This is a genomic window from Candidatus Nitrosocosmicus oleophilus, assembly GCF_000802205.1.
In the GTDB taxonomy this organism is placed as follows: Archaea; Thermoproteota; Nitrososphaeria; order Nitrososphaerales; family Nitrososphaeraceae; genus Nitrosocosmicus; species Nitrosocosmicus oleophilus.
In genome coordinates, this window is sequence record NZ_CP012850.1 from 3,287,272 (window position 1) to 3,344,942 (window position 57,671).

Below are 57,671 nucleotides of genomic sequence, written 5' to 3' on the forward strand. Positions count from 1 at the left end.
TACATAGCTAATTTTCTTTTCCTCAAACGCCGGAGCCATACTGAGACTCAAGAATAAAAGATATCATCGTTTATCCTGAATCGTCATCTCAATAATATTCATCCTTGAGGATATGAGTTAGCACTAGCTGCACTATTTAGCACTATGTTAATATCTTTGTAACAACATTTAAGAGTATGGTTTTCATACGAGTAAAAAAAGTAAAGGGTTTAGAGTATTATTACCTGGTGAAGAGCCAATGGGATTCGAAAAGAAAGATATCTATGCAACATACAATAAAATATTTGGGAAAGGCTGCTGATGTAACAATTGACAGTATTCCTCCAGAATATAAGAATGATCCCAAAATCTTATCCTTGTTAACATCAGTTTCTCAAGAACATGAAAACAAAGTGGTCGTTACAGCAGCATTGAAAAAAATGGTTTTTGATGCATTAAAGAATGGGGACATCGAAAAGATGGTAGATGTTGCAGGAAAATACAAAGAACAGACAAGCTTGGCTGAATTTTATGATGACATTCTGAGACCAGTTCTATATGAGGTGGGATATCTCTGGCAAGAAAATAAATTAGATATTGGAATGGAGCACGTCTGCAGCAACACTGCAAACAAAACAATACACAAGATCACTGGTTCAATCAAATCTAACGAAAGAATGGAGAATATCATAATATGTACTCCTGATGGAGAACTCCACAACATAGCCTGCAATATTATAGAATCATTACTATTTGAAAAAGGGTTTCGAGTTATTAACGTATCACCTTCAATTCCCACTGATTCAATGATTAACTATATAGATGAAACTAAACCAGTTATGATACTCATTTCAGTAACTCTTAAAGATAACATAGGTTCGACAGTAAGACTCATAAAAAAGATCAGTACAATATTTAGTATTCCAATTTTGGTTGGAGGATTAGCCATAAATCATAGTAGTGATATTGAAAGAAAAAACATAGAAGCTACTAGTCCCTGCGTTAGAATAATTGTAAACTCTCCTTTAAGTGCAATCGTGAAAACTGTTAAGGGCATAGCCAAGGATAACACCACAAGAAATTTCAAGAATCTTGAACCGGAGTTGATAGTTTAATTAAAAGGGCCTTCCTTCAGTAAGACGCTGATGGGATAATAAAATGAAAAGCAGGTCAAACGGACGAAAGATTAACTAATAAACATTTCTTATGTATAGAGGCCGATTAAATAATAATCACCTACATAAATTATAAAAAACGTCTTTAAGTAAATACGTGGATTAGTACTACAGATATTGGCATTTCAACGTATTTTTCTTATTGCTCGTAAATAACAATTTACAAACAAAAACAAATGAAAAACTAGAAATTGTCACCAAAATTTTTCATATTGGAATCTACCTGGTCTTGAGGATTTCCAGTCCCTTTCTGTTTATGTTCACTCTTATGAACCCTGGCATCCATTGCTTTTTCATGTTCTTCCCGTACATGATGTAATCTATCTTTTTCGTGAATGAATTCTTTTCCACATTTATGGCATTTTAAGATTAACTTATGATGAACTGTTTTATAATGATTCATCAAATCTTCCTCAGAACTAAACTTTTCTCCATCAACTTCGCAAGAATATTTTTTATGAAAGAAATCCACACATCTTCTAGTCATAAGATATTATTAAGTTCTTTTGTTATGTATTAGTAAAAACATAGTGACAATAAGAAAAAATCATCATCAATGATATTTCAAATTATGAGATTGAATATCTTTTATAATAATGGATTAGTCAAATCCATGAAATGAGAATAAAAAGCATTTGTATATGAAGCCAAGTATTTATCAGACTAAGAATTCATAATATTCTAAAATATTACATAAATTGATAAAGGATCAGTTTATCAGGTTAGTTATCCATTCATACATAGGGATATTGGCAACAGCTATGAATGACATCCTAGAGTTCACAGAAAGATTAGTATTTAATTCCTTTCCAGAAGTATCGAAAATTAACCCCCCCGCTTCCCTAGCTATTAGATAACATGCGGCCATATCTATTGCCCTTATCTTGTCTCGGATATCAATATATGCATCTATAGAACCACGTGCAAAATAGCATAATTCTAATGCATTTGCGCCTAGGTGTCTAACGTGACTAATTGACGATACCAATTTTGAAATGGATAAAAAATGATCTTCCGAAAGTCCAGAAATATTTAATCCAATTACCATTTCTTTTATTGAAAGTGAAGGTTCCTTCGCAGTTTGGATTTTCTTTTCATTCATGAATGAGCCTGTGGATAGGGAAGCATGGTATAAATCTCCAGATACTAGATTAAATACCACAGCATCAGTAACGGATTTTAAATTAGTATCTGAAGAATAAGCAAGGGAACAGCAGTAAAATGGCAATCCACAGTTAGCGTTGGTTGTACCGTCAACTCCATCCATAACAACCAATCCATTATCTTTGCCTTCTATAAAACCGCATTCCTCTCCCACAATGTTAGGATTAAAGGAATTCTTCTTTAGAATCTCAAAAACAGATTTTTCGGCAAGTAAATCAATTTTCGTGGATACATCACCGCCGGCACCGATTTCAAACTTTTCTTGTCCCTCAATGGTTCCAATCAAATCATGGGTATTTTTATAAACATTAATAGCACATTCTTTTAATATATCTAAGATCGGCACATTGAATCACAATGATCTTATTTTAACAAGCAAATAAAAACTATGAAATCAGGATTCATGGTGTAGACAATAAATCTAGACGATTATATACAAAAATACTAACCTTGATCACGAATTGCAATTACATATTATTTAATCACAGGATTATGAAATATTCTTAACATCGATAACTATATTGTACTATATATATCAAATGAGAATAGAATTGCAAATTTCATTTCCCCGAAACTATCTAGGAGTCCAAACTCTATCAAATGATGAAACTATGAATGATTAGGCCTCATAAGTCATTAGTTTTGTCTGAAAATTATCTTAATTAGAACCTAATGACAAATAATAAAAACTCCAATCTCCTAACTACTGCATAAATGCGTAGGGAGCTGAATAAATTACAGAATGATTTGACGACGACGAATGGGGAACTTCTAGGTGTGGTCATAGGCGTAACTAAACCAGGATACATTACTTTTGAAGGTAAAGAACCTGTAGGCTTGGGAGAATACATCACAATAACTGACGGTTTTCAAAAAAGGATTCTGGGTGTAGTGGAATCATGTTCTATTAAGAGTGATGCACTAGATGAGATTTCCAACTTTGAAGAAGCTCTAGAGAGTAAGGTAGTAGCTGAAATAAACAAAAGAGATAAGAGCTTTAAGGTTAACGTAAAAATTCTCGGTATGCTTGACATGTTAAAAAAATCAAAAGCCATCTTACCTGAAATACCCCCACTACCAGGAACCGAGGTATATAGAGCGAAAAAAGATGATCTAAAAGACATTTTTGATTCTGAAGAAGAATCATGGCTAAAGATAGGTACGCTCTTGAGAAATGCAAATGTGAATGTTAGAGTCAACATCAATAGACTTACAACTAGACACCTAGGGATTTTGGCAATGACAGGTATGGGGAAAAGTAATTTAGTCAGTGTAATTGCAAAATCGATAGCAAAAATTCCGGGCACTATGGTGATCTTTGACTATCACGACGAATATCGTTTTCTACAGGGAGAGAACATAAATTTTGTCCAAGCTCAGATAAACCCAAGATTATTAACATCCGATAAGTTTGGAGAAGTCATAGAGATAAGAGAAAATGCAGACATTCAAAACACAATATTACTAAAGGCGTATGATAACGATGACCTGAAAAAGAAAATAGGGGATGACTTTTGGGAGGAATTAGAGAAAAATGTAAAAGACATAGGTCTTAGGGAGAAGAGATTTGCAAGTTCTGCAGACAGAGTATTAGACAAGATCAAGGAAGCTAGGAGAAGATTTGATAGCATTTTGATTCCAAATGCATCAGATCCTGTTTCTCAAATCAGAGAAGGTTGTATAAATATAATAAATCTGATAGAATTTACTGAGAAACAAGCTAATGTAGCGATAGCGTTTTACCTCGAATCAATACTGTATCAAAGAAAGCTCTCAAAGAGCCAGAGCTTTAAATCAAGTTATCAAAGCACTGACCAAATATTATTTCATAGTCCAGTTATTGTGGTAATTGAAGAAGCCCATGTATTCATGCCAAAAAATGAGAATACTGATACAAAGTATATTGCTTCAAAGGTTGCAAGAGAAGGAAGAAAATTTGGGGTAGGGCTAATAATAGTGTCTCAACGACCACGTACTTTGGATCCAAATGTATTAAGTCAAATGGGCTCCCTAGCAATAATGAAGTTGGTTCAACAAGAAGACCAATCACAAATTGAATCATCTAGTGAATCAATAAACGGTAAGATTATTGAGCAATTACCATCTCTTAACCCCGGAGAAGCGTTGTTAGTAGGTCAGTGGGTAAATTTACCTTCGTTTGTAAGAATTGATGAAATAGTAGAGAGAACAATGGGAAAGGATCCAGAGCCAGTAAACGAGTGGAAAAACATCAAAGAGAAAAAAGAGATGTCAATCGAGGATAGTCGGATGTATATCAGAGAGGATTACATAGAAGAGGAATACATAGAATAAGATGATAAAGAGTTAAATACATAAATTTGTCAGATTCTATCCCCTATCTATAATAATGAACATCGCCATGATTACCAAAACTAGGGAAAGGATAAATCTAAAGCTGTATGATGAAGATCTAAAAAATTTGACTAGCGAGATTTTTGAGGATATATATACATTGAATTTCTTCTTACAAACTATCCCAAAAACTTTTGGTCCAGACAAGACGCTCTTGATTTTTAACGATTTGGAAATAACAAATAGCGTTTTAGACCTGCCTGATAAAGATGCAAATCTAGAAGGTTATAACCACAATGTAAAACTTTTACTGGCCAAAGATGAAAATTCTTATTTCATACAAGAATAGATAACCTTTTTACTCGGCAAAGGATCATAAAGAAAGAAAAAATGCTTATTTCATTTATTTCCTATGTTTCAGGATTATTATACTTGAAACATTTTCTGGCTATTGAAACCTTGCTTATAGAGTGACATATAGGACATTCAGCCCAGTTTTTTCCCCCAGAGTATCTCCAATAATAATTACATTTTTGGTACATACATTGAATCCAAAATGTTTTTTTTGGACCCTTCAACCAGTTTTCTTGCAATGGCTTGCGAGTTCTTCGTGCCTCTCTTGGCAAACGAGATAATTTCATGGTGTTTACGACAACTACCATATTTGCTCATGATCTATTAATCTTTTCTATGCATGTAATCTTACTGTTTTGATATTACGAAAACGAATGCTAATGAGGTATATGCATACACGCTACCGAATTTTTTAGACAATACTTACATTGGAACCCTTCTCAGTCATCTTGAATTTATACACTTGTTCAACCTCAGAATTTTCAAATATCTCTTCATCATGAGTAATAATTATCATTTGGGACAACGGACTCATTCCTTTACTAAAGACATCTGAAATAATTTTTACAAATGATCGACGCCTCTCCTCATCCAAATTTGTCGTAGGTTCATCTAAAACTATGAAATCAATTTTTGATGATCCCATCAAGAATGCAATCCCCATCCTAATAGCCAATGATACAGCGACTTTTTCGCCTCCACTCAATGATACAGTATCAATTTCTCCTCGCTTTCCATAACAAAGTACCTTTATTTCTCGCGGTTTTTCAATCAATGTAATTTTTGACAGTCCAACGTTGAAAATGTTAATGTATTCAGAGGCCTTGGTAGAAATCAAGTTTAGTGCCCGTGTCCTTAAACTTGAACTTACGATACCATCTCTGTTAAAGACTATGGAGCGAATATTTTCAAGATCAGAAATAAATTTTGCAGCCGATGATAACTCTGTTATCAATGTTTGAAATTCCGAATTTTCTCTCTGAACGTCTACAATTGTTTTTTCCAATATCGCTTTTTGACTATGTATATTAACGATTTCTGTTGAAAGCTTGTTTTTGGTTAATTTTTTTTGCTGATAAGAATTTAAATCAACCTCTATTACATCTTTCCTCATGTTTTGAATAATATCTATCAGATTTGCAGAATATTCATCTAATTTGTAAGTAGATAGATCGATATTTTTTAATGTATCCAATTGTAGTTTGGATAGGCTATGGTGATCTTTCCTTAGATCCTCTAGTTTATACTCTAAGGTATCGATACTGTCATTAATATCAAAATCATAATTTAATAGAGTACGCTCTGCAGATATTATATTTTTCTCCTTTCTTTTGAATTCCATTTCCTCTTTGTTGAGTTTAGAAATTTCAGAGAGTAGAAGCTGCTTCTCTTTGATCTTTTCGTTGAGTTCAAGATTGATATGAGAAATATCAAACATTTGGTTAAGGGAAATGATTTTAGAGTTACAAACAGGACATTTGCCATCTTTAATTTGGATTTTTTGAGCGCATTCGGTAAATCCTTTTAACTTTCCTATCTCCCCCTCTACTTTGATAACCTTACTGTTCAATTCATCTAATTCGGAACTAACCATCTGAATAGTGATAAAGACTTCATCTTTGTCCGTCAAAAAACCGACGGCATTTTTTATATCCACAATCATTCTTTGTGATTTATCAATTTCTGTTTTCAAAGTATTCGATCGTTCTCTAAAATATCTTAGTAAAGTATGTTCTAGCGATTTGATCTCAGAAAGTTTAGCTATTTTTGGCTCAAGAATTTCGATTTGTTTTTCCAATTCATTCAATGTTTCTGTTTTTTGAGATAATTGTACGAGGACAGTGTTTAATGATTGTTTTGATTGGAAAAATCTAGATTCATTATCTTTGGTTTTCTTAATGAGGATGTTTATTTGATTATCGTCATAACCTTGGGTTTTTTCTCGTAGTATTTTTCTAAAATCTTCTATAACATTATGCATGTTACTAAAAGATTTATCTAATCTATCTAATCCGATCATATTATTTAGTAATTCTTTAAATTCCTTAGGCTGTGAATCTATTATCTTACTAATTTCACCTTGTTGAATAATACCTGCAATTTGCAATTTAGTATAGTTAATCCCCATGATAGACTCCGTTTCATGGATTACTGATTCACCAAGTTGTTTTCGTTCTCCAGAAATGATTGATCTGTAATGGGATTTGTCATTTTGATCCATATTCAAATTATTGATGCTACTTTTAACCTTCTGTTCTAATCTAACTGAAGTCAGTCTGCCTTGGCTATCTATTTGTCTTTTGATCCTATAATTTGTAGAACCTATGGAAAATTCTAAAATTACAAAAGATCCCGTTTCATTATTAACATATCCACCCATTCCTCTTGTTAGCAAATTCTTGTGAGATTTGCGAGTGTGTTCATCGAATAGTGCAAATGTTATAGAATCAATAATACTGGATTTACCGGAACCGTTGTGCCCTACGAAAACTGTGATTCCAGGATGGAATTCAAGAGAAGTATCAGTGTGAGATAAAAAGTTATTTAAAACTATCCTTTTTATCAATTCTAGTTGCCTTTCCCAGCTATTTTTGATTCGTCCAAATTCTGATAAATAGATTTATTATTTTCAAAAAACTTCCAAACATAATTGGCAACTTGATTGTTCTTATCTTTATCAATATTCTTATTGTCGTGGGTGTCATCTTGATTATGAAACATACTGATTAGATCCAATGATAGATGAGTCAAAGGTTCAGAATGAAGAGATTTTAGAATTAGTGAAGACATCTCTTTATCCATGTCAAAATCTCCCGTATTATCGTAAGAAAATCCAGTATCGGGATCTTTGTCTAAAATGCTCCAATTATAGTATAAAAATGGAGCTTCTAATTGCAATAATTGTCTAGATAATATTTTGGGATCTATATCTGCTCCGCTTATTTTTAGATCAATAACAGGTTTTTTTGAATATCGAGTAGATTCTTGTACGATATTACGCAGCTTATCATCTAATTCGGGATATTCTATTTGGCATTCAAACTGATGTCGCCTCTTTTCTAGCTTTATCCAATGAGTATTGACGTTTGTAGAGACTTCTGAAAGGTCTACAAGTAAAAATCCCTTCTCCACATCTGAGATGGCTTCGTTATGTCCTAGATCAATCGAACCAGGATAAGCCACCAAACCATCGTTTAGAGAAGTAAATCTCTTTTCTATGTGGTCGTGATAATGACCCATAGCATAATAATCAAATCCGATTGGCAAATCATTAGAAAAAATTTCGCCTGCAAATTTGTTAAAATCATATAGGCCCTGATGAAGAACAAGTATCTTTTTTAACCGATGATTTTGAACTTTAGGTTTTTGGATGTCATTTTTCAAGATAGACTCTAATTTTCTAAATGGCCTGATCAATCCGTTATCAATATTTGAACGACGTTCCTTATTGAATCCATAGATTAGTAGATTGTCAATTTGAACCGGTGAATCGGGTCGGAGTCTTCTTGCTAATCCCAAATTATGAAATAGGTAAGGTAGAGGTACATCATTGGATCTACTTATATCGTGCTCACCTAATACAAAAAATACGGGTATGGATTTTTCTTTAAGTTTTTTTAATTCTTGGGCAAGCCTAATTATGGCCGCACCATTTGGCTTTGGATTGTGAAATATATCACCGGCCAAAATGATAGCTTTTACGTGCTCACTGATGGATTTTTCAATAGCCTCTCCAAATACTTCGTATAGATCTTCTTCTCGCTCTTGGAGATTGAATTGAGCATAACCCAAATGAATATCTGAAATATGAGATATAAGCAACTATGGTTCAAAAGATCAATGCCATATTTTATTTATTAATTGAAATCTGCATTCGAACTTACCCGCCACCTGCTCCACCTCCCAATGTACCCCATTGAACTTCTTGATAATTATCAATTAACTCATTTAACAAATCATTGATATCCTTATCTTGTTGTTTTGATGAAATATACTCGCTTAACAATGATTGGAGTCTTTTATAAGTAATGTCATCTACTTGCAGGTTTCTCATTTCTATCAAGACTATCTTGAGAATTTAATTATAGATATAGATTTGCACGTATGTTCAAAGAAAGATTTAACAGTAATATAATTTACCTTAAAATCATCAATAATGTCGATTAATTATCCTACTGAGATTTTTTCAAACACGCTGGGCAGAAAATTTCTCTTAAACATACTAAGATTTGATAACGGTTATTTTATTTCAATATCAGAGAATGAATCAAAGCTTGGATCTATCTCTGTATCATTAGCTGTGACAAACAAATCTAACACGGCTAGGGTGATTCAAGACAAAAATGATCAATTATTTATTGATACTCTTTCTACCAGGATTTCCCTGATGAAAAATGGTATCTGCATCATATCAATGTTCACAAAAAATAAATTACATTTAGATGACATGAAAATAATTAATGAAAAGATCCTGTCGGCAATAGAGGAGAAATAAATGATAAAAAAAGAAAAAAACAACCATAACAACAAGGATCGCAAAGGTATTTTGAGAAACAAAAATACTAGAAATCTTGATTCAAAGTCCGACCAAAAGAAAGTTGAAAATATCACCATAAAAGAAGACTCAGAATTAAAACATGAGTATGATTTGAGAAGCTTTTTATCATACCTCGAGAAAAGGGGGGAACTAATAACAATACACAAGAAAGTAAAAAAGAAGTTTGAACTTGCTGCAATAATAAGTAAGTTTGATAAGAAAGAGGCTGTAATGTTTACCAACGTTGATGAATCTAAATTCAAAGTCGTTTCGAATATCTTAGGGACCAGGGAGCGCTTTTTTTATGGGATCGAGTCTTCAGGTCCAATCAACAAAATCGATTTATCTAACTTAGGCAACATAGGACCAGAATATTACCCTAAAGAATTTTCCAATGACGCACCATTCTATAGTAACAGTACTAAAAATCTCTATGATCTTCCTATCGTAAGTCATTTTGAAAAAGATGCTGGTCCATTTATTACTTCATCTACAGTATATGTAAAGGATCAAGAGAATGGAAATCAAAACTCTTCAGTTCATAGAATGTTACTGCTTAATAATAGCCAAATGGCGATAAGAATGGTAGAGGGCAGGCATCTTCATAAATGCTTCGTTTACGCTAAAGAGCATAAAGAAGATTTAAAAATCAATGTTGTAGTTGGAGTGCATCCAGCCCTGAATATTGCAGCGGCATATCAAGCAGCGTATGGAATTGATGAAATTACAATAGCAAATTATCTCTTAAATGGCAATCTGAAGCTTGCAAAGAATAATTATTCTGACTTAATGATACCAAAGCACAGCGAGGTAGTATTAGATGGTAAAATACTTCATGACGAAGTATCTGAAGAATGGATGGTCGAAATGCTGAGGACATATGACTTTAAACGAAAACAGCCAGTTTTTGAAATTAACAAAATTTGGTACAGAGATAATCCCATATATTATGACATTTTACCGGGATACACGGAACACAGATTATTAATGGGATTGCCTATAGAAGCCAAAATTTTTAGTTACGTTAAGAATACTGTTCCCTCCACTAGAACTGTACACTTATCCGATGGAGGGAGTAATTGGTTAACTGCAGTAGTACAAATAAAGAAGAGACTAGAGGGTGAACCAAAAAATGCAATTCTAACTGCATTTGCAGCACATCCCTCTCTTAAGACTGCAATTATAGTTGATGAGGATATTAATCCCTGGAATCCTGTAGAAGTAGATTATGCCGTTTCTACTAGAACCCAAGCTGATAAAGATTTTCTAATAATAACAAATGCAAAGGGTTCAAGTTTAGATCCCTCTAGTGATCAAACCAATTTATTAACTACAAAATTAGGAATAGATGCTACGATTTCTCTTCTTAAAGATAGGGAGAGATTTGAGATTGCTAAAATACCTGGTGCAGATAATATCGATATCAAAAAGTATGTATAAAAAGAAAAAGAAAGTTACATGGTATCAAAGTTCTAAATATGTGTATTCCCGCATAGGAATCTTTGGGCTGAGATTAATTCAAAAGGATTAGAAATACTCGATTTAGCAAGAATGAAAAAGAAGTTTAGATAATTGGCATCATGAGAGCAGACAGAATCACACCATACACTAAATGGCCAGTTAAACTTGTAATGGCTGGACCAAGTCCTAATGGATGTTTAAGTGGATCAATTCCGGTTATGGGTTTGTGAATTGGTAGCAGCGTTAGAACCCATAAAACTAGACCATATAGAATGCCTACGAAAAACAGCATAGTGATTAAAGATGGACTCAAAGTCAATAAAAAATAAAAACCAATTCCCCCCAATCCACCATTTACAAAATGAAGAAAAAGAAGTCCAGGAAAATTGATCTTTGCTCTATCCGTTCTAAAAAATTTGCTATATAACACCTGATTTTCATGCCATTCAAGCACTCCTTCTAGACCCCACTTTCTCCAAAAAGGAAATTCAAAAAAAGTCATCATCAATGTAGAAAATAATCCCGTCAATAAACTCAAAAACATGGAAAAATAATCAAACATGCGATTATAGCCAAGTTATATGGAATATAATGTATCATCGGCCTGCAAATTAGTTAGCATCAGGGAGGAAACAAGGTAAGCAAGTAAACAAGTAGACTCCGATAATTGTAATATTAGGATTGTAAAACGCAGGAATTGAACTATATATCGATGCTCAGATCAAAATATTATGTGATCTTAATAGACATCAGCAAAAAGAATCCTGTCTTTAACAATCGTTCTAGGTCAGTTTATCTCACTCCACCTCTTATCATCTCACCTCATCTCACCTCACTCCACCTTACCAAAATAAATCATGGAGAAATGTTGGGTATCCCATCGTAATCAAACATAACTATAAAGCCACACACCTTTGTTTGATAAAGAGTCTCCAAATATTACCAGTAATCAGGATATTTACAAAAGAAATAATCAGAATCAGAATTCTGATGCTTTTATGGACTCAAAAACACAAACAATAGGTTGTTATGCGAGTTTTATAGAAGGATCAAAAATACGTATCCTATGAAATCAAGTTTTGACTATAATCAAATATCAACAAAAGTAGAATCAAAATCAATAGCAGAAGGAAAATACTGTATCATATGCGGACAGGTATTAGAGTAATGTAGAAGAATAAATACTAGGAAATTTATAGTTTAGTATGAACCGCCTGATAGTCGAATCCTACACCAACTCGACAATAAACACAATTTTAGATGACATATCTAAAAAGTATCAAATTGATACGTCCAAAGAACAGCTTGATGAGGATATCCCGATTAATGAAATCAAATTCAAATATAGAACTTACTCTGAATGCGTTAAAATGCTCTACAAGAGTGCAGGCGTAGTCAACGCAATTTAGGTTCTAACTTTCATTAGTTTTATATGACCAGTAGTACAAGCTTCTGAACCTTCTTCATGTTCGTGCAAAAGCTGTTTTGCATTTTCCTCAGGTAATTTTTCTGTTGAAATATAACCACATTTTTCACAAATAACAATATAGCTCCAGCCAACCAAATAGATATCATTTTAGTTATCAGCCTTCGATATTTATCTATATGTCCAAATTAACAGATAAGGATCTGCATGCTTATCACACGCATAATTTGACAAAGAATATGCAGATTAAACCAATAGAATTGGGATGAGATTTTGGAAATTTCTACTCAGGTTAGATCGAAATACTAATTACATGTAAGTTTGTTTTGCTTTTAAGTCATGTAGAAAGATATTATGTTGTAAATTATGTTGTAAATTTTTTTGCAAGTCAGATTTCTTTTAATTTTTTTATTGACCTTGAATAAATAAATGACCTTTTGATTGAAACAAGCAGATGGACATGATCCACAAAAGACAGTGGTTTCAGTCTAGCTGAGTCTTGGATTAGTAGATCGTAAAATCTTAAATAGAGATTTGATTCTGCTATGTGTAATGAGTTGCAAAGACAGTTTTGCTCGATATCCACTATTTATTACCATAATAATTATGGGAACAGGGATAGTATTGATGTTTCAAAATTCAAATACAATAGAAGCAGGTGCTACAACTTTTATGCAAGATAACTCAAACAGCACCACTTCTTCTACTCCTAGCACAGCTGTGGCCACGACATCTGCTTTGAATAATACATTCTATCATGATTCTGATGGTGAAATTAATAAACTAACATCGGCATTTGGATTACCATTTTATGAACTAACGGATGCCAAAGATACCGGTAAAGAAGTACTAAATATCGATCCACAACAAACCAAGGACTCTTACATTGCTCAGGGCAATATGAAAGGAATAGGCAATGTTACTGAATATGGTACTTATATATCAACTTATTCATCACCTGAAATTAGCAGCACTGGTAAAGGAATGATAGTTCAGAATGATAATGTAGCAACGTTTACTGCTGAGGATACTGGGAAATATGACAACGACGGGAACTTACTATTGAAAGGAACTATGTTTTTCCAATCTGATGATAAGAAAATGGAGAGCATTGACGGAAAGATAGGACTTTATCTTTACTGGAAAGATGCTAACGGTACCGACTGGACAAAAACATGGTTATGGAAATAGAGAATTACTGACAAGATAATGGAGTGTAGGGAAAGGATACAGTCTAAAGACAACAAATACAATTTTTTTACTTTTAGTTAATAGAACAGACCGATTTCTTTTAGATAGCCTCATCAGGGTTTTGGGGATCCAAATATTTATGCTATAAACTATAGGTGCAAAAACTAGGTTCTCGTTTAATAATTTAAATCCCTCTAATAATTTTGATGATGATCAAAGGATCATTATCATCCTTTGAAAAACAAATTCTCAACAATTTGTATTTTATCTTGTTTCATACTATTTTTATCATAACCAAGTAATGTCATCTTAAGAACGATTTGAGAAATCGAGTGGCAGTGTAGTAAAATTAAGGATATGATTTTTTGATGACAGGTGGCAGGGATATTTTATATTTATCCTGATATCAATTGAAATTAAATTTCTAAAGCAGTACTTTTGATCAGGTTTAAAATCATATAAGGTACAAGTACATCACAAAACAGTGTATCCGATTACACGAGAAACGCCCTGGTTATTTATCCCTTTTTATCTAAAGCTCATATGAAAAGTATAGACCTAGCAAGAATAATTCCTCGCAAAAAGACCCTAGAAGCACTAACAATGATAATGTTACTCTCTTTTTCATCTGCGATTGTCTCGGATTTCAACTCCGATAATAGAATAGCCATAGCGAGCCAACAAACTCAAAAAACTAAAGAGTTTACATTGATAGCAGATGAAACAATACTAAATATTTCTCCAAGTAAAAAAATTAATGCATGGACTTATAATGATACCATCCCTGGTCCGACTATTCGTGTTACTGAAGGAGATAAAGTAGTTGTACATTTCATAAATAATCTAAAGTTATCACATACTATTCACTTTCATGGTGGTCATAATGGAACTGTGGATGGAGTTTTTGAAATAGTCCCTCCAAACCAGACATTTACCTATGAATTTATAGCCACTCCAGCCGGTGCATTGATGTATCATTGCCACGTCATGCCAGTGGTTGAACATGTAAGAATGGGACTATACGGAGCATTTATCGTTGATCGCAAAGTCCCTTTGCCTCCAGCAAAAGAATTTTTGCTTGTATTTGGAGACCATGATTCAACCAATACACTCACCTCTGATCCAGAAAGTATGTTTTTTAATGGATATGAAAACATTCACTATGACAATCCGCTTCCAGTATACGAAAATGAAACAGCAAGAGTTTATTTAATAAACTTGGCGCAGCTTCCCGCATATGGATATCATGTGCATGGGACGTTATTTAAGACTTGGATTTCGGGTATTCTTATGAATGATCCTATATATACTCAAACTTGGGCAACTGCGTCAGGTGATGCGGCGGTTTTTGAATTGAAATGGCCGTGGACTGGAAATTTTCTCTTTCATATGCATGGAATTCCTGAAGAACGAGGGTCTATGGGATATTTCAATGTCTCTTTGCCTAATGAACACCTGGTAGACGGAAAGGATATAGCGATTACAAAGTCAGTCAGTATGATAGACTGGCAGCAGAACCTTACAAAAACATTGCAAAATGCTTCATCCATATCAGATCAAACAAAATAACTTCTCTTTTTTTGATTATGAGATTAACTTTCGACGTGACCGTTTAATCTATTAGATCAGATTATTATTAAAAATATTGAGAAAAGACATCTCTAATTTACAGGGTTAGCATATCTAAAATTATGAGAAGTCTGCAGAATAATTAATGAGTAATAAAATGTTACTAAAATAATCACAGAAAAATAAATATTGACCATCTTTTTCCAATAAGAAAGCTAAATAACTATTTGAGGCAAGCGGTAAATATCATATCTTTTCAATGCAAAACATGGATAAATTAATTACTAAAATTCTTTCAGTTTTTATAGTAACAGGCATATTGGGTGATTATATTCCAAATGTGTTGGCAACTTTAGGCACACCATTGGAAGTTTGTACTGGGAATAGCGCTGCAGGGCAAACAGGCAATAGTGCTGCCGAACAGGAGACGGAATAAGGACAGACCGGTGACACAGGAGCACAATCGGTTTCTCCAGAACTTAATGCATTAACAGGAAATAACCTGGGTGTTGAAGCACATCAAAATGGTAAGTGCATACCAACTTTTGAACAACCACCGACCGATTCAACAATTTCTCGAAATTAGAAATAGGATAAGAGATAAAGACAGCTCATTCAATAAATGTTCCTAGTTTTCTTTTTTCTTCTTTTTTTTGGTATCAATTACGGAGTCAATTCTAAAAAGTATTTTTCGATAGTTATAAGTTCCTAACATACATTAGTGAGATTACGAATATCAATCATCATTACGCAACATCTTTTAAAAGGTGTGAAAAAGATATGGATTAATGATCAATATTGGAAAAAAAATATTTGAGGAAGTAGATTTTCCAACCAATAGCACAATAATTTCGGAGGATAAAGATAAATCAATCATCGAAAGAGAAAGTAGCTGGACTGGGAAGATTAAAGGAATAGACTCATTTCCAAGCGGTACTGTAGAGGGTCATGGACGTTCAGTAATTTTTGAAAATGGCGTCTCTATTTCTAACTGGCAGGGTATTTGGGCTATAGAAAGCGGGCAAGAAATTTCGTTTATTGGAAAAGATACAAGCCGAAATGGCAAATACTATGTAATAAGAACATACTTTACTCGCAATGAGGAGTTAAAAGATCTTGACGGCATGGTGTGTTTTTTAGACGGAATATTTGATTCCAGAAATAAATCCTATATTTGTAGTGGATACAGATTGATCTAGAAATACATTTTTCATTACTTTACCCGTCTGGTGGCAGGAGTGGGTATCCTTATTATGATTTAGATCAAAAAAATAATCTCAATGTAAGCAAGTGTTTGATAACTTGATGCTCGAAGAATGAACGTTTTCTTTATTATATGCATTGACTTTGATTGTTTTTGTTATCAAGATCAATACTAAAAACCGTATTATCAATTCTGGACCGAGTTGAACCGTATCATAGTGTAAAACTAGGACAATTACACCCCTCAACCTTGCAAAAAGGAGGAGCATTGCCCATACCCATAGCCACATGAAGAGATTTCGGGTGGTTGCATACTTTACATGTTATAAAATCTTCAGGTTTACTAATGCTCATACATATTGATTAGTTATTATTTTATAAAAAGCATAACCATTTCAGGCGATATCTACTCTGAAAGAATTTTCTATTAATAATAAATTTCTGTGGTGCAAACAAAAATGACAAAAAAGTATGGTTGCTCGATAAATCGTAAAAATGTCAGACTCCAAGATTGGTTTCTCTCCTCAACCGAGTCAGATTCCATTATTTTGTTTTCTTTCAAGAAAATTGACTTGTTTAGCTCATCATCGAATTACTCAAACCCCATCATTGGTATCTAGTATCGATGATTATGATGGATAAATTCTCTCGGTAATATTTTATTGAGTTGGATATGCATTGTGAAAATGATATGACAAACAAAGAATTAGAAATTGCTGCTAAGGACTTTTTTAAAAAAAATGCGAAACTTGAGTTAAGAAATATATTTTTTACCTCAGGTATAACAGCGATTAGTCAATAATCCATAAAATCAATGCATTTAGAATTATTTTAAACCCCTTTTCTTTTTGTAAGATAGACAAACATAATACTACAACTAGAGAATCCCTGGGTCATGCCGGAATGACATCTCTCCCTTCAAATATACAAAACCCGTTGTTAACGCAAGGACAACGAGATAAACAAACTGACTTGTCGGTTACAAAAAAACTAAAAAAAGAAATTGGATCTAAAAGCTTTTTCTGATCTAATAATTAAGCGGAGGCAGTAGTTACTGCAGGTTGACTATCAAAAAAGAGAGCTGATGAAGAAGATAAACATTCTCTCTCACTACCACCGCCATCACCACCTTCGGATGCATTGACTTGCTGAATTGTAGAAGAAACATTGATTGTTCCTGGGATTGCTGCAACTAGTGAGAACAATGTCACGATTGCCAGGAGGCCAAGCCCCAAAATTTTTGGACTATTCATTATACAAATAAACCCATATGCCAATATTTAAAATTGATGGCAACCAACAATGGGTCTTTTGATCTGAGGAGGGTATAAAATATCTCAAAAGTGATTTTTATGTAGGTATGTAGGTTGAAGGGCGTTGTTTTCTAGCCAAGTCTATCCGAATAAATCTGCTATTTTATTAGATGTCATTATTATATGTCTTCTCAAATAATCGCTCAGGGAAACAAATCAAACAAGACAATGTTTTTTTTTGAAATCCTATGAAATAGACATGTTGACATGTTTCCAACATACATCGGGAGGTTACAAAAACGCAGATTATTATTCCATCTTATGACGGATATGCAATATTATGACACTCTCTTTGAGCTCTCACAAAAAACAGAATTTATTACAAAGTATAACAAGAAATTTGCAAAGTCTAGAGTTCATTCTCTCTGTTTCAATTTGGAAATGAAATCAGATAGTCTAAAGGGCATGGTTAGAATGTCCCCCTCCTCTATCATTGCAGACTTTAAGACATTCTTTGATAAGTATTCCTTTGGAGTTGTCGTAACCACAATTATTCGTTGGGTGGGGCTAATATCATGTATCATTTTTGCTAGATCAAGACCATTTAGACCCTTTAAGTGAGTATCCAAAACGACCACGTCGTACGGTTTACCCTTGTTTTCCTTCTCAAGAAAAAATTCAAGGGCTGCCTCACCATCAGCGACTGTAGCCGACCTTACTCCCAGAGTTTCTAGAAATGTCTTAAACAAGGTTAGAATATCGGATTCGGGTTCTGCAATTAAGATGTTGGCCGGTTCAAATTCTTTTGTTAAGGAATTAGTAGGTTTGACAACTTCAGATTTGTTTGATGTTCTTTTGTAATGATCGGATAAGATGGTATCTGCAACAGTTGCGGTTGAATTAGATGTTTTTTCTTTATACATAACAGTTTCAGCGTGTTCTTTGTAGAACTTGTCCCCAGGTTTTTCAAATGGTTGTTCGCGTTGGAATTCACACTCTACAAAGTTCATAACCATTTCATTCACCTTAGACTACAAACATATAATCAACATAGCTTAAATACATCGTTTTAAATCCTAATGTCTAATTTGTTCTGGTAACATAATGCTAAATGCGAGGTTCGCTTTTACAGTGGAATTTAGAATCTATATTCAAATTCTTGACATAAAAGCAAGAACATCATGATCTTTCAAACACCATTTATAGACAATATCAACCCAAAATTGATAGAGAAAAGAATAAGCATTTTAGTAATTCAGATGAATAACATTGGCAAGTTAGCTTGCCAAATCTTACGGAAAAGAATAGTTGGTAAAAGTATATCAAACGAATCAATATAAAGATTCTTTTCCCATTCTGATCAGATATTTTCAAGTTGGATAGGTAGCGAAATGACCGTTAAATAAGATAAATAATTATTGCATACAACCATAATATTTAGACCTGTGAATAAGGATTTAGAAATAACAAAAAGTATAATGACCCATATACATCTGATATTAGGAAACGAACCTGAGAAAAATCATACATTTAATTCCCTACAGGAGTTATATGATAAAATAGATGCGAGGCTCGAACCCTATGATACAACCGAGGAAACAAGTTATCATAGAAAGGAACTATTATTTACATTTGAAAAAAATATTGAATGGATGATAGTAAGAAAAATAATCATTTCCGATCATGATAAGAAAAGTGGCACTTTAGCTATTAAAATAGATAAAGAAAAGTTGGTAAAATACATTGTAGATCCCGAGAGGTCATTAATAGAAACAAATGAAGATAATGAGATAGACAAAATGTAACATCGTCATAGTCTTCACTATTGTAAAATTATGAAATTGTATGCTCTATGCCAAAAACCCTACTATCTTTTTGCAATGGTCAATAGGTAACCCAATCCAATACTATTGTCAAAGACATAAGGACCTATTGCTTTCAAGAAATCATCTCTAAGTAAATCGGTTTCACTAGAATCACCGCGATTATTTAATATTTGAATAGTATTAATCAATGGTCCATATTTTGTACTCATAAACTCCCAAAAGTGATTTGGACTAAGAATCGGAAAGAGTGCTGTACCACGCTCAAAATGCACTTTTGATACTTCATTTAATCTTTTTTCTATTACTTCAGGAACACCCCAAAGTATTGGAGAAGGAGGACTATTAACTGGTTTAGGTAAATGTTTACCATTTGCTTTAAATATTGATCCAATCGCAAGCTCGGGTGGCCAAGTTGCGAATCCTATCCGACCACCTTTCTTTGTCACTCGCATCATTTCTTTGGCAACGAGGTCTGGCTGAGGGGCAAACATGTGTCCAAAGGTTGAAAGAACAACATCAAAGGATTCGTCCTCAAAGGGTAAATTCTGGGCATCACCCGCCCTCCATGTTATCCCATCAACCTGGGCAATTTTCGCTTCTTCTGCAGCAAGGTCTAATAGTTCCGTCGTGATATCAATTCCGGTTACATTTGCACCTATTCTCCCTGCCGTAATTGCAGTGTTTCCATTTCCGCAGGCGATGTCAAGAACATCCTCTCCAGATTGAACATTTATTGATCTCACCAGGTGAGAAGATATTGAAGGAAGCATCGTAGAGATACTACGATAATCCCCTAGTTTCCAAACATTCTCGGTTTTTTTATTTTTCAAACTTTCTTTTTCACTTGCTTCATTCTCTTTATTTGACAGATTTAATTGACTCATATTGTGATATCGTGATATCACCATATAAATAGTTTTCTTTTGATGATATCTCGATATCATCACTTATATTGCTCTGAAGATTTCATAAAGTTATGGCCCGTAACATGATAATCCGAGGCTTCGATGATGAGATTCACTCTCAACTTGGCGATCAATCAAAAAAGAAGGGTGTTTCCATAAATTCAATTGTGAAGGACGCCGTGGATCAGTGGCTAAAAAAACAAGACGAAATACCAAAACGACACCATTTACTTCTATACGATAACGCGGAATCTGTGATTCGAATGATCAAGTCATTAGATAAATTGGCCAAGGAAGGTGAATGGTTTAGATGTTTCGTACGGTCATCTAATTCTTCAGTTACAGAGGCACTAGAAAAACTAGACTGGTTTGATGGGACAATAACACCATACAAGCCGTCTCAAAAAGATCCTCTGAATCATCTTAAAGACATATTGCAAAATATTTCGCAGAATTCTAATAATAAAGAAATATGTTTACTTGATTTCCTCATCAATGATATTGCAGACTCTTCAATTAAGGAAGCATGCTTTCTTGAAAAAGAATATGACAAGAATAGATTAGAGGGCCTAGTATTTTGTGCATATGATTTGAATAACATGTTTAAAGCTTCTACAACAGAAATGATAGAAATGTTCGAGTTACATGATCAGGTATTTATCCTTAATGATGATCAGATTTACAAATTGCATTTGACCAAAGAAAATATGCATAAACTTTTCTTGAGCTAGTGATATAAGCGAATAAGAAGATAGTACAGAAATCAAATATGAAATAATAAAAAATACCATATTAGATCCAACTAGATCCAAACATTTTAGATCCCCTTTTTTTGAAATAGTCGGACATTGTTACCGATCTTTCAATTCATTAAATAGATAAAGATTATAAAATTCAATGTTTCTTAGAGTATAGTAAAAACAAAAAAAATTTATTGTTGGCCTAGTGCCAAGTCGCCTAGTTGTTCTTGTAATTGTATTCCTACATTGTTACATGATGCTAAGGTAAATTCACCAGATACACATTGTGCATTCTGTTCGCTTGATTGACCTTGTTCAATTCCCTGCTCTGCTTTGTTATGTTTACCTGTTGCAAATGCCATGTTATCTCCAAATGCTACGACTGAACCAACGAGAGCTGTAGCAATAAACATCATTGCAAATACTCCAATCTTACTAGTTTTTGTTATGTTACTCATTATAATCATAATGTATAGATGAAATTTATTATATCATAGTTTGGATACTCATTGCTATCACATTTCTATAAAATACTTAACCAGTAAAATATTCTGATAAATGATTTTGTGAAAATATTCAGATGATTATTTAGCATGAATGTATTGATTAGTCACACCCTCTCAAATTGGTTTGCCAAGGAGATCTAAAAAGGTAGAACCGATCAAGGTTTCCATTTCGCCAATTTGAGACCCCCTGTGCTAGTTTTATAAATTATGATCACAATACTACATCATATAATGGAATTAACGAAAGTTGAGAGAGAAAACAAAGTGTATGTAAATGATAAAGCAATAGTTCTGGATAAGAATGCCATCACTGCATCTGAATTATTAGAATTAGCTGGATTTTCATCCCTTGCGTATAATATTTACTTGGTTTTGGATAGAAAGAGGAAGAAGAGCAAATTGTTGGGTGAAAATAAGAAAATTAAGGTTGAAACCGGAATGCGCTTTGATGCAACCTTAAAACAGACTTAGTTATGATATCACGGATAGATTAGACAATTTACTTTAGTTCTAGAATTTTCTTGTCAACTTTCTCAGGGAAAAGGTACTGTAATTATACCTTCGTTGCCATTGTTAGCAAATAACCTAATCGCACTATATTATCATGTATGTATGGTTCTATGGTTTTTAGATAGTCTTGTCTAATCAATTCTATTTTTTCCATTTTATTCTCCTCTTCAAGTGCCTGAATTAGTTGAATCAGTGAGCCTGATTTTGTTGCCATCTCCTGCCAGTAGTGATTTGGGCTAAGGATAGCATATTCAACGGTATCCCTTTCAAAAAATATATCCTTCACATCACACAATAGTTCTTGAATTTTGTCCGGGATTCCCCACTGCATAGGGGACGGAGGAGGAGGTGTCATTGATTGGTTATTTTGAACAGTGGGTATATACTTTGATATCGTATCATACATTCTTCCCCATGCAAGCTCTGGAGACCAAGTAGCAAAGCCTACGCGTCCACCTTTCTTGAGAACCCTTTGCATCTCGAATGCCGTTGCCTTTTGGTTTAATGCAAACATGTGACCAAATGTTGACAATACAATATCAAATGATTCATCTTCAAATGGAAGGCTTTCAGCGTTACCCTCTCTCCAATCAATCCCACTGACTTTTGCAATGGACTCCTCCTCCTTTGCTTGAGCTAAAAGCTCAGGTGTAATGTCTATACCTGTCACCTTTGCACCGGCTCTGCGTGCAGTTATTGCAGTGTTACCGAATCCACACGCCACATCTAAAACAGAATATACAGGTTTAACATTAACAAGTCTTACTAACTTAGCTGAGACTGGAGAAATCACTTTGCCAATACTTCTGTAATCACCTAAGGCCCATCTTTTCCTGATGCTCTGGTTTGAATTATTCAACCTAAAATCATGCCTCAGCTTAGCCTGATAAACTTTAATATTGTATTCATGATGAGATACAGTAACAGGGCTTATAACATATACTCGTGAATCAATTTTCCATTGCTATCTATAATTACATCATGATTATGAATGAGTCTTGAAAGGAAAGCATTGAATGGATATCGATCAAGTAATGACTTTGGATATGGACACACATATGAACCGTCAAAAGGTTTTTCGTGCCACCAATCCTCCAGATTGATGCATTCCTCAAAATGCTTGTTCTTAAGCAACAGAGTAGCACAATCTGCGGTTAAACGTATGTGCTTGTCCTTTCTGTTTATGTCTTGATTGGCTCTAAAAATCATTTCTTCTTTCAATTTATTAAAAGATTCTAAATTTCCTTCCATCGCATTAACATAATAAGGTACCAAGTCAATAACAATAAGATTTCCTTTTTCGATGTTTTCTTGATAATTTGTAATCTGTGATGAAAAGTTTTCTAAATAGCTTTCATTTGCTAAACTAACAGAGGCGTGGATACATATCTGACCTCGTTTTAAGCCTTCGTTAATGTATGTTGAAACCGCCTTGTCTAAATCATCTTGTTTATCATATAAAAGAATGACATGCATATTGGCGCTAGGGTCAATCAACGCGTCATAGTTCATTTCATTTATTAGTGTATGATTCTTTACCAACGTTCTAAAAGCTTCTGGACTTATCTCTTGCATCAAGCCTATTTCATAAGCACACAAAGTATGTGTTGGATTGGAAGCACCTTTTTGTGTTGATTCATAGTTGATCAACGCCTCGTAATATTTCTTTTCAAAAAACGGTTTCATATCGTAAAAAGCTCGAAATCTTTTTTTGCTGTCCATTGGTAAAACAAAATGACTACCTTCAATATTATCTTCATTCTCCATACTAGTATCATTATGCATCGGAGAAGGATTTTTGCTCATTGTCATCCCACCAGAGGGCGACAGCTTACCCGTTTCTAACATGTCACCAAAAAAATACCATTGGGTACTCGACAAGATAGTAATTACCCCATCATTTACTAAGGTAGAGATATTGAATCGAAATTGACAAATCTTTTTTAGTCTTTCTATAATTTCTTCCTTAGAAAGGTCATCTGTTACAAACAAGATAGATTCATCTTTTTCCAAACCCTCAATCAAAAATTGAAAACCAGCATCCAATTTCTCTTGACTATTAGAATAAATGGAAAATGCATGTGAAATATCATCATTCTTTTTGGGTTTATATACATTAATTGTCAAGACTATACACTATTCTATTCTGATTATGAAGTATAAGTGCATTATTAAGAATCAAAAAAATAGATTTGAGATAGGAAAACCGTAAAGTGACCTAGCATATCCTCAAGTATGTTTACTTTTCAATACTTGCGTTATTATACGCCTTCGCCAATACTTGGCTATTCAAAAGATCCCCTTGATTAAGATGTTGACTTGGATTTCCGATAGCTGAAGGCAGACTGGCAACCGGTGTTTGATTTGTTATTATGCTACCAATAGGAACAAGGGTATTATCCTGGATTTCAACTCCTACTACAATGCTTCCAAGCCTTATGACAACATTATTACCTATTTTTGAATCAAGTACTGCACTTTTTACTCCTACTATGGTGTTATTTCCAATCCAAACAGGTCCGTGGACTACTGAATCATGTGCTAGGCTTACATTGCCACCGATGAAAATAGCATATCCCTGATCAAACCTCGTATCATTTCCAAGTAGTCGTTCTCCATTTTGAGAGAATCTTTTGTTATCATTATTTATCCCAACTTTAACAGCATCAATAGCATGTAGTATGACACCATCTTGTATGTTAGAATAACCCCCGTTGTGAATTGGAACACCTTCATCTGCTCTGCAAACGGCTGTAGGGGCCACTAATACATCTTTCCCTATAAAGCAATCACCTATAACAACGGCAAAGGGATGTATAAAAGCTGAATCAACAATTTTAGGAGAGAAAACATTTGAAACTACAAATGTTTTTACATTAGACATTATGTTAAGCCATTGGTTTGTTACTCTTGTGTCATTAGTTTCCTGTTCTAGTGCTAGTGGTCCTTGATGACCAACAAAGGCAATTATTTCCATTACTATTAAAGAGGTCATGATTGTTATTTGTATAGTAATATTCTTCTTCTTTGTATTATTTCTCATGAGATCAATCGCATATCTCTATATATATAAACAAATGAGAGGTGGATGAATATTGATTCAAAAAGATACTTCCGTTTTGGAATCATTCACTTTGCTCCTTTTCATTTTTATAATATGTTCCCTTAAGAAATAGAACAGGCCATTTTTATTTGAGATTGTGTGATAATCAAATTAAAATCTCAAAGTGAAAAATTGCATGAAGGATTTGAATCAAGATTATCGAATAAGCAAGATACAAAATTAGATTATCAACAGAAAACTATTTTCGATCTATTAGTCGATGATATTTACAATGATAAAATATTAGTCTCAATCAATACTATCTTTTATTCAAAATCGATATTAGAATAATTATATCCAAAAACTTGTGAAAATTCAATAAAAATTTGTTTTGTTATATATCCTGATCACCTCCGTATTTGTGATTTCGATTGTGTTGAGTCCATTTGAACTTACATTTGCACAGAAGGAAGATAACAATATAATTAGACAAGAAGGGGATGGAAATGACGCTTCTTAAAGCGAAGATAATTCCCAAGAAGCAGATCAAAATAGTCAATATGTTTCCGGAGACAGTAATTTCTTTAGTTGTAACAACGGAAGTTCAAACATTATCGGTACAAGTGAACAAGGAACATCAGGAATAGGATTTCCAGTAATCATCAGTAATGACAATATTTATGTGCGGGATGGAAATCGAGCTCCTGCCACTGGTTCTGACACAGCCCTTTCAACCGTAGCGTGCGATGCCGGGGATGCTTTGATAAGTGGAACCTCAAACTTTGAACCTTCAGATGGATCATCCTTAAAATCTATAAATATTTTCTAAGGCATCTTGGTTTTTCCTGGAATGTTCAAGGTACAGCTCAGGATAGCGGGGAGATCACTGTTACTGCCAAGATTTTGTGCTATAACAATCCATCCCCATAATTTTGTGTTTATTAGTAAAAAATTTTTCTGGTTAATTTAATTAAGAATGATTCCTAAAATAAAAATTCTTGAAGTGTGATAAATTAGCTTATTTTACATTTGATATTCCTCAATTTTGCAGAAATTAATTATCAGATCTAAAATATTCTACTTTCATTCGGAGGTTCAAAATTCACTCCTTGTGTTTAAGATCATTTCAAAATGTCGTCATCATCTAGTGGATACGTGCACAATGATCCTATGACACTATGGAAAAACATAAGCAGCGTATAAAAAATATCAAATTCGGACATAAATGTAAATACTTATTTACCTACGGCTTGGATAAACCTTGATGAACAAAATTAGAAATTTAAGCATCTTTATCGTAGCATTTTCTGTACTGATGATTGGTGCATCAGCAGTATCCACCTTAGGTTCTATTAGCCCAGTATTTGCTACCACAGAAGATTCTGATAATGATCAATCTAACAATGATCAATCTAACAATGATCAATCTAACAATGATCAATCTAACAATGATCAATCTAGTTCAAGTCAAACAGATAATGAACAACCATCATTAGAGACTGTAGACACCCATTTGGAAAGTTGTATTCAACAAATAGAAAATGATAATACTGATGAAGCCTTAAACGATTGTCAAAATGCTGATAATGAGTTAGACAGATTAATAGCTAATTCAACTGGATGATGAATGTAGAGTTCAAAATATAGCAAATTCGCCTTAGCTGAATAAATCGACTCCAATCAATCCTTTAATTTTTTTATCACCAATTCAAGTTTATGATTGTTAAAATTTATGAAATTACTGTATGTATACCTACTAAACGGATCAGTATCAGTAGATCAGATCATAATTCTAGATGGACAAATATTGTTGTAACTTGACAGGTAATTCTTTACTCATATTAAGACTGACACTTGCTTTGTTTAGCATTGAATTAACTTCTCATTGGGATTTAGAAGGTAAAACTGGACAAAGAATTTGAAAATTCTATTAGGTAGTTTTCATTGAAATATTAAAACTATTCAAAACCACCTTTACACGTATTAAAGAAAGTGATTAGACTTGATTAGTCGGTTAGTTAGTTTGATCATTATTGGGTAGCACACTCACATGATTTCAAAATTAGTAATGCTTCATTCTCTGTTTGTCCTTATGTAACTACATTCAATTCTCAAAGTACAAATAGATAAGAAACCATTTTCTAGTATTGCGTAAATGTGTTGAAAATTCATAATCCAGAATAACTATAAATAGATAGATGTTCAAATTACGATCGATTAGTAATATCCCATAGTAGTGCTAAGAATAGCAAAACAGAGATTTTACATGGGCAAGAGCCAATAATGAAAAAAATATGCATTTATTCATAGTACCCAGACAAAAATGGACATAAATTTTGACTACCAAGGTCCATCAATACTAATCACTACCCCTTCATATCGTGATAGTTATAATGATATCTTAAAGAAAGGTTGTAAGATTAGATGCATCACAGAGATTACACCTGAAAATATTTCATTCTGTAAAGAAATAACTGGTTTGGTGACTGAGCTGCGACACCTTGATGGTCTTAAAGGGGGCTTGGCAATCAACGAAGCAGAGTATATGGCAGCAACACTCATCCAAAACATGCAGCCATTAACTGAGGTTTATTGGAGTAACGCAGTTAATGTTATTGAACAAGGTCAATACATCTTTGACACGTTTTGGAGAAACGCTATCCCAGCACGTAGAAAAATTAAGGAAATCGAGGAGAGCAGAATTCCCGAGGTCATTGAATCGATTAATGACCCAGTGGAGCTGCAAACTAAGGTAGTTGAACTTCTAAGGATTGCCAAAAAAGAGATTTTAATTATTTTTTCTACATCCAATGCTTTTCACAGACAAGAACGCACTGGGTCGATACAGACTCTAAAAGAAATAGGATAGACAAGACATGGAGTAAAAATTAAAGTTTTGACACCTAAGGATGAGAAAATAGAAGAATTATGATATGAACTGGCCCGCAACCCAAATTTTCATTTTAGATTTATGGATCCAATATCTCAAGTATCAATTTTGGTAATTGATAAAAGATTTTCGATAGTTGCAGAGTTGAGGGATGACTCCAAGCATACAGTAGCAGAAGCGATAGGACTGGCCACATATTCGAACAGTATCCCCACAGTATTAACATATACGGCAATATTTGACGTGATCTGGAAACAGACAGAGTTGTATGAACGACTAAAAATCCAAGATAGAATGCAAAAGGAATTCATTAATGCAGTTGCACATGACCTTAGGACTCCAATTACACCTATTATTGGCTTGACAACACTTGTTAAAGACAAACTGAAAGACGAGAAACAAATAGGACTACTTGACGTCGTAATAGATAATGGTAAAAGGCTACAATCATTGAGTGAAAACATCTTGGCCCTAACAATGATGGAGGGGAATTTGTTTAATATTTCAAAAGAGACATTTGATCTAAATCGTGTAATTTTGGAAATCATCAAAGACTGCAGGATTAAGCTAGAGAAATTACCAAAATTCGATAATCAATTCAAGAAAAAAATAAGTTTTCAATTGCATGGTTTTGATGGGAAGATAATGGTAAAGGTCGACAGACACCGAATTTCCAAAGTTGTTTATATTATAATAGACAATGCCATAAATTTTATCATAAAGGAAGGATTGATATCCATATTTGTCGAACAGAAAATAGTTGAGGATGGCAAAAATATTGTTATTGTACTTATAAAAGATAACTGGGAAGGCATACATCCCGATTTAAATTCAAGATTATTTGCCAAGTTCGCCTGCAAATCATCCTATGGAATAGGATTAGGACTATATATTTCTAAAGAGATTATTCAAAGGCATAATGGTACTATTTGGGGTAAAAATAATCAAGATAGTAGAGGCGCTACATTCTCATTCAAATTACCAGGAATATGATGGGCGGAATAGACAAACTATAGAAAGGTCAATACTCACACAGAGTTACCCGGAATGAAAAACTCCATACCAAAAAAGAATAGAAAAGTACTAAGGATAAGATCTTAGTTCTTACCTATTACAGCCCTTACTATATATGTGCACAACCAACAAGCAAAATAACAGTAGTATGAATAATTTGAATAATTTATTGTTTGTACTCTAGTTTGAAATTTGTCTAGCTCCAACAAAACAATAAATAGATGATTTATTGCGCCTATTTTCTAAATCAAACCCAAGATCGGCCTGATTTCATTATTATTATCATCATTAAATTGTTATTTTGTATCCTTTCAAACTTTACATTTCTATTGTTAGCTTGGATCCCCATCAATGCTTCGCTACGATTTGTAGTAACTGAAAATTGACTGATAATTTTGTTATTTTCTTTTACGATATTTAGAATTTTATAGTTGATACTGAATTTACTAAAACAACAAACACATGATATCTATTGTCGAAATAAAAAAAGAATTGGTTCTCTACATGCATTCATTTAAAACCATATCTATTTTGTCTTTTATTTGAAAAAGGTTTTTTTTATTGACGGTAATACTATGAGATTCAATGAAGTTTTCTCCCTCATAAATTTTATGAACTATTGAATACCGATTCTCATACCTATTGTCTCCTTTGTTTTGTTTGTAAAGATCATTAACTTCAATAATCCACCGGATTTTATTTCCATCTGGTGTAGTGTTTTCTGATGAGGTTGCCAATGATATAGAAGAATTGAAAAACTTCATTTATTTGTATCAGCCTAGCGATTTCTATTTTCTTTATCGATACGAACCAATTTACCGATCATAATGTCCTATCCATTCTATCCAAAAGGTCAATACGTCATATTTGAACCCGATCTTATCTGAAGGTATTTGTTATCTAATTAGTTATTTCTCTGAGAAGGCGTGTATATTCTTGATAGAGTAGTGTTTGATTCTAAAGTATTAAACAAGATGATCTGCAATCACGTAGAAATATCCATTTGGTCTAGAACCATTCAGATTGTTTGTATTAGAAAGAAAACAAAAAGAAAGAATAAATTATTTACTTACAGTGACCTTTTGACCAGCCAACACTGTATCCTTTAGCATAGTCCCCTGATCCCGGAGAATATCCCCAACAGTGGTCATGATCCCACCAACCCTGTTTACATCCTTGTATCCAACTCTGTGATTTTCCAGAGTACTCTGTACAATAATGTGGTGTACTTTTACATTCTCCTTTATTCCATCCTACTTTATACCCCTTGGCTACCTCGCCGGTCCCTGGGTTGTAACTTTTGCAATGGTCATGATCATACCAACCTTGTTTACATCCTTCGATCCATGCGTTTGACTTTCCCATTTCATCTGCACAATAATATGCAGCATATACAGATTTATTGACGAGCAATGATGGAGCTACGGCGATCGATATAGCAACAAGTGCTATTGCGAGTATCTTTATATTAGTATCCATTAAATTGTTCATATAATCTGGACATATAAAAGCATTTTAAGTCCTGTAGAATCAGAAATGCTATTCTGATGTTACCCCAATTCTCAAAGATTTGTAAATTTGGTAAGAGATATGGAAGTTTTAAGGTTATAAATATTATTTAGATTATTATCTATTTTTTGGATCCCAAATGGAGTAAGAATAGAAAAGGTTCAATAAACAAAGTAAAATCTAGTATTGATTTTACCGTAGAGATCAACAAGCATGATTCTTTTATTTGAACCTGATATATTTTTTCACCAAAGCGCATAAACAATGACTATTATCTTGATCATTTGGGGAATACTAAAACCTCAATTTTGGATACTATTGACAATTCCTAAATAACCAAACTTGCTAGAGTTAGAACATAACCAACAAAGCAAATTCTGTTAGCACTCTAACTCTTATAGCAATAGCGATATGTAGACAATGATCGCAACAAGTCCAATAATTATTTTTAGCGTAAATACACAAAAAATAGGGATGTATGATTGCACTACTTCTGGTAATAATAATGTAGCAGGAAACTGTTTAGTTGGCCTTGATACTGCAAAAAAATGGGTTATGATAATAACACTGACCATCCGAGTAGATACATTCCATGTTGGGAGAAGATACCGGTGGTGGAAATTACACTCATCCAAATGATGGCGGAAGAACATAAAGTAACGACATCTATGGTGATCCCGGTGATTCAGAACGAGGTGTCGGTTCAACCAAATTTTTAATCAATAAGAATATCACAATACCTTGGAACAAACAATATTTTTTATATTAATTATAAAAATGTAAAGTGCGGGATTTGAACCCCGTTGTCACAAATTCTTTATCTTGTCAATTAGATCGAGTGAATTAGATCCAACGTCAGTTGTGATATAAAGCAAGTGACTCTCGTCAAAGGGCATGGTTATACGCTTAATCTTTTCGTACTCTGCTAGAACATACTTTCCTTTACCTATCTTTGAAGCCAACTTGCTTCTAGTTTTCCATGCGTTAATGGCTAATTGCAAGGATTCCTGACTCTCTTCTTTTGATAATAAATTTGTAGTTCCAGGATTATGCTCCGAGTACAGAATCTTTTCATCTTTTGTATCAAATATTGTTACAAACCTTATTGCAGAATCCAAGCCCAATATTGCTTTTCCTAGTTCATTGTATTCCAATATTACAGCTTTGTATCATACTTTTTTATAAACATTCTCTAAATAACATATATTTTTAATTAATAGCGACTAAAATAAGCATTATTTGGTCATTTCATATAAATAACTATAAAAATAACAATGTGACCGAAAATACATTACTAATACGGTTCTTATTTAGATTCCGCTGCAACTATTTGAACCTAATAATAAAGTAAGATGTCAACACCAAAATCACTTGATTAAGGAAATCGTAATAAACTTTACAGTTGCAAAAGTGAGACGTTGAGATACCATACTTGGTTTAGATTCTATTGATTTCATCAACCCTGTAGTTTTGTCAAAATAGCCGCGACTTGAAAACCTGCTAATAGGGCGATTCCTTTAATAATTCCTCCTTCCTTAAACGCCACTGGAATCATAGAATCGGCTAGCATAACAAGTACTGCTCCCGCTGCGAAAGCGATCGATATTGAGATAATAGGTGGGCTAGCATATGATAAAATAGTTTACCCCAGAGTTGTTGATAGTACCAATGCTATGGACCAAGTAACTAGTATTCGTTTTTTACCTATGCCACTAGATTTCATTCCATAAGTTGAAGCCAATCCTTCAGGAAGGTTTGAAACAAAAATTGCAACAAGAAAAGCAATATTTAAGACGCCTCCAGTTGCAAGTGTAAGCCCAAGTGCTGCATTTTCTGGTATACCATCCATTAGAGCACCTATGAATAAGGAACGACCAGAGTCTGATGACGTAGTATTCCTTTTTCTTTATAATTTGATCCTTTCTTCAGGTTATTACTACTAGCTTTGGCAGCCGATTTTTTCTTGAGGAAATAATTTGCAATACTAAAAGATATTCCTCCGAGAATGAAACCAGTTACAGTAGCGGGGAGAGTGTGGGTGACCTGAAAAGCCTCTACTAAAATTGAAAAAGTCAAGGTTGTAATTAGTACTCCGCTTCCAAAAGCCATTATTGTTGTAATGACTTGACGGGACAAATTGACATACAATGCAATGAGGCAACCAATAAGTAAAGGACTGCTTGCAATAAAACCCCAAATCAAAGAATCAAATATGCCATTCATAAAGCATCTTAATCTAGGCATTTAAAATATTTTTGATTACTCGAATGTAGTATAAATAACCCTATAAGTTCCATTAGAAGAATATAATATTCAGCTAGTTTATGTCCTATTCCATGTTGCAGATTGGAAAAATGTTTTAATCTTCCTACAATATGTAATGGTTACTATCTGATAAAGCTTTCTGGAAATATTAAATGCGCTTGATACACTTTCTTTCAAATCTATAATTATCTGTGTTGTAGAATCATTTTACTATCGTCATACCAGTGAACAAAGTGATTATCTTGGTTTTAGGGTTTATTCCATACGCTCATTAAGTATTTCTTGATTATATAGTGCTGCTGTTTTAGTGATCCATGGGCCCATACATATTAGGAGCCGACCAATCGCTTACCGCAATAGGGACAAAAAACTAAAGGCGCGCTAGCAATGTTGCCTTCAAACATAAGATAGTAAACTCCTTTATGATCTCCTGAAAACTTAAAAATCTCTGTGTCATGTCTAATGCATTCACTTTCATATTCTTCTTTGAATTTCTCACAACAAAACTCTCTAGTCATTCTTCTTTGCTCACTCCACAGAATGGACAAAACTTTAGGAGTATATAAACAAAATTACAAATTTCTTTCTTAATAATGCAGTAGATAATTAATCAGAAAAACGATGCAATCATTCTAAAAACAAAGGGTGGAAGGTGTGGGATTTGAACCAGCTACAAAGTTGAAAGGAATGATTTATTGTAGTTTATATTTTGACCGAACATTTTGAAACGGAGATACAGGATCACTCAATACAGTGATTAAATTTTCATCATCATGTCTACAATAAAAGTAATCAGGATTTAAGTCACCAAGTAAAATCACCCAATTACCTGACAAGGTTTTGATTCACATTGCTTGGGTATCATAGACATATACAAGACTCATCTCATAGGCAAATGAAATCGTCATTGAAATTTAGGTCGGTATCGAATTTCTTTGTTTTTTCTTAATTTTAAGAGTTTTCTTTCTCATACAATTATTCTGTACAAATAATTATGTTGAAATTGTTAATTGATTGCAATACTCTGGTAAATTAGCAGTTTAAGGAAAGGTTATATCAAATAGGGGATACTTTTGTAAATTGAAATTAATCCAAGCTTTTCCCGGCATGCCAAATAAAGTCACAGAGGTGGAAGTTAATAGTTTTCTTGAAAGTAAACTCAACTTACAGTTAGCTACAATAGACGAAGAAGGATACCCAATCATTCAACCAATCTGGTTTCTATATGACAAAGAATCGAACAAGATTTATGAGGCTACTCAAAAAATAACCAAGAAGGCTCAGAATATTTATAGAAATCCGGATAAAATTTACTTCTCAATTGATGATGGGAATCTCCCCTATAAAGGAGTAAAAGGAAGAGTGGCAGCGAGAATATCTGAAGACATAGATTGGAACATACCAATTGTAGAGAAATTAAATATTAAATATTTAGGTACAACAGACCACCCTCTTGCCAATATGATTCTAGAAAATACAAGAAAAGGAATACAGATTGTAATTGAAATTACACCCAAGTTTTTCTCGGCTTGGGATTTTGGAAAATCTATGTAGGATTTAATTCTATCTCATGCACTAAAAAATAATACAAAACGCAGTCCCATAAAGGAACATAAGTTCATAGACAGGATCGCAGGTCTAGGAAAGGGACAAAGAACTAAATTCATGAGCACCAAATATGATATTTCAAAATTTATTGATAATAGCAAGGCTCAATATCACATTCTTTCGGCATTAACAGTGCTTGAAACTGCATAGGCCGTTCATTCTCCTGATAGAACCCATCTGATACCATTAAAGATCGTTTTGATTATAACCCCACCCACTCTATTGGCGATGTTTCATTTTCTAATATCGAACCTTATTACTCAATGCATTTCCTTTTCATAGACCCTAAATACAATACGTTATTGCTACTAGTTTATATATATTGTATTTTATTCACAAAGTAATGAATAAAGTAAACATAGTATTATCTGCAGTTGCGCTACTTGGTGTAATTGCTTTGGGTATTCAACTTTCGGAAACAGTATTGGCACAACCACAGGAACAATCCACTCCCTTTGTAGTGCAAGATACAAAGCAGTCTGTGCAAGATCCTCTACCAGGTCATGAATCACATCAAGTTGTGATTGCAGCTCCACTAAGAGATGACGGAAAGATTTATTCAGGTATAGTTTCATTTACCGCAAGCCAACCCGTTGAGGCAGTAATTCTACATAAATACAATTTGATATCAAATTCATCCGTAGTTGCAGAACCATTGAATACGTCAGTTGATGATGGCAAATTTGCGGCATCAGTAATGAAACAATTTACAGAATCCTCATTTAATGCAGGATCATTTGTATTTGCTGGTAACGCTTTAGCATTCCACAATCTAGCGGGAAATCCCTTTATCGTGACCTACACAGTAGATGGAGATGTTAGTTCCCTAACTCAATAAAGATAGCGCCTATGTCAAATACATCGTAAAAAATACAAAGTGTGGGATTTGAACCCGCCATCCAAGTATAATTTGCCTGGCCTTTTATCAGTACCACTTGAAATAGAAATGAAATTCCCCTTTGCGAGTAATTCTTTTTGTTTTAAGTTTGAACATAAGATGATATTATGGAATCATCAGAAAATGATAAAAATGATAAAAATTATGTGGAATTTGTCTTTTATCGAGTCCCCAAGAAAAATCATGAATCCTTGTTACAAGTTACAAACCGATTGATCGAGTTTATTAAGAAAGAGGAAGTAGTCTACGACTGTTTTAGCATAATAGGTGCTGAAAATATACCGGGATTCATTAACATTACCAAAGTCATCACCATCAATCCTGACGAGGAAGAGATATGGATAAATCAGGTAACATATAAAGATCGGGAGCACCGCACTCTAGTTGTAGAAAAAATTTCAAAAGATAAAGAATGTCAAGATATTTATGAAGAGTTTATTAGGTTACTAACTCCTGGTACTGGATTTATCAGTGGTGAATTTAGAAATCTAGTAGAGGTTAATAATCAGTGCCAAGATACTTACACCTGTAAAATTCATAACTTTGAATAAACCTATCATTGTTTGGGCTCAACCAGTATGGTTTTTTAGTAATTTTTTCAATTTAACATGATACCTTGTATTTTTTAACCTGTTTTAAATATAATTATTCTCCAGGAAAATAATGACAATCACTCGATTCTAAATTTGATGTTAGGCAAACAGATATTGTTTAAATTCCTATAGGAACAGGAAATGCGGGATTTGAATATGTCAATTTGTTATTTCTTACTCTGATGAATTTCATTCATGACGTACTGTATATAATCGACTATTTCAGTTTCAGTCATTGAGGGTTCAACTTCAGATGCTTCTTCCATTTCATTCTCAAGATTCTTAGCAACAGTCAATACTCGAGATTCTAATTCCTTATTTCTGTGAGCAGTGCCAATACTACCAAGGAAATTGGCTTGTTCAGTTACAGAATTCTTGATAGACCTAAGAAGTACAAGATCTTGAGAAACAATTTGAGCTGCCGAACACAGTCCTGAATAAATAAGATAGCACGATAAGCCGATAAGCGAAACTGAAATTAAGCCAAATGGAGGGTATGCGGACTGTGCAGCGGTGGCTGACCCTGTTATATAGAAAAGAAGAAAACCATACGCAGTCAAGATTAACTGAGTTCTAATAACAGAATTTGACTTTAAAGTCCTTGCTACATACAAAAAGGAAATACCAAACATAATACCGGATATAATTCCTCCAAACGAAACGATTAGTATATTTAGTAACGCATTTTCATCATTGACTGGATCAAAATATCCCAATACAAAAAGGGGAAAGGATATATTATAATATATTAGAGGTATTATCATTATACACCAAAACCTTAGCCTTCCAATTCTTCGCAAATTCTGATAGAGTAGTTTTACGCCACCTATCCATGTTAAGATATAGGCTGTTAAACTAGACATCTGATAAGCCACATTAATTTGATCACTAACGGATAAATTACCAAATTCAGGAAAATAAGCAACATAATCTGAAGGTATAATCCGGTCTTGTTGGGTAAGCATATCAATTTGATTAAATAAACCAAATACTCCGTTGACAACATATGCTATCATAGCCATGGCAAATATCATTATCATTATATTTTGGTTAAAATTCCGGTACCATAAAATAAAGGCCCTTGCTAATAATCCTAAAATACCAATCCAAATACCATAACTGATTATGTAATCAGACATTGCCCTGTAAATACAAGGTAATAGATGAGTTTGAAATGAGCGTACTTTCCAACAGTTAAACTATTGATATGTTTGACATTATTTATTAGATAGTAAGAAGAAAAAATAGAAAATACTGTCAAACTAACAAATAATGTTAGTCCTGTAGGAGAAGACAAGTATTCTGGAATGAAATCTGCTATAATACCTAGTTGAGAATCTACAAGAACGGAGACTACCATGATCACGATGATAATTGGAACGTAGCTGTTTTTGGATTTTAGAGAAGACGATAGCCTATCAAACCAATTTCCAATTTTCATGAATCAAATTCTTAAATAATGAAGTTGAATTTAAAGAATTGTTAGGAATCCAATTTCATATGATCATGATATGCTACGAGTACTTTTATGTGTAAATTAAGATATGATCACTGTAGTGATGAAACTACTAAATATGTCAACCTAAAGGTTAGTGAAAACGATGTCAAATTAAAATTAGAAGTTAAAATCACCAAAAAAACATTGATTTTTTGAATTCGTTGGACTGTTATGAAAAAAGACATCTAGAATGGATAGAAACAATATTGGAAATTTTTTAATGTTTGATTTCTTAAAATAACACAAGAATCAAAACTCGATGATTAACTCATTTCCAACTGAATTCGTACGTATGGTGAGTAATAAAGTTCCGAATTATTCGTAGTCATTTAGAAGATACTGAAAAGTAATTTGGTAGACATACGACATTAGTGTAAGCAAGATTGAGAATTTTTTGTTATTACTCGTCATCATAGAATAATTTTATGAATATATTCTATTTGTATAATATTTTTATATAAGGTGGATCATTTACAAATAAATTGAAAATTAGAGTAAATATGTTTGCCATAATATTGGCCACTGCTTCACTGGCTTTGGCTCCATCGCTACTGAACACAGAAAGCGCAAATGCTGCGTATTATTGTTCAGATGAAAAAGGAAAGTCAAAAGCATGGATAGAAGGATGTAAACAAGGCTGGTATGATCATAACCATTGTTTGGCATACAACCCAGGGACTGGCGAAGTAGCCAAGGGATATAAAGTCGGTTGGTCAAAGGGCAGTTGTTAACAACTCATTTTTTTTATAGTTGATATTTAAATTAGATTTTGCCAAATAATAAGATAGTGTTATAATATAGTAGTAACAACGCTCCAATTTTATGGTCGCACAATAGAGATATAGGAATATATAAAGATTCATTCTTAAAATTAAAGATATAACATGCTATTTTGCCATAATATTCGTAGAAAGAATACCTACATTTTCTACCAATGACAATATCATAGTATGATTTGTTCAAGTCTTTTTATTTCTAAATTCTGTTCTATTATTGTAGCCATTAGCGTTGAAAGTAGTTGTTCTGTATCGCTTTCGGACTTTGTTAGTACGACCTGGTACCGCTTGTAATAAACCTTTGATACCATTCCAAATAACACCTCTTTAACCTTTGATGATGGCAACCTAGCCACAAGAACATCAAGATTGTTTTTTATTCTGTAATATGGTTCATCTTTTATCAAATGAGTATTATCAGAAGCATTAATGTAACGATACATGAAAATTACTAAAGTTAAAATTATTCAAGTTGATAAGTTTTTATCCATAATATTTAAAGCCTTCGAATTTCCAATTAACCCCAACAAGAAGTTTAGATCATTTCGATGGATATCACACACCCACCCATTGGGTGAATAAACATATTGAGGGTCAAAGGAATCCATATAACACAAATCATGTTATGTAATAAAATCCATGAAAACCGTGATATCCATAAAGTCTAAAGATGGAATTATTTTAGCAAGTGACAGCCAAGGCACTTTATCAAAAGTCAAAACCACTATAAAAAAAGTTTCCAAAATAAACAAGCTTCCCTGGCTATTGTGGACAAGTGAAGACTTAAGATGGTCCACAACTGAGGGAACCAGACCCGATCTCGTCACACAATTATTACAAAAATACTTTCATCGTGTGATGCTTTTAACTCCAAAAAGCAAAATTGCAGCAAAGTCTTTTTTTGAGATTATGCATATGATAAGATCCCCTTTAATTGTTTTTCACCCATTAACTTTATTTCATGTTTTACTTGAAATCCTAAAGAGGACCAATCAACAAAGCAAATGATGATGCTGGATCAAGACACATCCTTTTGAAACGAAATACGACCCATTCCGTTTATCTTTGTACTCCTTGTATAAAATAAGAAGATAGAAAGATATTATCGCCGCCCTTAAGGCTGCGCACAACGGCAGTTAGTAAAAAGCTACTAAAAGTGGAACGCTCTGTCTCTAAGTAGTCAAACTCTGTGTATGGATTCTTCTTTTATCATTCTATATTTTTTATGCCTATGAAAAGTCTTTCATAGGCATTTACAAATGGTTTACTTCCAATCAGCCAACAGTGTTATTGCAAGTTATTGGTTTTTATTTACAATATATAACAATATTTATAAACATGAATAACGAATATAGTACATGGTTAAAGGCAATAAGGTTTTATCAAACAACAAGAAAGCGTTAATGCTACACCAAGAAGAATGGTATAGGATTAATTTACGTTCATTAGTTGCTGTGTTGTTTGCCACATCTTTCTGTATAGTTAATGGCATACACTTTTTACCTATCTATGGTCATCCAAATCCTTTATCCTATGAACCTAAACCGAATCAAATGATTGATTCGATACAAACGCTGCCCGATAAAGTAGCTATTACTTTTACAGAGAGGCCCGAATTAAAAGCTAGCAGCATCCGGGTTATGAATTTAGATAACGAAAGGATAGATAACTATGATCTCAAATTAGCAGGGTCCGATAAAGCACTTTCTGTCTCATTGGATAAATCGAAACTAATATCTGGCGATTATACCATAAAATGGTTAGTCTTTTCTAAGGATGATGGTTTTATTACTAAAGGATCATATATTTTTTCAATTGGTAGAACTAAAAGCTAGAGTAAATAATAATAGTATCATATGTTTTAAGGCTGTAGCCATTTTAGAATCTAAAGTGAATTCAATACTAGAAATAATTAATTATTAGTTTATTGATGCTGATGGTAAAAGATTTTAATAGAAACTGGTATTAAGAAAATGACATTTAAGATACCTGTTCCTATTTCAACGTGCTCCTATTTCAACGTGCTCCTATTTCAACGTGCTCCTATTTCAACGTGCTCCTATTTCAACGTGCTCCTATTTCAACGTGCTCCTATTTCAACGTGCTCCTATTTCATATGTGTTGAATGGCTTAAGATTCACTAATTCGAACTGTTTTTAAAGCGTTTCCCCAAACTATAACTTCGTCTAACATGTTATTGACCGATTTCTTATGTACAGAATGGGGTTTAAACTTTGTAAAGTTTTCAAAATCAGTATATATAGAAAGCAGTACTTGAGCTCGAACAGTCGCAACCTTAACTTCTGCCATAACTAAACGCAATTGCTCAACTGCTCTTACACCTCCTGCACTTCCATAACTAACAAACCCCGCCACCTTGTTATTCCATTCTTTGAAGAGAAAATCAATAGCGTTTTTTAAGGCACCAGGAATTCCATGATTGTATTCAGCTGTAACAAACACAAATGCGTCAAATGTTTTGATTTTCGAAGCCCATCGTTTTGTGTGAACCTTAGTATACGGGCCAATCAAAGGTGGAATTGGTTCATCTAATAGTGGCAGATTGTGATCGGCTATGTCAATAATTTCGAAATCGGCATCTTCTCGGACCTTTGCGAGGTCATATATCCACTGACTTACTGCTTTGCCATTTTGACCAGGTCTAGTGCTGCCAGTTATAATTGCGACCTTTAGCATTTGATTGATCACGAAATAGATAGGTCAATAAAGTTCTTATATGTCGAGGTTTTTTCTGGTTCCTAAGCGAATTATTGTATAATTATTGAGCATTTCATGGACTATAAGGATTTTCACCCTATTTTAGGCTCTGTTCATTTAACGATAAATCTATAGCTTGAAGATGTTCTATCTCTTTTGTGAGTACTAGAAACAGAACACCTTCAAAATATATATTCTATGGTTTGTATTTGTATTTTTCAGGTTTGTCATTAAGGCGAGTTTCAGAAAGGCTATCATGTTTTATCAGACGAAACCATGTCTCCATCTGGAACTGGGTTCAAAAGTACCATCCAAAGAAAATATCCTCAAGGAAAAGGAATATCCTGGAATTCATTGTTGATGAGACAATAATCAAGGTGGGATCAGAATACATTTGGCTATGGATTACTATAGAACCAAAAAACAAGGAAATTCTCGCACTAACTATCTCAAAGGAAAGAAACATGCTGATAGCAGAAAGGTTTCTCTCAGGCGTAGTCAAGATTCATGGAAAACATCCTGTATCGACTGACGGTGGAACCTGGTACCCAATGGCATGCAGATTCCTAAAACTGAAACACCATATTCATTCTCCGTATGAGAAAAGCCTTATCGAAAGAACTATGCAGTACATTAAGGATAGGACCGAATGTTTTGATGACTACTTTCCATGTAGAAAAAAGAACTGTAACCTAAAACATGTAAGGAATTGGCTGAATCTATTTGTGGACTATCATAACAGTGAATTATATTCGGTTAAGTGAACAGAGCCCTATTTTATAAAAATCTCAATATATATTATCCCATCCCGCCATTCTACAAACATATATAGATAGAACATTATGATTTCTCAGCTTTTTATCTTGTTTTTGTATAGATCCCAATTTTCCAATATAAATTACATTATGTACCAATTGTTCCAGGAATGGATTTATAACAATATACTTGAGTGAAAACATTGAGTTACATTGTTAGTTACCTAAAATGAACTGATGTTGTCTATTACAAATTCTTCAAATCTATGGGGTTTTCTTCCTGTAATACTTTCCACAGAGTCTGTAGTCTCTGAGGCTTTCCTGATTTGGTAATATGGTGTAACTCAATTATTGCATCAACTAACCACTTCTTCATGCCTAGCTTTTCCATATTATCCCGAGCCGCATTTTCTGGAATATCCCTATATGAGATTATCCTGCCAACAATATTTGAAATAATTTCTGCAGCCTGACCGTAGGATAATGCTTCTGGACCAGTAAGATTAAACGATTGGTTTTCATATTGTTTACGTTCAGTGCTCTGGGATAGCAGTATAGTAGATGCTACTGCTGCAATATCTCTGGAGTCCACAAAACTCACTTTACCATCGCCCGAGGGAGCATAAAATGCATTTTGTGTTCTAATAGTGTCCCCGTAAAATGTTACAAAGTTTTGCATAAATCCGGTAGGACATAAGAAACTATGCGGAATTCCAGATTCTTCGATTATTTTCTCTTCCTGCTTGTGCAAACGTCCAAGTATTGGGTGCTGAATCTATAGTTTCCTGGACTGATAGTTTTACTACAAAGGATATTTCGTTATTCTTTGCTAGTTTAATAAATCTGAAAAGTTATCTATAGAATCAGGATTCGGTATAGTAATCAAGAAGAGGCTATTGACATTTCTAAATGCATTAATGATTGTGTCATGCTTGTTATAATCTAAGTCAACTATTTTCAACCCTGAATATTTGCTCAATTTTTCTGCACTGTTTTTTGTGTGAACTCCTGCTATAACGTTTTGATTTGTCAAAGGGGAAAAAGCAAGAAGTTGTTTTACCACTTCATGGCCAACAGTTCCGCTTGCACCAGTTACTAATAAATTCGGTGTTATGTCTGAATTGCTCATTCAATTGTGTAAAGTCAACCCATAGATTATAAGATAGATAGTTTACAAATTATATAAAATATTTCTAATTGTTTAACTTCTCTAGCAATTCGTTCAACTCCAGTCTAAGCTTTTTGACTATTATTTCGTTTATGTCGGGTCTATGGGAAAGATTGACAGATGTCGAAATGCCAATTTTTGACGCCATTTCTTAGACAGATAAATGCACGAATTACTTTACATGTGACAAGCTTGTGTATATTAAGTTATTTCCATTGATTAGATATTATTTTTGGAAATTGTATTTGTTTGCAATTGATTACACTATCCTTATATCTATCTTATCTTATCTTATCTGTTGTTAAGCTGACATCAACCGATCTAAATCGACTGACATGCAAAACGTGCAACATTGAGTAATAAACAACTTCAGAAACGTTAGATTGATTGGGAGTGAAATACTTCACTTACTCAACTGGTTAACGGTCTACAACGTGATACTAATTATCCATTGAAAGTTAGATCGTTACCAACTAGAAATAATAGTAATGACTAAGATATTACAAGATAGATAACCCTACATGGTATCGTTCGACAATTTAAATTAAAGATGATTGATAATTGTAGAAGATCATTTTCTTTTAAGCATTAAGCTTGTGATCAAATCTGGGATAGAAAGTGAAGTGCGGGATTTGAACCAGCTAATAGCGATGTTTACTTTATATTTAGACATTACTCTGCTATTCTATTTGGTTGATGGACTCTAGAAGATAGAAGAGGTAGAGTATATATTTTATGCTAGATTATCAACCTGCAATATTACCCAAGTTTTCTTGAAATTAATTGTCTTATGGCTTACTGCTTGTGGATCAAAATAATCTCTGAAATGAAACAAGTCTACATGCTTTTGTATATTCTCATGAAGTAACCCAATAAAGTTTCTTGATTAGTGATTCATTATTTTCTTACGAGAGACCATCACGATAGAAATTTGTCTTGATTTGTTTAAGGTAGTAGAAATAGATGAATACAATATAACAAATTATCAAAGAAATCTTAATAACAATATTCTAGTATTGATATACATATCCAATATTTATGATTTTTCAAAATTATCTGAATATGTATCTAGAAAATGATATATCTTTAGTTGTATGTCCAAAATGCAATAAGAGCAATGATGATTTAGAGGTATTGCGGATGCATGTTTTTACAAGAAATAATTTCGGTAAACATCCGTATTATGATATCAAATGCAACAATTGCCATAAAATATTCACTTCAGAGGTATATCTTTCCACCGATGAGAGGTGAATTAAGAGAAGGGTATGGGATCACAATATATCTCACTAATTATTGTACGCTGTATATATAGTATGAACACATATTTTGTTTATTGATCTAAGGCGTTCCTGAGGCAAGATTCCTTTTAGGTAGGAGCAAACGAAGTCCCATCGCAATCTGAAAATTAATCCAAAAAACCTGATCCTTTATTGATATCATCAAAAGTTGGTAAACTATCCTTTTATTGGTTTTGATTAATCCTATTTAAGACATCATGGTAGTCTGTCAGTGGTACAATCTTCACAGTATTAAACGAGGATATACCAGATTCGATACAAAGTTGTTCTATATCATGAGCGCTATTTGATTTAACGAGGATGACCCATTCATGTTCTAATACAGACATATAAAAACCATTAATTTCTTGGACTCCGTATTTCACAGCATTTGATTGTAGTTTATTATGAATTTCCTTGAAAACCTCTTTACTTTTAGCGTTATTGAGCGGACAGGATTCAGGACTATGAATAGCAAATATACCAAAAAGTTTATGTGATGAACTCATCAAATCTTTAGTATCCGTTGGTGTATTTAAATTAGAATAATTGAATGGCGCACAAGGTTGTTAGATATGTTAGAAATCAAGAAAAATGGTCAATGGAAGTTTTTTTGTACCGGGTGAAAATATTTCAAGAGTCTGGGGAATTAAATATCGATGCGTTGCTGAACAATTGGAGATAATTAGAGTTATAACCATATTTCACGTTTTTGTAAGTAAACGACAGGACGGATTGGGTATCTCGCTTATTCTAGTTTGACAGATGCAAAAGCAAAATGGGTCTAAAGCCAATAGACTTATCGCCCAACCATTATAAATGCAACTATAAAGGTATGGTGAAAGGTTTTAAAGTTTGCTTCCTATGTAAATAAAAATTAGACATGATATGCCGAATTTAATAACAATATTACTATAGGTATTACCATCATAAAATGGTGGTTAGTCTTATTAACCGGTGATTGTGCAACATTGCTATTTAAGAATAAACTTTTTGAAAATTGTATCTCGTAGAAGAATGGCGTTACCAAAATCCATTGCAAGGTTCATACTTATGTCCCCACAAGATCACTGTTAAAGCAGTTTCCATTTAATGCTTATGTTTCTCGATTGGTGTATAACCACGATATTATCATAGACAGCAATGGAAAATTAATTGGGAGTATTTGAGTATGTCAAATAAGCGAATTACCTTATTATTTATTCTGGTTAGTCAAATTGATTAGATAAAATTAGGAAATAAATATTCATTAACTTATTACACCTTAAGGGTACTTGACTTCATACCAATATTTTTCAGACCGAATTTATTGGACAAAGTTTTGAAGATCCTCATTTGAATACGTTCACTTTGACACGTTTTTTTGAAATTAGTAGATAACTTGATCTGATGAGTAAAATCTAGTGTAAAATACCAGAGGGACTGTTCTACAAAAAAATTTGTCTCATTTCAGCAATATAGATTAGAAATGGATCCAATGAAGGTATATTGAATTCATGAATTATTCCATTTACTTTATATTATTTTACATATTCTTGATAATAAGTGAAATGGGTAGTTGATAAATTTAATAGATTTCTTAAAGATACTAATTTTAAATATTACAATACCTTTTCCTTAAATAAGAATTTACTAATTTCAGGGATTTTGGGCTTTGTAGTTAGTTTAATCGTTGCCCAAATTACCTCCAAATATTCCGTCGACATCATCCTAAACTCTGCATTAACAGTAATAGCTGGTTATCTTACATATAAGAAGATTTTTGCGATCCTCTTTCAGTTATACAACAAACAGAGTTATACAGAAAAATTGACTGGAAAATTAGATTTTCAAAAATTTAAACGAATTCTGATCAAAATGCTGTTGCTAGTTCTGTTTTTGATGTTATAAATAACATTACGAATTTCATTCTCATGGTTCAGGTCCTAGAATTGAAATATCCACCAGTAGAAGCTACAACCATCTCTTCCATAATTTCTTCAGCATTGTCATTTGTCGTCATAAACATCATTGTAAGATACATTCATGTTTTTGGCTCACAGAAACTATAGGTTTTTGATATTATAGTTCTTGATCCTGCATGTTAGGATCGTTAGGATGTTTTCCATTTCTCCACTCATTTTTATCACCCTTTTTACCATTTTAATAAAGAAATTTTTGAATGCATTTCTTCTTGGAATTACTTCTCCATCCCAATAGTCAAACATTCAAATCACCTTGACAAATGTGTAAAGAATATTACAAATATATTTTTTTCTAACATTCTTGTTTTGAAAATAATAAAGTAAAATATAAATTACAGATTTTAAAATAAATAAAGATGGTGATAGGTTATGGATACAAAAGAATTTGTAACAAACATCATCAACACAAACCAAAAAAAATAGTCAAGAGATTTAGATGCATGTCCAAACGAATGTCTGTAACCATACTATCTGTGCCAGGGTTGCTTCCTATGACCTCAGTCCCGAACATAGCAGTGACAGCGTATGCGCAAGAGTTACTATCACAAACTACTGATCCATGGTATCAATCGTTAGACATAGCACATTCCAAAGTACAGGCAGCTTTGTCTCCTGGTGCATTTGGACACGGTGTACCTGGTTTACACAATATGTCCACAAATGACATTCTAGTGCTCCTTGGATTAACCGCACTAGGATTTATGGCTGTATATATCGCTGTCAATGTATTACTACGATACTTGAATGAAGGGAAGGTAAAGTTTGCGACTCGCTATAACGGGAGGATGATCTAGAATGATCGCTCCATTCAATAATCCAATATTTATTTTCTTTTGTGAAATAAATTGACAGTTCATAATATTGCAAAAAAGTATAGAATAGTCAGCCGGATTAAATGTGAGGTTATCAAAACTTATACAAATATCTCTATTTTTGTTATGTGGTGGCCCTCTCTAAATATTCTAGGTATTTTGATAAAGTTGCTTATGACAACGAAAAAAATTTTTTTATGTAGTTTTAGGATTTTTGGTGATATAAAGATATGAGCTGTAATGGAATATGTGAAAGATTTAGAGCAAAAAAAATTCCCTCTGTTTCCTCTAGATACTCACAGGGACACAAAAGATGCAGCGTTTGCGAGATTTTTATACTATGGGACAGTAGTCCATATTGCCCCTGCTGCAGTTATAAGCTGAGAACCCGATCATTTCGTGGACTAGGAGCAGGCAAGAAAAAAAGAGAAAAATTAATTAAAAGATATTAAATAGGGGTAGAAAGATAACAATCCCACTTTGTTTATTACACATATAGAGAACAAATTGATTTCATCGACATCAAATCAATTTATATTTTCATTAAAGTATATCAATATCGATTAGGCTGATTTCATACTACCCCTGATAATATGATTCAGGGGCGAGATATAAGAAAGCCTTTCTTGAAGGTAAAGTAGAGTAGACGGGAAAGTTGATTAACTTTCTTGTTCTCAATAAAGCCAAGTGAAATAACATATGAATCCCTTTTAGGTTTCATTAAACATGTCTCAAAAAGAATGGTTTTCACTCATGACTCTGTGTGTTGGCGGTATCCATTGCACATCATCACCTATCGTATATTATGAAAAAGCGGTATATACAATTTTCGATATTAATTTTGAGACAATCCATATCGTAAAATTAAAATTTGATTTTAATATTAAATATTCTATCATTGTTACTATAGAATGATGATGTTTGTCACCTTTTCTATTATTTCTTTTTGGATGTCCTTTTCTGCATGAATTTTATTTTATTTCTGATGTCTTCATAATCAGTGTTGTCTATTATAGATAAACCGATGTTAAACGAAAGATCAATAAAATTCAATTATTAGGTTCTAACCTCAAATAGAAAACGATAATTTAGATCAATAATAAATATTATTTTTCACCAGATCAAATTTACCTCTTGACCTCAAATCAAAGAGCAATACACAAGTCTAGGTCTTGGATATAGCAAGATAAAGTAATAAATGCTAGAATCATTCGGTCAGATGGTAGATACTTTTGATACATGGATTACCAAGTTATTAAAAGATTTAGAGGATGTCGAAAGAATAAAGTGAAAAAATAATGAAGCCATATAATCCAGAATAAAACCCAAATATACCATCATTAGATTCATCGATAAATCTTAAGCAGCATATACTTAGAATTCTCCGATATCAACTTCGGCTAACCTATTTATAAACTAAGGTTGATGAGTTTTTAGGAATTCTAAAAGCTGGCAAATAAAAGCGGAATCCTATCTAATCTAATCTAATCTAATTTACTGCAGGTTTTTCAAAGTTATTTTTCCAATATTTTTTGGCATTGGGATTGATTCATGCTATTTTTTTAGAAATTATTAAGATATTGAAAAGTCAAATATTGTATAAAGTAGGTCAAAGTTATTTTATTTTTAAAAGGTTTATGATAATAATTCTGTTTGAAAATAATAGTAAATTGTAAATATGATTTTAGCATTTTATTATAGTAGGTGATGATGTGCAATGGATACCGCCAACACACAGAGTCATGGGTGAAAACCATTCTTTTTTGCAAATCTAGCTTAAGCAGCTAGAAGTATCAACTTCAGAACTCAAATTGGTCTGTTACCGGTTGTGATGCGGTGGTGAGTAATATTTAGAGTTCGAAGACAGACAAGTCTGACTCGCTTGTTTGTTTCGTTACTATTTTCTTTGCGCTATCACCACCGCTCATTCTTATTCTTCTTACTCTTTAGCAAGAAATGTAATTGAAAGATATTACAGATTATTTCCAAAAGTATATTTGAAATACTTTAAACTATACTGGAAACTTTCTAATGCGTCTTATATTATCTGTTGTAAAAGTAGAAAAATCAGGGTTGAATTTTATTCATTGAGGTTAAAAGCCCGTGTATCAGAGCTTCTGGTCGTGGTGGACATCCTGGAATAAACACGTCAACGGGTAATATAGTATCAACGCCACCGGTCGTGGCGTAGGTATTCCCAAAAATTCCACCACTGCATGCACAAGCACCAACGGCAATTACAATCTTAGGATCAGGAGTAGCCTGATAAGTTTTTTGAAGTGCAATAACCATATTTTGCGATACTGGACCAGTAACTAATAATACATCTGCATGTCGAGGAGATGATACAAATTGAACTCCAAATCGTTCTACATCATAAATAGGATTATTCAGTGCTGTTATTTCTATCTCACAACCATTACATGAGCCACCATCAACTTGTCGGATCGCCAAAGATCTACCAAATAAACTATTGATCTTTTCTTTTAATTCATTACCAATCTTTTCGTAGGATAAATCATTGATATTTTTCTCATGTATAGTTACATTCATATTTTTTTCGTCTGGTTGTAGTGATTCCATTTCAACCAAATCTATTAATTGTTCTTTATTCCTTGTTGCAGGGTTCAGGTTCTTTCCCATTCTAAATAAACTAGGATATGCTTCTTCACATCTACCACAGAGAAAACATTTTCCATTATCCAAAGTTACTACGGTGGAGTTATTCTCTTTATCTCTTATTTTAATTGCATTTGATAGACAAATATTCTCTATCTTGTCTACCTTTTCATTTAGTTCAAAATTACAGACATCTTTAGAAGGAACTATATTAATTTTACCCTTAAAATTTTCAGAAATTAAATCAAGTTCCTTAATCGGATTGGGTGTTGTTACACGTTTATTCTTTAGAATGTTGTATTTATTTCTGTCCTTCGTATTAGGCCACAATAACCCGCTATAATCAAATCGGCTCTTATTTGGAACTGTGTGTGAGATATCCTTTTTCTCCATCACAAATCGTTTCCTGAATAAGAGAGATCAAAACTCTTGTTGATAATTGGAAAGTCCGGAACAATATTATTATGTACAGCTAATTCTATCAGCGGCCAATTACAAAATGAAGCTGTTCTTATTTTGTATCTGAAAATCCTATTGGTGTCTTTTCCAAGCATGACCCAATGCATTGTTTGACCTCTGTGGGATTCAGAATACCCTAATGCGTTGTCATATGGTTGAAGATGATTTTTCAGATCCTCAAATGATAAACCATCATTATTATTGGTAAGATCATTATCAAGGGTATCGTTATTGGGACTTTTATCCAGGATATCAGTTGCCACTTTCTGAATAATATCTATCGAGTGTTTTATTTCAACTACTCGAATTTCAAACCTTGAAAGAGCATCACCTTTTCGTTTGTTCAACTCAACTTCATATGCAATCTTATCAAATATACCTTGAATATTTTCAAGATTAAGATAAGGGTAATATGAGTAGGGATGATTTTTTCGTGTATCAGTATCAACCCCGGCACATCTTGCAATTACCCCAGTGGCTCCTAATCTAATTACATCTTGATTTGAAATACTTCCTGTTCCTTTAAGACGGTCTATAAAGGAGGACATATTATGTAATAATTTTACTAAAATTCCAAAGTCTTGGTGTATATGTGATAATTCTTTAATGATCAAATTTAGAATTTCCGATTTAAAATTAATTTTTACTCCACCAATACTGTTTATTCCAAAAAGGAGTCTACTTCCACTTAATTTTTCATTTATTCGCATTACTTTCTCTTTGAGTAAATTCATTCTTGAACTTCCATATGCAAATCCCACATCGGTGCAGATACCCGCGATCGTCCCAATGTGGTTCCAAACACGTTCTAACTCTGCACAAATTGTCCTAATTTGCATAGCTTTCTTTGGAATTCGTATTGTCGCCATTCTCTCAATAGCCTGGCAATATGCCATAGAATTGGCTACTGATTCATCACCTGATATGCGCTCGGATAAAAGCAAAGCCTCATCAATGGTCATTGTTTCAGCTAGTTTTTCGATACCTTTATGAGTATAGTATAAACGCGTTTCCAAGTTGACTATATTTTCGCCATATACACTAAATCTGAAATGTCCAGGTTCGATGATTCCAGCATGAACCGGACCGACAGGTATCTCACTGATACCCTCACCTTCGACTTTTATAAATTTATGATGATATTTTAAAGAACTTTTGATTTTTGTCTTAGTATCAAAATCCTTTCGAAGCGGAAAAACATTGTCTGGCCATTGTTCGTGTAAAACAAGTTTTCTTGCTTCCGGATTCCCTTGAGCAAAAATTCCAAACATATCGCATATTTCTCTTTCATAGTAGAATGCAGATGATATGTGTGATACGATACTAGGATACGTGGGCTTGTCCTTATTTGAGATTATAGAAGTCACAACGAAAAAAATATCTTCAGTTTCATTAGAAAAAACATGCCTGAGCATGAATCCATCATGCCTATCGTTCAAAGAATCAAATGTATGTTTCGAATTATCAAATTCAGCTTTTCTATCAATCCTATTTTCGATATGCCGTTCATCAGTACATATCATGGTAACAAGTCTGCATCCTAAATTATCATACAAAAAATAAATAACTTCAGTACTTGCTTCTGGGCAACTAGTCAATATGTGCAGTTCGTTGTAATTTTTGTCATAGATCTTCTGTATTTTTCCATTGAATTTTTCAAGGATTAACGATTCGTATTCAAAGATTTTTCTATTCGATGTGTTATGGCTCATTATTTCTTCAACCCCTCACTACTCAAGATATTTAAATGCTTAATGCCTTTTGCCTTCTGAGCTATTGTCATTATTAGTCGATTCAGTCTCCATCATCACACCTGGTTGAATATATGAACTGCATCATTGATTAGAATGTTCAGAGGTTCAGGTATGTATATCCCAAGCATTATCACAAAAAAAACAAGCATTCCCATCGAAACTATTGAAAGATTATCGAGTTCTCCACTATTTATCTGAGTTTTAGGTTTGCCAAAAGACATAGTTACCAAATTTTTTATAAAACCGATAAATATTATAGCTAATAAGATTATCAAAACCGTGCTAGCCACCATATTATTGCTACTAAATCCGGAAGACAATATCATAAATTTACTTAAAAAGATGTTAAACGGAGGTAAACCTACTATTGCTAATCCTCCTATGAGAAACATAATCCCAGTAATGGGCATAATTGTAACTATTCCTTTTATTTTAAACATTGCTTTAGTTTTATATTTTTGGTTAATTTTTCCACTCGCAAAAAACATTAATGGTTTTACGATGGCGTGATTTATCATGTGCAAAAGTGCACCGTATATACCAACGAGTCCTCCAAACCCAAATGCTAATGTAACTATTCCTATATGTTCTACACTAGAATATGCTAACATCCTCTTCATATCCTTTTGAAAGAGAATTGAAAAAGTAGCAATTCCTACTGATAATAATCCAAAAATGATCAATAAGTTGTCAGAGAATTCTGCACCTATTGCACCACTGCTAATTAGGTAGAAGCGAAGTATCCCATACAGAGCACAATTTAAGAGTACTCCTGATAACATAGCGCTTATTGGTGTTGGAGACTCGCTATGGGCATCAGGTAACCAAGTATGCATTGGAGCTATGCCCGCCTTTGTTCCGTATCCAATAATTATAAAAATAAATGCTATTTTTACAATCATTGGATCAAGTGTTTTGGAGTTTTCCAGCATATTTGTCCAGTTTACCTTATCCTCTTCAGGTTGAACAGATACAAAAGGATCATGAATATTCGCGTAATAAAAGAAAACAGTCCCGATTAGTGCAAATGACAATCCAACGGTAGCAATTATGAGATATTTCCAAGCCGATCTTATTGCATCCTCTTTTACGTAAATCATAATTAATAAAACAGAAATCAGAGTGGTTGCTTCCACTGCAACCCATATTAGTCCTGTATTGTTCAAAATTGGAACTAAAAGCATTGTAAAAATGAAAATATTGAAGCCTTGATAGTATCGGATTAGATGTTTGTCATCAACTAGGCCATCTTGATATTGTTTTCCCATATAATTAACAGAGTAAATTGAGGAAACGAGACTGACAAAGGATATTAACAAGAGTACAATCATACTCAGTGAATCTATATAAAAAAACTCGTTGAATAGAGTAATTTTCTTGAAATCAACTATGTATAGGAACAGAAAAAAAGTCAGAAAAAAGATAATAGAAGTAGACAGGACACTTATGATTTCTATGAGTCTTTTCTTTTTGAAAATTGTTACTAGAATTCCACCCAAAATTGGAGTTAAGATAATTGACATTATTAAGGAAGTTTCAGGTGTCATTTTGATTAATGAATTGACCATACCCATCACCTTTCTAATCTTCCTCCTCTGTATACTCTAAGACTTCATGCTTCTGATTAATGTCATCTATATTATCAAATGTGTATCCAATTCTATGTATCAGAATTGATGATATTATAATTCCTACCAAAATATCGATAAATATGCCTATTTCTATAATGAGAGAAATTCCATGCGTGAGGGAGAGGACAAAGAGGAATAATCCATTTTCTATTATCAAAAGACCAACTATCTGGTTAAGAGCAATCTTTCTTCCCACCATTACTATGAGACCTATGAGTAACAAGGAAATAGAGACTGGTAGAAAACTTGTGGCAATAACATCTATACCCAGGTTAATTTGCTGAGTTAAGAAGTAAGAAAATGCTATGAGGATGGTTGAAACAACAAGAGAAATACGTATGCTAATATACGGCTTTGTTTCATTTTTGAAGTCGTAACTTATATTCTCTGTTACCTTTGTTAATAGTCTAGGTACAATCACAGCCTTTAAAGAAAAGGTGACAATTGCAGCCAGGTATATCTCCCAGTTATTAGTGATATAACCAATAACCACAGTAATTATGGTGAGTATAATAGTTTGATATTTATAAGCCTGAATCCATCCCAAAAAATCTCGTTTAATAACTAAAACTACAGTTGCTATCAGTAACGTACCTGACAGGAATATCAAAATATTGTTATAAATCATTTCTAATCCATATCCTCAAATATATAGGAAAATCATACCCATTAGCCCACTTGCCATAGACAGAATTATCAAATCAGGAATTCTAAACAATCTCCATTTAGCAACTTTAGTTTCGATATACGCAATCAAAATACCCAAAGATATCAACTTTAAAAAAAATACCATAAATCCTACAATTATCTCATAGAGTGAGAAAGACGTTGATAGACCCCAGGGAACGAAAAAATTAATTAATAATGACAATAGTAGAATTTGCTTTATAGATTGGGATAATTCAATAAGAGCAAGTCTTTTTCCTGAAAACTCCAAGACCATAGCTTCATGAACCATGGTAAGTTCTAAATGGGTGGTAGGATTATCAAAGGGTAATTTTCCAGTTTCTGCCATAACGATAATAAAAAAACCAAATAGTGAAAACAACAGGCTTGCCGATATCATTATGGAAGATGTTGCCGCATGATATACAATTGTGTCAATATTTGTTGAACCATAGATTACAGCTAAGGTAAATAAGGCCAAAAATAGTGCAGGTTCTATTAAGGATGAAATCATCATCTCCCTGCTAACACCTATACCACCAAAACTACTAGAAACATCAAGTCCTGCCAGCATTAAGAAAAACCTAGAAAGGCCAAAAAGCCCGATTACTAATATGATATCACCTCCAATTCCAAATTGAGGGTAGGCAACAAAAATTGGAACGAAGAAAGCAATAACTAATGTAGATGAGAAAATAATCCAAGGCGAGAATCTAAATATCCAAGAAGAATCTTCTGAAATTACTTCATCTTTTCTTATCAATTTCAGTAAATTAAAATATGGCTGAAAAATGCTAGGGCCTGTTCTTTTTTGAGTTATTGCCTTTATCTTTCGCATTATTCCGGTTAATAATGGAGCAAGAATTATTATGATAAGAAATTGGATAATCCCGATAAGAATACCAGATGCAGATGCAGAAGTTTCAACAGGCATCATGGAGATAACCTCACATACAGCAGTAGCAATATGACGATTACAAAGACGTTGAGTAAATACAAATTAACCTTTCCGGTCTTGAATTTTTTTATTCCCTCATATGCTTTAATTACGTTCCTAATAATTGGTTCATATATGAAATCCTCGATGATATTTTTGTTAGAAATCTGAATTTTAACTGATTTTTTAATGTAGGGATTAGAAGAATGGTATGGAATACTCTGAATGATCAAAGTAGGTCTATAGAAATTTCTAAATACATGTAGTATAGGTTGAGATAGAGAGGAAGCAGTATATTGCATTCTTTCATTCAGACTGTCCACTCCACAACTCCAAGTTTCAGAAATTCTTTGTTTTGTTCTGCCACCGACTCCATAAAGAAATCCGATTGTCGCAACCAGAATTGATACAAATATCACTAGGATAACTGGCAGAGAAAGTTCAGAAACATTATTATTATTTCCAGGGTCTGACGAAATCGAACCAAATGAAAATAAAGTTTGATTCAAAGGCACCTGAAAATTAAATGCAAGATTTATCATACTTATTCCAATCGATGGAATCAATCCTAGAATAACACATACAACTGCGACAATCCCCATTCCAACTAGCATGGTGTGAGGAACTTCTTTGATTTTGTAAATTATTTCGGTGCGAGGTTTTGAGAGAAAAGAAATCCCAAAAATTTTTACAAAAGTAGCCAAGACAATTCCCAAAGTTAGTGCAAATGCCGCACTTGCAAAACCAAAAGAAATTGCGATAATAACATCAGGGATATGGTATGTAGATATAAAAGAGAGCATCACAAGATATTCGCTTACAAATCCGTTGAAAAAAGGCAAACCAGAAATTGAAAGTACTCCCACCAAAAAGAGAAGGGAAGTCCAGGGCATTCTTTTAACTAATCCCCCCAATTTTTCCATATTTGCCGTATGAGTTCTAAAAATTATGGCACCAACCCCCATAAACAAAAGACTTTTAAAAATAGCATGATTTAATAGATGAAGCATGGCAGCTAGCATCGCAAATGCAGACAGATAGATTAAATTAAAAGATAGAAAAACAAGAGACAACCCAATTCCGATAAAAATTATCCCTATGTTTTCTATACTACTATATGCTAAAGCACGTTTGATATCTTTTTCAACTACGCTATATAGCACACCTACTACTGATGTTATCGCTCCAATAGTCACAAACAATAATCCCCACCAAACAAATTCAGAGTTATCCGTTACACCTGATCCCACACCGCTAAAATCATAAATGATTCTTATCAGACCATAAACAGCGGTTTTGATCATGATAGCCGACATTAATGCAGACACGTTACTCGGAGCGGATGGATGTGCGTAAGGAAGCCAAATGTGCAGAGGTACGATACCTGCCTTTGTACCAAAACCAACAAAGGCCAGGATGAAAACAATATTTTTCATCGATGCAGAAAAAGAATCCGAGGATAATCTAAAGGATTCAAAGCTAAGACTTCCGGTTTGAGACGAAAGTAACAGAAGTGAAGCTAATATTAGAGCAGTACCTAGGTTAGTCATAACCAAATAGATTATTCCAGATTTCAAGTTAGACTCATTTTCATGATTATATATTACGAGAAAGAACGATGTTATGGACATTAATTCCCAAAAGACAATAAATGAGAAAACATCATTGGATGAGACCAAAAGTATCATGGAAAGAATAAATGTATTGAAAAAAAAACCAAATATAGTTACATGCTTATTTTCAATATACTCTTTAATGTAACTCAATGAGTAAATTGATACTGAAAATGAAACTAAACCGATGAGAAGAAGAAAGAACGCAGCTATGCCATCAATAAGAAATTCATGAACCGAAAAGACGTTATTTGAAGGTATTTCAAAATGAAGTGAACTTCCACCAAATATTACACTTAACGAGAGTGCGATTAAGAAGATCGACCCAATAATAGTGGGAATGAAAAAGGGCTTTCCACTTCCATATTTTCTAAACAATAACGAGAATATTGCTCCAAAGATATAGGATATGATCATCATCCAAAATAATGATATCGAGTTTTCAAACACTGAAATCATAAAAATTATTTAAACCCTTTGAAAATTTTATCATGATAGGAATCTCGGTATTTGTACAAGTTGATTAATATTTATTTGTTATGTATTTCTGAGAATTTGAATTTGTGAGTTTTTCATAAATTAAATAAACTCAATAATTGAATAACCAAAATTTTAGGGCAATATCTATAACAATCCAATACGAATATTTCAAATCAACTAATAATAATTGTAATTTCGTGAATTATCATTTATTCAAAATATTGACTTTATGAATTTAACAAAATTTAAGAATTAAGAAGACTAAATATTAAAGTAGTTGAAGCAAAAAAGTAAAAAATTAAATACATATTTGACCCATTTTCCGGTCAAATCATATATTGAAGCTGACATTCTATCCAAAGAATCCACCTGGCGTATAATGGACCGGATAAGACAAGCAGGTGCGATGGGGATAACAGCCGAAGAGATAACACAGCAAGAACAAATCCCCGTAAGTATAGTATACACAACTTTGAAAGAATTATACAGATTGGAATATGTGTTCCTGTATCCGAGGCAAAAAAAGGAAAAAGGTGAAAGGAAGAAGAGATTTGTTTGTGAGAGAGGTTCGTGGGGTAAATATGGTATTGATAAGGAATTTGACGCAAT

Annotated in this window: 64 protein-coding genes (2 of these 64 only partly in view); 31 read left to right on the forward strand and 33 right to left on the reverse strand. The window is 33.3% G+C overall.

From position 1 onward, the window contains the following. Together NMY3_RS15835 and NMY3_RS15840 are read left to right on the forward strand one after the other, a co-directional pair. On the forward strand, positions 1-11 hold the end of the coding sequence (locus tag NMY3_RS15835; protein WP_196816769.1) for an NAD-dependent epimerase/dehydratase family protein. Its footprint begins 1,447 nt before the window's first position; the window shows 11 of its 1,458 coding nt (coding positions 1,448-1,458); the start codon falls outside the window, past its left edge; its stop codon occupies positions 9-11. Between the two features lie 216 nt (positions 12-227). Continuing rightward, positions 228-1,094 (forward strand): cobalamin B12-binding domain-containing protein, encoded by an 867-nt coding sequence (locus tag NMY3_RS15840; protein WP_196816770.1) that lies wholly within the window; start codon positions 228-230, stop codon positions 1,092-1,094. A gap of 244 nt (positions 1,095-1,338) precedes the next feature. On the opposite strand, the gene NMY3_RS15845 is transcribed toward NMY3_RS15840, so the two are convergent. After that, entirely contained in the window at positions 1,339-1,557 is a 219-nt protein-coding gene (locus NMY3_RS15845) for a hypothetical protein (RefSeq protein WP_196816771.1), read from the reverse strand. 306 nt (positions 1,558-1,863) lie between these two features. Continuing rightward, positions 1,864-2,664: an inositol monophosphatase family protein gene (locus NMY3_RS15850; protein WP_231100131.1), complete on the reverse strand. Its 801-nt coding sequence runs from the start codon at positions 2,662-2,664 to the stop codon at positions 1,864-1,866. A 368-nt stretch (positions 2,665-3,032) separates the two neighbouring features. Here NMY3_RS15850 and NMY3_RS15855 point away from each other — a divergent pair, with 368 nt between their 5' ends. Next, complete coding sequence (locus NMY3_RS15855; protein ID WP_231100132.1) at positions 3,033-4,631, forward strand: ATP-binding protein; 1,599 nt, start codon at positions 3,033-3,035, stop codon at positions 4,629-4,631. Between the two features lie 67 nt (positions 4,632-4,698). After that, complete coding sequence (locus NMY3_RS15860) at positions 4,699-4,980, forward strand: hypothetical protein (RefSeq protein ID WP_196816772.1); 282 nt, start codon at positions 4,699-4,701, stop codon at positions 4,978-4,980. Between the two features lie 417 nt (positions 4,981-5,397). Here the strand turns inward: NMY3_RS15860 and NMY3_RS15865 are convergent, their stop codons facing one another. From NMY3_RS15865 to NMY3_RS15875, 3 genes are read right to left on the reverse strand one after another with little or no spacing between them, the layout of a single operon-like run. Then, the gene (locus tag NMY3_RS15865) at positions 5,398-7,551 is read right to left on the reverse strand and encodes an AAA family ATPase (RefSeq protein ID WP_196816773.1); all 2,154 of its coding nucleotides are present in this window, start codon (positions 7,549-7,551) and stop codon (positions 5,398-5,400) included. A gap of 2 nt (positions 7,552-7,553) precedes the next feature. Then, positions 7,554-8,807, reverse strand: a complete 1,254-nt coding sequence (locus NMY3_RS15870) for a metallophosphoesterase family protein (RefSeq protein ID WP_196816774.1) — start codon at positions 8,805-8,807, stop codon at positions 7,554-7,556. Positions 8,808-8,865: 58 nt separating this feature from the next. Next, positions 8,866-9,048 (reverse strand): hypothetical protein, encoded by a 183-nt coding sequence (locus tag NMY3_RS15875; protein WP_196816775.1) that lies wholly within the window; start codon positions 9,046-9,048, stop codon positions 8,866-8,868. A gap of 93 nt (positions 9,049-9,141) precedes the next feature. Between NMY3_RS15875 and NMY3_RS15880 the strand changes: the two genes are divergently transcribed. Next, on the forward strand, positions 9,142-9,480 hold the full coding sequence (locus tag NMY3_RS15880; RefSeq protein WP_196816776.1) for a hypothetical protein: 339 nt from the start codon (positions 9,142-9,144) through the stop codon (positions 9,478-9,480). Beyond that, positions 9,481-10,962, forward strand: a complete 1,482-nt coding sequence (locus tag NMY3_RS15885; protein WP_196816777.1) for a UbiD family decarboxylase — start codon at positions 9,481-9,483, stop codon at positions 10,960-10,962. Between the two features lie 124 nt (positions 10,963-11,086). On the opposite strand, the gene NMY3_RS15890 is transcribed toward NMY3_RS15885, so the two are convergent. Beyond that, positions 11,087-11,485 carry a hypothetical protein gene (locus NMY3_RS15890; RefSeq protein WP_231100133.1) on the reverse strand — a complete coding sequence of 133 codons (399 nt, stop codon included), beginning with the start codon at positions 11,483-11,485 and terminating at the stop codon, positions 11,087-11,089. A gap of 703 nt (positions 11,486-12,188) precedes the next feature. Here NMY3_RS15890 and NMY3_RS15895 point away from each other — a divergent pair. After that, the gene (locus NMY3_RS15895; protein WP_196816779.1) at positions 12,189-12,392 is read left to right on the forward strand and encodes a hypothetical protein; all 204 of its coding nucleotides are present in this window, start codon (positions 12,189-12,191) and stop codon (positions 12,390-12,392) included. Here the strand turns inward: NMY3_RS15895 and NMY3_RS15900 are convergent. Then, positions 12,389-12,547 carry a hypothetical protein gene (locus NMY3_RS15900; protein WP_196816780.1) on the reverse strand — a complete coding sequence of 53 codons (159 nt, stop codon included), beginning with the start codon at positions 12,545-12,547 and terminating at the stop codon, positions 12,389-12,391. The two genes, NMY3_RS15895 and NMY3_RS15900, sit on opposite strands and share 4 nt — an antisense overlap. 414 nt (positions 12,548-12,961) lie before the next feature. Between NMY3_RS15900 and NMY3_RS15905 the strand changes: the two genes are divergently transcribed. The 4 genes from NMY3_RS15905 to NMY3_RS15920 all read left to right on the forward strand — a co-directional run bounded on the left by NMY3_RS15905 (position 12,962) and on the right by NMY3_RS15920 (position 16,368). Next, the gene (locus NMY3_RS15905) at positions 12,962-13,600 is read left to right on the forward strand and encodes a hypothetical protein (protein WP_196816781.1); all 639 of its coding nucleotides are present in this window, start codon (positions 12,962-12,964) and stop codon (positions 13,598-13,600) included. Between the two features lie 543 nt (positions 13,601-14,143). Beyond that, positions 14,144-15,169: a multicopper oxidase domain-containing protein gene (locus NMY3_RS15910; protein ID WP_196816782.1), complete on the forward strand. Its 1,026-nt coding sequence runs from the start codon at positions 14,144-14,146 to the stop codon at positions 15,167-15,169. A gap of 259 nt (positions 15,170-15,428) precedes the next feature. Then, positions 15,429-15,605, forward strand: coding sequence for a hypothetical protein (locus tag NMY3_RS15915; protein WP_196816783.1), 177 nt, complete (start codon positions 15,429-15,431; stop codon positions 15,603-15,605). Between the two features lie 352 nt (positions 15,606-15,957). Next, positions 15,958-16,368, forward strand: a complete 411-nt coding sequence (locus NMY3_RS15920; RefSeq protein ID WP_196816784.1) for a hypothetical protein — start codon at positions 15,958-15,960, stop codon at positions 16,366-16,368. Between the two features lie 1,038 nt (positions 16,369-17,406). Here NMY3_RS15920 and NMY3_RS15925 read toward each other — a convergent pair. After that, positions 17,407-17,625: a hypothetical protein gene (locus NMY3_RS15925; protein ID WP_196816785.1), complete on the reverse strand. Its 219-nt coding sequence runs from the start codon at positions 17,623-17,625 to the stop codon at positions 17,407-17,409. A gap of 416 nt (positions 17,626-18,041) precedes the next feature. Beyond that, positions 18,042-18,635 (reverse strand): response regulator, encoded by a 594-nt coding sequence (locus NMY3_RS15930; RefSeq protein ID WP_196816786.1) that lies wholly within the window; start codon positions 18,633-18,635, stop codon positions 18,042-18,044. 468 nt (positions 18,636-19,103) lie between these two features. On the opposite strand from NMY3_RS15930, the gene NMY3_RS15935 reads away from it, so the two are divergent. Further along, on the forward strand, positions 19,104-19,430 hold the full coding sequence (locus NMY3_RS15935) for a hypothetical protein (protein ID WP_196816787.1): 327 nt from the start codon (positions 19,104-19,106) through the stop codon (positions 19,428-19,430). 62 nt (positions 19,431-19,492) lie between these two features. Here the strand turns inward: NMY3_RS15935 and NMY3_RS15940 are convergent, their stop codons facing one another. Next, on the reverse strand, positions 19,493-20,335 hold the full coding sequence (locus NMY3_RS15940; RefSeq protein ID WP_196816788.1) for a class I SAM-dependent methyltransferase: 843 nt from the start codon (positions 20,333-20,335) through the stop codon (positions 19,493-19,495). Between the two features lie 104 nt (positions 20,336-20,439). On the opposite strand from NMY3_RS15940, the gene NMY3_RS15945 reads away from it, so the two are divergent. Further along, a complete protein-coding gene (locus NMY3_RS15945; protein ID WP_196816789.1) occupies positions 20,440-21,087 on the forward strand; it encodes a plasmid partition protein ParG in 648 nt (215 codons plus the stop codon). A gap of 200 nt (positions 21,088-21,287) precedes the next feature. On the opposite strand, the gene NMY3_RS15950 is transcribed toward NMY3_RS15945, so the two are convergent. Beyond that, positions 21,288-21,554 (reverse strand): hypothetical protein, encoded by a 267-nt coding sequence (locus NMY3_RS15950; RefSeq protein WP_196816790.1) that lies wholly within the window; start codon positions 21,552-21,554, stop codon positions 21,288-21,290. Positions 21,555-21,833: 279 nt separating this feature from the next. Between NMY3_RS15950 and NMY3_RS15955 the strand changes: the two genes are divergently transcribed. Beyond that, the gene (locus NMY3_RS15955) at positions 21,834-22,073 is read left to right on the forward strand and encodes a multiubiquitin domain-containing protein (protein WP_196816791.1); all 240 of its coding nucleotides are present in this window, start codon (positions 21,834-21,836) and stop codon (positions 22,071-22,073) included. A gap of 82 nt (positions 22,074-22,155) precedes the next feature. Here the strand turns inward: NMY3_RS15955 and NMY3_RS15960 are convergent, their stop codons facing one another. The 3 genes from NMY3_RS15960 to NMY3_RS15970 form a co-directional block, all read right to left on the reverse strand. Next, entirely contained in the window at positions 22,156-22,971 is an 816-nt protein-coding gene (locus tag NMY3_RS15960; protein WP_196816792.1) for a class I SAM-dependent methyltransferase, read from the reverse strand. Between the two features lie 71 nt (positions 22,972-23,042). After that, positions 23,043-24,239 carry an MEDS domain-containing protein gene (locus NMY3_RS15965; RefSeq protein WP_196816793.1) on the reverse strand — a complete coding sequence of 399 codons (1,197 nt, stop codon included), beginning with the start codon at positions 24,237-24,239 and terminating at the stop codon, positions 23,043-23,045. Between the two features lie 112 nt (positions 24,240-24,351). Further along, the gene (locus NMY3_RS15970; RefSeq protein ID WP_196816794.1) at positions 24,352-25,155 is read right to left on the reverse strand and encodes a hypothetical protein; all 804 of its coding nucleotides are present in this window, start codon (positions 25,153-25,155) and stop codon (positions 24,352-24,354) included. A 506-nt stretch (positions 25,156-25,661) separates the two neighbouring features. Between NMY3_RS15970 and NMY3_RS15975 the strand changes: the two genes are divergently transcribed. The 5 genes from NMY3_RS15975 (at position 25,662) to NMY3_RS15995 (ending at position 29,038) form a co-directional block, all read left to right on the forward strand. Continuing rightward, positions 25,662-25,802 (forward strand): hypothetical protein, encoded by a 141-nt coding sequence (locus NMY3_RS15975; protein WP_196816795.1) that lies wholly within the window; start codon positions 25,662-25,664, stop codon positions 25,800-25,802. Positions 25,803-25,837: 35 nt separating this feature from the next. Continuing rightward, on the forward strand, positions 25,838-25,984 hold the full coding sequence (locus NMY3_RS15980; protein WP_196816796.1) for a hypothetical protein: 147 nt from the start codon (positions 25,838-25,840) through the stop codon (positions 25,982-25,984). A gap of 435 nt (positions 25,985-26,419) precedes the next feature. After that, the gene (locus NMY3_RS15985; protein ID WP_196816797.1) at positions 26,420-26,779 is read left to right on the forward strand and encodes a hypothetical protein; all 360 of its coding nucleotides are present in this window, start codon (positions 26,420-26,422) and stop codon (positions 26,777-26,779) included. Positions 26,780-27,478: 699 nt separating this feature from the next. After that, complete coding sequence (locus NMY3_RS15990; protein ID WP_196816798.1) at positions 27,479-28,024, forward strand: hypothetical protein; 546 nt, start codon at positions 27,479-27,481, stop codon at positions 28,022-28,024. A 102-nt stretch (positions 28,025-28,126) separates the two neighbouring features. Beyond that, positions 28,127-29,038: a sensor histidine kinase gene (locus NMY3_RS15995; RefSeq protein ID WP_196816799.1), complete on the forward strand. Its 912-nt coding sequence runs from the start codon at positions 28,127-28,129 to the stop codon at positions 29,036-29,038. 521 nt (positions 29,039-29,559) lie between these two features. On the opposite strand, the gene NMY3_RS16000 is transcribed toward NMY3_RS15995, so the two are convergent. Both NMY3_RS16000 and NMY3_RS16005 read right to left on the reverse strand, forming a co-directional pair. Next, entirely contained in the window at positions 29,560-29,823 is a 264-nt protein-coding gene (locus NMY3_RS16000) for a hypothetical protein (RefSeq protein WP_196816800.1), read from the reverse strand. Between the two features lie 301 nt (positions 29,824-30,124). Further along, positions 30,125-30,538, reverse strand: a complete 414-nt coding sequence (locus NMY3_RS16005; RefSeq protein WP_196816801.1) for a hypothetical protein — start codon at positions 30,536-30,538, stop codon at positions 30,125-30,127. Positions 30,539-30,988: 450 nt separating this feature from the next. On the opposite strand from NMY3_RS16005, the gene NMY3_RS16010 reads away from it, so the two are divergent. Then, a complete protein-coding gene (locus NMY3_RS16010) occupies positions 30,989-31,207 on the forward strand; it encodes a hypothetical protein (RefSeq protein ID WP_196816802.1) in 219 nt (72 codons plus the stop codon). A gap of 167 nt (positions 31,208-31,374) precedes the next feature. On the opposite strand, the gene NMY3_RS16015 is transcribed toward NMY3_RS16010, so the two are convergent. From NMY3_RS16015 to NMY3_RS16030, 4 genes are all read right to left on the reverse strand, one after another. Further along, positions 31,375-31,722 carry a hypothetical protein gene (locus tag NMY3_RS16015; RefSeq protein ID WP_196816803.1) on the reverse strand — a complete coding sequence of 116 codons (348 nt, stop codon included), beginning with the start codon at positions 31,720-31,722 and terminating at the stop codon, positions 31,375-31,377. A gap of 488 nt (positions 31,723-32,210) precedes the next feature. After that, the gene (locus NMY3_RS16020; RefSeq protein ID WP_196816804.1) at positions 32,211-32,417 is read right to left on the reverse strand and encodes a hypothetical protein; all 207 of its coding nucleotides are present in this window, start codon (positions 32,415-32,417) and stop codon (positions 32,211-32,213) included. Between the two features lie 8 nt (positions 32,418-32,425). Beyond that, positions 32,426-32,791, reverse strand: coding sequence for a hypothetical protein (locus tag NMY3_RS16025; RefSeq protein WP_196816805.1), 366 nt, complete (start codon positions 32,789-32,791; stop codon positions 32,426-32,428). A 371-nt stretch (positions 32,792-33,162) separates the two neighbouring features. Continuing rightward, the gene (locus NMY3_RS16030) at positions 33,163-33,351 is read right to left on the reverse strand and encodes a hypothetical protein (protein WP_196816806.1); all 189 of its coding nucleotides are present in this window, start codon (positions 33,349-33,351) and stop codon (positions 33,163-33,165) included. A gap of 562 nt (positions 33,352-33,913) precedes the next feature. On the opposite strand from NMY3_RS16030, the gene NMY3_RS16035 reads away from it, so the two are divergent. The 3 genes from NMY3_RS16035 to NMY3_RS16045 all read left to right on the forward strand — a co-directional run bounded on the left by NMY3_RS16035 (position 33,914) and on the right by NMY3_RS16045 (position 35,890). Continuing rightward, positions 33,914-34,387 (forward strand): pyridoxamine 5'-phosphate oxidase family protein, encoded by a 474-nt coding sequence (locus NMY3_RS16035; protein ID WP_231100134.1) that lies wholly within the window; start codon positions 33,914-33,916, stop codon positions 34,385-34,387. A gap of 397 nt (positions 34,388-34,784) precedes the next feature. After that, the gene (locus tag NMY3_RS16040; RefSeq protein ID WP_196816807.1) at positions 34,785-35,279 is read left to right on the forward strand and encodes a hypothetical protein; all 495 of its coding nucleotides are present in this window, start codon (positions 34,785-34,787) and stop codon (positions 35,277-35,279) included. A 167-nt stretch (positions 35,280-35,446) separates the two neighbouring features. Continuing rightward, positions 35,447-35,890 (forward strand): DUF1428 family protein, encoded by a 444-nt coding sequence (locus NMY3_RS16045; RefSeq protein WP_196816808.1) that lies wholly within the window; start codon positions 35,447-35,449, stop codon positions 35,888-35,890. A 209-nt stretch (positions 35,891-36,099) separates the two neighbouring features. Here NMY3_RS16045 and NMY3_RS16050 read toward each other — a convergent pair whose 3' ends face one another. Both NMY3_RS16050 and NMY3_RS16055 read right to left on the reverse strand, forming a co-directional pair. Beyond that, on the reverse strand, positions 36,100-37,071 hold the full coding sequence (locus tag NMY3_RS16050) for a hypothetical protein (protein WP_196816809.1): 972 nt from the start codon (positions 37,069-37,071) through the stop codon (positions 36,100-36,102). After that, a complete protein-coding gene (locus NMY3_RS16055; protein WP_196816810.1) occupies positions 37,056-37,373 on the reverse strand; it encodes a hypothetical protein in 318 nt (105 codons plus the stop codon). The genes NMY3_RS16050 and NMY3_RS16055 overlap by 16 nt, the downstream gene beginning before the upstream one ends. Before the next feature lie 539 nt (positions 37,374-37,912). Between NMY3_RS16055 and NMY3_RS16060 the strand changes: the two genes are divergently transcribed. After that, the gene (locus NMY3_RS16060) at positions 37,913-38,161 is read left to right on the forward strand and encodes a hypothetical protein (protein WP_196816811.1); all 249 of its coding nucleotides are present in this window, start codon (positions 37,913-37,915) and stop codon (positions 38,159-38,161) included. 212 nt (positions 38,162-38,373) lie between these two features. Here NMY3_RS16060 and NMY3_RS16065 read toward each other — a convergent pair whose 3' ends face one another. Then, positions 38,374-38,649 (reverse strand): hypothetical protein, encoded by a 276-nt coding sequence (locus NMY3_RS16065; protein WP_196816812.1) that lies wholly within the window; start codon positions 38,647-38,649, stop codon positions 38,374-38,376. A gap of 196 nt (positions 38,650-38,845) precedes the next feature. On the opposite strand from NMY3_RS16065, the gene NMY3_RS16070 reads away from it, so the two are divergent. Next, complete coding sequence (locus tag NMY3_RS16070; protein WP_196816813.1) at positions 38,846-39,214, forward strand: hypothetical protein; 369 nt, start codon at positions 38,846-38,848, stop codon at positions 39,212-39,214. 350 nt (positions 39,215-39,564) lie between these two features. Then, positions 39,565-40,041 carry a copper resistance CopC family protein gene (locus NMY3_RS16075; protein WP_196816814.1) on the forward strand — a complete coding sequence of 159 codons (477 nt, stop codon included), beginning with the start codon at positions 39,565-39,567 and terminating at the stop codon, positions 40,039-40,041. Positions 40,042-40,336: 295 nt separating this feature from the next. Here NMY3_RS16075 and NMY3_RS16080 read toward each other — a convergent pair whose 3' ends face one another. After that, the gene (locus NMY3_RS16080; RefSeq protein WP_196816815.1) at positions 40,337-40,903 is read right to left on the reverse strand and encodes an NADPH-dependent FMN reductase; all 567 of its coding nucleotides are present in this window, start codon (positions 40,901-40,903) and stop codon (positions 40,337-40,339) included. 179 nt (positions 40,904-41,082) lie between these two features. On the opposite strand from NMY3_RS16080, the gene NMY3_RS16085 reads away from it, so the two are divergent. Next, the gene (locus tag NMY3_RS16085) at positions 41,083-41,688 is read left to right on the forward strand and encodes a DDE-type integrase/transposase/recombinase (RefSeq protein ID WP_196816816.1); all 606 of its coding nucleotides are present in this window, start codon (positions 41,083-41,085) and stop codon (positions 41,686-41,688) included. Between the two features lie 238 nt (positions 41,689-41,926). Here NMY3_RS16085 and NMY3_RS16090 read toward each other — a convergent pair whose 3' ends face one another. From NMY3_RS16090 to NMY3_RS16100, 3 genes are all read right to left on the reverse strand, one after another. Beyond that, complete coding sequence (locus NMY3_RS16090; RefSeq protein ID WP_196816817.1) at positions 41,927-42,430, reverse strand: NmrA family NAD(P)-binding protein; 504 nt, start codon at positions 42,428-42,430, stop codon at positions 41,927-41,929. Between the two features lie 78 nt (positions 42,431-42,508). Then, entirely contained in the window at positions 42,509-42,808 is a 300-nt protein-coding gene (locus NMY3_RS16095) for an NAD(P)H-binding protein (RefSeq protein ID WP_196816818.1), read from the reverse strand. 1,504 nt (positions 42,809-44,312) lie between these two features. Further along, positions 44,313-44,636 carry a hypothetical protein gene (locus NMY3_RS16100; protein ID WP_196816819.1) on the reverse strand — a complete coding sequence of 108 codons (324 nt, stop codon included), beginning with the start codon at positions 44,634-44,636 and terminating at the stop codon, positions 44,313-44,315. Between the two features lie 1,036 nt (positions 44,637-45,672). Here NMY3_RS16100 and NMY3_RS16105 point away from each other — a divergent pair. From NMY3_RS16105 to NMY3_RS16110, 3 genes are all read left to right on the forward strand, one after another. Further along, positions 45,673-46,017 carry a hypothetical protein gene (locus NMY3_RS16105; RefSeq protein WP_196816820.1) on the forward strand — a complete coding sequence of 115 codons (345 nt, stop codon included), beginning with the start codon at positions 45,673-45,675 and terminating at the stop codon, positions 46,015-46,017. A 23-nt stretch (positions 46,018-46,040) separates the two neighbouring features. Beyond that, on the forward strand, positions 46,041-46,178 hold the full coding sequence (locus NMY3_RS16780; RefSeq protein ID WP_231100135.1) for a hypothetical protein: 138 nt from the start codon (positions 46,041-46,043) through the stop codon (positions 46,176-46,178). Positions 46,179-46,582: 404 nt separating this feature from the next. Further along, a complete protein-coding gene (locus NMY3_RS16110; RefSeq protein ID WP_231100136.1) occupies positions 46,583-46,885 on the forward strand; it encodes a hypothetical protein in 303 nt (100 codons plus the stop codon). 2,085 nt (positions 46,886-48,970) lie between these two features. Here NMY3_RS16110 and nuoB read toward each other — a convergent pair. From nuoB to NMY3_RS16140, 6 genes are all read right to left on the reverse strand, one after another. After that, positions 48,971-49,915, reverse strand: coding sequence for an NADH-quinone oxidoreductase subunit NuoB (gene nuoB / locus NMY3_RS16115; protein ID WP_231100428.1), 945 nt, complete (start codon positions 49,913-49,915; stop codon positions 48,971-48,973). After that, entirely contained in the window at positions 49,915-51,693 is a 1,779-nt protein-coding gene (locus NMY3_RS16120) for an NADH-quinone oxidoreductase subunit C (RefSeq protein WP_196816823.1), read from the reverse strand. Before NMY3_RS16120 ends, nuoB begins: the two co-directional genes overlap by 1 nt. Before the next feature lie 95 nt (positions 51,694-51,788). Then, positions 51,789-53,303: a hydrogenase 4 subunit F gene (locus tag NMY3_RS16125; RefSeq protein ID WP_196816824.1), complete on the reverse strand. Its 1,515-nt coding sequence runs from the start codon at positions 53,301-53,303 to the stop codon at positions 51,789-51,791. 13 nt (positions 53,304-53,316) lie between these two features. Next, positions 53,317-53,994 carry a hypothetical protein gene (locus NMY3_RS16130; RefSeq protein WP_196816825.1) on the reverse strand — a complete coding sequence of 226 codons (678 nt, stop codon included), beginning with the start codon at positions 53,992-53,994 and terminating at the stop codon, positions 53,317-53,319. Positions 53,995-54,009: 15 nt separating this feature from the next. Next, positions 54,010-54,969: a respiratory chain complex I subunit 1 family protein gene (locus tag NMY3_RS16135; RefSeq protein ID WP_231100137.1), complete on the reverse strand. Its 960-nt coding sequence runs from the start codon at positions 54,967-54,969 to the stop codon at positions 54,010-54,012. After that, positions 54,966-57,041 (reverse strand): proton-conducting transporter membrane subunit, encoded by a 2,076-nt coding sequence (locus tag NMY3_RS16140; protein WP_196816827.1) that lies wholly within the window; start codon positions 57,039-57,041, stop codon positions 54,966-54,968. The genes NMY3_RS16135 and NMY3_RS16140 overlap by 4 nt, the downstream gene beginning before the upstream one ends. A 298-nt stretch (positions 57,042-57,339) precedes the next feature. Here NMY3_RS16140 and NMY3_RS16145 point away from each other — a divergent pair, with 298 nt between their 5' ends. After that, positions 57,340-57,671 carry the 5' portion of a hypothetical protein gene (locus tag NMY3_RS16145; protein ID WP_196816828.1) on the forward strand. Its footprint extends 283 nt past the window's final position, so the window shows 332 of its 615 coding nt (coding positions 1-332); it begins with the start codon at positions 57,340-57,342; its stop codon lies beyond the right edge, outside the window.

Excerpts from the sequence above, each read along its gene's own strand:
- NMY3_RS16075 (WP_196816814.1), top strand. The coding sequence starts at position 39,565 with ATGGTTAAAGGCAATAAGGTTTTATCAAACAACAAGAAAGCGTTAATG.
- NMY3_RS15975 (WP_196816795.1), top strand. The coding sequence starts at position 25,662 with ATGACGCTTCTTAAAGCGAAGATAATTCCCAAGAAGCAGATCAAAATA.
- NMY3_RS16135 (WP_231100137.1), bottom strand. The coding sequence starts at position 54,969 with ATGATGCCTGTTGAAACTTCTGCATCTGCATCTGGTATTCTTATCGGG.
- NMY3_RS15990 (WP_196816798.1), top strand. The coding sequence starts at position 27,479 with ATGGACATAAATTTTGACTACCAAGGTCCATCAATACTAATCACTACC.
- NMY3_RS15855 (WP_231100132.1), top strand. The coding sequence starts at position 3,033 with ATGCGTAGGGAGCTGAATAAATTACAGAATGATTTGACGACGACGAAT.
- NMY3_RS15880 (WP_196816776.1), top strand. The coding sequence starts at position 9,142 with ATGTCGATTAATTATCCTACTGAGATTTTTTCAAACACGCTGGGCAGA.
- NMY3_RS16005 (WP_196816801.1), bottom strand. The coding sequence starts at position 30,538 with ATGGATACTAATATAAAGATACTCGCAATAGCACTTGTTGCTATATCG.
- NMY3_RS15995 (WP_196816799.1), top strand. The coding sequence starts at position 28,127 with ATGGATCCAATATCTCAAGTATCAATTTTGGTAATTGATAAAAGATTT.
- NMY3_RS15940 (WP_196816788.1), bottom strand. The coding sequence starts at position 20,335 with ATGAGTCAATTAAATCTGTCAAATAAAGAGAATGAAGCAAGTGAAAAA.
- NMY3_RS16125 (WP_196816824.1), bottom strand. The coding sequence starts at position 53,303 with ATGGTCAATTCATTAATCAAAATGACACCTGAAACTTCCTTAATAATG.
- NMY3_RS15845 (WP_196816771.1), bottom strand. The coding sequence starts at position 1,557 with ATGAATCATTATAAAACAGTTCATCATAAGTTAATCTTAAAATGCCAT.
- NMY3_RS15925 (WP_196816785.1), bottom strand. The coding sequence starts at position 17,625 with ATGAATAGTCCAAAAATTTTGGGGCTTGGCCTCCTGGCAATCGTGACA.
- NMY3_RS15970 (WP_196816794.1), bottom strand. The coding sequence starts at position 25,155 with ATGAGAAATAATACAAAGAAGAAGAATATTACTATACAAATAACAATC.
- NMY3_RS15915 (WP_196816783.1), top strand. The coding sequence starts at position 15,429 with ATGCAAAACATGGATAAATTAATTACTAAAATTCTTTCAGTTTTTATA.
- NMY3_RS16140 (WP_196816827.1), bottom strand. The coding sequence starts at position 57,041 with ATGATTTCAGTGTTTGAAAACTCGATATCATTATTTTGGATGATGATC.
- NMY3_RS15905 (WP_196816781.1), top strand. The coding sequence starts at position 12,962 with ATGAGTTGCAAAGACAGTTTTGCTCGATATCCACTATTTATTACCATA.
- NMY3_RS15930 (WP_196816786.1), bottom strand. The coding sequence starts at position 18,635 with ATGAACTTTGTAGAGTGTGAATTCCAACGCGAACAACCATTTGAAAAA.
- nuoB (WP_231100428.1), bottom strand. The coding sequence starts at position 49,915 with ATGGAGAAAAAGGATATCTCACACACAGTTCCAAATAAGAGCCGATTT.
- NMY3_RS16780 (WP_231100135.1), top strand. The coding sequence starts at position 46,041 with ATGGTTCAGGTCCTAGAATTGAAATATCCACCAGTAGAAGCTACAACC.
- NMY3_RS15950 (WP_196816790.1), bottom strand. The coding sequence starts at position 21,554 with ATGAGTAACATAACAAAAACTAGTAAGATTGGAGTATTTGCAATGATG.
- NMY3_RS16110 (WP_231100136.1), top strand. The coding sequence starts at position 46,583 with ATGACCTCAGTCCCGAACATAGCAGTGACAGCGTATGCGCAAGAGTTA.
- NMY3_RS15955 (WP_196816791.1), top strand. The coding sequence starts at position 21,834 with ATGGAATTAACGAAAGTTGAGAGAGAAAACAAAGTGTATGTAAATGAT.
- NMY3_RS15945 (WP_196816789.1), top strand. The coding sequence starts at position 20,440 with ATGATAATCCGAGGCTTCGATGATGAGATTCACTCTCAACTTGGCGAT.
- NMY3_RS15890 (WP_231100133.1), bottom strand. The coding sequence starts at position 11,485 with ATGACTTTTTTTGAATTTCCTTTTTGGAGAAAGTGGGGTCTAGAAGGA.
- NMY3_RS16080 (WP_196816815.1), bottom strand. The coding sequence starts at position 40,903 with ATGCTAAAGGTCGCAATTATAACTGGCAGCACTAGACCTGGTCAAAAT.
- NMY3_RS15885 (WP_196816777.1), top strand. The coding sequence starts at position 9,481 with ATGATAAAAAAAGAAAAAAACAACCATAACAACAAGGATCGCAAAGGT.
- NMY3_RS15985 (WP_196816797.1), top strand. The coding sequence starts at position 26,420 with ATGAACAAAATTAGAAATTTAAGCATCTTTATCGTAGCATTTTCTGTA.
- NMY3_RS16030 (WP_196816806.1), bottom strand. The coding sequence starts at position 33,351 with ATGACTAGAGAGTTTTGTTGTGAGAAATTCAAAGAAGAATATGAAAGT.
- NMY3_RS16130 (WP_196816825.1), bottom strand. The coding sequence starts at position 53,994 with ATGATTTATAACAATATTTTGATATTCCTGTCAGGTACGTTACTGATA.
- NMY3_RS16095 (WP_196816818.1), bottom strand. The coding sequence starts at position 42,808 with ATGAGCAATTCAGACATAACACCGAATTTATTAGTAACTGGTGCAAGC.
- NMY3_RS16070 (WP_196816813.1), top strand. The coding sequence starts at position 38,846 with ATGAAAACCGTGATATCCATAAAGTCTAAAGATGGAATTATTTTAGCA.
- NMY3_RS15920 (WP_196816784.1), top strand. The coding sequence starts at position 15,958 with ATGATCAATATTGGAAAAAAAATATTTGAGGAAGTAGATTTTCCAACC.
- NMY3_RS16020 (WP_196816804.1), bottom strand. The coding sequence starts at position 32,417 with ATGGATGGTATACCAGAAAATGCAGCACTTGGGCTTACACTTGCAACT.
- NMY3_RS15910 (WP_196816782.1), top strand. The coding sequence starts at position 14,144 with ATGAAAAGTATAGACCTAGCAAGAATAATTCCTCGCAAAAAGACCCTA.
- NMY3_RS16045 (WP_196816808.1), top strand. The coding sequence starts at position 35,447 with ATGGAATCATCAGAAAATGATAAAAATGATAAAAATTATGTGGAATTT.
- NMY3_RS15895 (WP_196816779.1), top strand. The coding sequence starts at position 12,189 with ATGAACCGCCTGATAGTCGAATCCTACACCAACTCGACAATAAACACA.
- NMY3_RS15860 (WP_196816772.1), top strand. The coding sequence starts at position 4,699 with ATGATTACCAAAACTAGGGAAAGGATAAATCTAAAGCTGTATGATGAA.
- NMY3_RS16025 (WP_196816805.1), bottom strand. The coding sequence starts at position 32,791 with ATGAATGGCATATTTGATTCTTTGATTTGGGGTTTTATTGCAAGCAGT.
- NMY3_RS16055 (WP_196816810.1), bottom strand. The coding sequence starts at position 37,373 with ATGAAAATTGGAAATTGGTTTGATAGGCTATCGTCTTCTCTAAAATCC.
- NMY3_RS16050 (WP_196816809.1), bottom strand. The coding sequence starts at position 37,071 with ATGTCTGATTACATAATCAGTTATGGTATTTGGATTGGTATTTTAGGA.
- NMY3_RS16120 (WP_196816823.1), bottom strand. The coding sequence starts at position 51,693 with ATGAGCCATAACACATCGAATAGAAAAATCTTTGAATACGAATCGTTA.
- NMY3_RS16100 (WP_196816819.1), bottom strand. The coding sequence starts at position 44,636 with ATGAGTTCATCACATAAACTTTTTGGTATATTTGCTATTCATAGTCCT.
- NMY3_RS16000 (WP_196816800.1), bottom strand. The coding sequence starts at position 29,823 with ATGAAGTTTTTCAATTCTTCTATATCATTGGCAACCTCATCAGAAAAC.
- NMY3_RS16040 (WP_196816807.1), top strand. The coding sequence starts at position 34,785 with ATGAATAAAGTAAACATAGTATTATCTGCAGTTGCGCTACTTGGTGTA.
- NMY3_RS15935 (WP_196816787.1), top strand. The coding sequence starts at position 19,104 with ATGACCCATATACATCTGATATTAGGAAACGAACCTGAGAAAAATCAT.
- NMY3_RS16010 (WP_196816802.1), top strand. The coding sequence starts at position 30,989 with ATGATCGCAACAAGTCCAATAATTATTTTTAGCGTAAATACACAAAAA.
- NMY3_RS16065 (WP_196816812.1), bottom strand. The coding sequence starts at position 38,649 with ATGTATCGTTACATTAATGCTTCTGATAATACTCATTTGATAAAAGAT.